Here is a 51926-nt window from a genome sequence, read left to right as displayed (position 1 = left end):
AGCCGGAGTGTTCTCAGCTGAGAACTTTTCGATTCACCGGCACCAGTTCTCAGCTGAGAACTGGCCTGTGTCGGAGCAAGGCCCGGCGATAAATGGGGCCGTCGTGGATCAGAGAATCAAGCGAGCTGCCCGTCCAAACGATCTTTCCGCCTCGTTGTAGTAGCTCGCCGCTTGTTGGACCGATCGGTGCTGTGACTGCTGCATCGCCTCAGGCAGGGCCACGCCTTGACGCGCTGCCTCGGTCAGATACCCGGACCTCAGCCCATGCGCCGAAAACTCCCGCGGCTCCAGGCCCGCCATGGCGCAGCGCCGCTTGACGATCAGGTTGATCGACTGCGGCGTGAGCGCCCGTTCCTCCAACGCCTCCCAGCGATCGATCGCGCGGAAGACCGGTCCCTTGGAGATGTCGGCCCGCTCAAGCCATTCGCGCAGCGCCTCGACCGGCGGACCGACCAGGAGCACCCTCCCCGCCTCGTCCGCGACGCCGGTTTTAGTCCGGCCGAGCTGGATGGCCACGCACGGCAAAGTCGGCGATCGCGGGTCCTTGGGATCGAGCGGCACGGCGGCCTCGTCGCTGATCTGCTCGACCCGGAGCCTTGCCACCTCGCTCCGGCGTCGGCCGCCGGAGGCAAAAGCCATGAGCAGGATTGCGAGATCGCGGGTGTCCACGATCCGGTCGGAGCGACAGGTCGCGAGCAGCCGGTCGAGCACGTCGCGGGTGACAGCGCGTTTACTCTTGCGCTGCCGCGGCCGGACGCTGGCTCGGACCGCGAGCCTTAGCGCCGCGCGAAGACTGGGCGCGTGGAACGGGCCCTCCTGCCCTTTCCAGCGGTGCAGCGTGCCCCAATTTGCCAGCCGGCGTTTGACGGTCGATGGCGCGTGCGGCCCGATGGTGCGGAGAAGCAAGGCGTCCTGCAGCTCGGTCGCGACCGCGGTCGGCATGCCGTGGTGCGGATCGGTTTCGCGTTTGGCCGGGTCCCAAAGATGATGCGCCACGTATTTCAGCACCAGGCTTTCCGGCGCCGGCCATGGCAACGGCGACCCTGTCGCCGTCCTCGCCCAACCCTCAAGATAGGCCAGATCGGAGGCGAGCGCTCGGAGGGTGTTCTCGCCCACGCCCTCGCGCGCGAGATGCTTCAGTGTCTCGACGTCGTCGTCAGTGAGCAGTTCGGCGAGCTGATCGCGCCGCTCCATGGGCAGGATCGCGGAGAGCGCGTCGAGCTGCAGCGCCCGCCGGGTTTCCGGATCGGAGACCAGCACGCGGGAGGTGATGTCGTCCATCGGCGGCGCTCCGTCAGAAGCCGTAGCTTCGATCGGCCCAGCGCAGCAACACGCGGGCGTCCGGGTCAGGAAGGCGGACGCGCTGTGCCTTCAGACCTTCAGCAATCGCGAGCCCAACGTCCGGCTCGACCCAATGGCCATGGGTCATCAGAAAGAACCAGCCGAAGGGCAGGCCGACCTCGCGGTCGACGGACTCGATCCGGTCCATCAGCGCATGCACCGAAGCCTCCGGCGTCATTAGCAGCCGCTCCTTCGGAGGCTTCAGGGGCCGGGGGATAAAGCCGACCTCGCGCTCGCCCTTGTGGGTGTAATCGCGGGCGTCGAGCGCCCAATGCGCGAACACGCGCTGCGGCCTGGCGCTCGATTCCTCCCAGTCTTGAAAGAACCGCGGCTCCCTCGGGACAAATTCAAAATAGTCCGGCACCGCGTCGAGGAACGGCGTCTCGCGCGTTCCGCCCGGCCCGACCTCGCGAATGACGCGACGCTCCAATTCGGGCCGTTTGGCCTCCCGCTTCTCCCGCTCGACGCGGCTACAGCGGTCAAGAAAGCTGCGGACGTGAATCACCGCGCCGCCGGCGCGATCGAGCAGGCGGTAGAGCGGACCGGCGAGACGGTCCGTCTCCGGGAGCGGGTCCTGCCGAGGCCAAGCGGGATCAAGCAGTTCCTCCTTGCCCCACGGTCGGTAGTTCGGATTGACGATCGGGCCGGCGCGCCACTCGATCTCGCGACCAAGCGCAATCTGGATATAGTCGGCCGCGCCGGGCCCTGTTGGCGCGGACACGAAGGCGCTGGTACCGCGCCATTCGGTGATCTGCAGATCGGTCTCTTTCAGGCGGCGCCACACCGCCGCGATGTCGCCGTTGTCTTTCGCGAGCTCGGCCGTCATCCATGGCCGCAATTCGCCGATCCGGGTGCCGTCCGGCCGAAGGACCGACCTTGTGTCGCGCCAGTATTCGTCGTCGACCGGCGCAACGCCGAAGGCGAAGCCCGGAAAGGCGGCGGCCAGCGCCGGGATGAGGTCCGCGTCGGCCGAGGCCGGATCGAGACCAGCCAGGACGGCTTCGAGCGAGGCGACGTCCGGGAAACGGGCAAGGGCAGTCATCCCGAGACTCCTTCATCTGTCCAGGGGTTCAACAGCGGCACGCCCAGCGGAGCAAAATCCTTGGTGTTGCGGGTCGCGAGCATGAGTTCGCGGTCGAGAGCCGTCGCTGCGAAAAACCCGTCCATGACCGAAAGGGCAAAGCCGCTCTGGCGGGCATGTGCCATCAGATCGCCCCAGCGTGCGGCGATCGCCGGGTCGATCGGCAGGATCCGGCCGGCGAAACGCGCCGGCAGATCCTCTGCGAGCCAGGCCGTCAGCGCTTCGCGACGGCGGCCGTCGTCCATCAGGGCGATGCCGCGCCGGAGCTCGGCGATCGATGTCACGCTGATGAAGGCCCGGTCCTCGTCGATCGCATCGAGCCAGGCAAGCACCTTCGGATCTGGCGCCGGCCGGCGAACCTCGGAGAGCACGTTGGTGTCGAGCAGGACATTCATAGATCAAGGTCGCGCGGCTGATCGCGAACCCGATCGAGATCGAGATCGGCGTCCCGCAGGGGCGAGGCCATCAGGAATTCGGCCAGGGTCCCCTTGCGGACGGTCTTGCGCGCCCATTCCTCGGCCGAGACGATGACGACGCTCGGCTTGCCGTGGCGGGTGATGATCTGCGGATCAGTCTGGGCGCGCTCAATCACTTCGGAGAGGCGCGCTTTAGCGCCGGCAACCGTCCAATGATCCGATTCGTGGGCGTGGGTTTTGCGGGAGGCTGTCACGATCCACTCCTGTGACCATAATGACCATTGTGACTATATATAGATCCACTGCAACCTTCAACAGAGCACGCGCGGAGAGAGCTTCTTTTTGCTATGATCGGGCTGGACCAAAGGACCGCGCCATGGGCAGTCACGAGACGCAGAATCAAACGCAGGCGGCGGCCGACCAAGTGAGGACGGCCGAGCAGCGCGAAGCGGCCGGGCGCGATCGTCGGGCCGTTCGGACCATCGATCTGACCGACGAGGAGATCGCCGCAATCGAGGCCAGCGAGATGACGCCCGGCTTCGAGCACCTCCATGCCGAGCTTGAGCCAGAGGCGACCACTCTGGTCGAGGAGGGCGCTCGCATCGCGCGAGAACTCGGCCAGCGCGGCGACCCAACCAAGGGGCAGCCAGCCGACAAGGCCTTTCGCAACAGCCTCTACGACGACAATTGAGCTTGGCCGGCACGGATATCGTGCCGAGCCACGACGTCTAAGCCGCGAGGCCAAGGCGTCCGGAGGAGGGGAGGGGGCTGGCAGCGGCGGCGTCCTCTCATCGATCGGAGGCCCGGCGCGCATTATTTTCCGGGCTGAGGACGGTCAGAATCGCCGATTTTCGATTCCGTGCTCAACACTATCGATAAGAGGTAGTTATCGATACTCAGAAGGGCGTGCTAGAAGGCATCTCTATGACGGAAGCGACGGCCATGATAGCTTCCGTTACATCGATTCTCGTTAAGGTTATCAAAACCTTGCATTCTGGCTATCAGACCCCCGATCCGCTACCTTGGCCGTCGATTGCCGGACCGCTCGCGGCCGCCGAGGATTCGGTCGCGCGGCTCGACGAGCGACTTGCAAAAAGTCCGATCCGCGACGGTTGGGCCGCGCGGACCCACTTCACCGATGCCTGCGCCAGTCTGTGGCTCGAAGGCGAACTCGTCCACCTCGACGACCTCGTTCTCCACGACGCCGGCATGGACATCCGCACGCCGACCCACGAGCTGACCCGCGCCCACACCGTGCTCCGTGCGCGCCGCCGCATCGCTGAGGCGAAAGCCGACTGGGCCTTGTCGGCGGCGGGGCTCGCTGGCCTGCGGGGGAGGGGAGAGCGCAGCCGGGAAGATGGGGCGCGCGACCGGGATGAGGACGAGGATGAGGCGCGCGGTCCGGAGGACGAAGACGGCGACGCTGATACAGGCGAGGCGTTTCGCGTGGCCCCAACCGACGACCGGCTGGCCGACGTCTTCGCGGCCGTAGACGCCGCGATCGCCCAGGCCGATCGCACGCTGGCGGGCGAAAACAATGGTCGGCGCCAGCCGCGGCCCGAGCGGGACCCGCTGGTCTACGACCTCGACTGGGACGAGGACGAACGTCTCGACTCGTGGCGTACGGTCGTCGACCAAACACGCAACCTGCCGCCGACGCTGGCGTCGGCAATCGCGGCAGACGCCTGGGCCGCGATCGAGCCGCTGCAGCATACACCCTGGCTCGGACGCCTGCTCGGCGCCAGCCTGCTACGGGAACGCGGCAAGGCGCGGATGCACCTGCCGTGCCTGAACGAGGGCCTTAAGGCGATCCCGCGCGAGCGACGGCGGCCGGCCGACAGGGCAGGGCGTCTCGCAGTCCAGCTCGAGGCGATCGCCGCTGCGGCCGCGGCCGGGCTGAAGGACCACGACCGCTGGCTGACCGCCCGCACCCTGCTGGCCCGCAAGCTCGACGGCCGCCGCTCCACCTCCCGGTTGCCGGCGCTGCTCGACTACGTGCTGACCCGGCCGATCGTGTCGGCCGGGATGATCGCAGAGGAATTGAAGGTCACGCCACGGGCCGCCCAGGACATGGTCGCGGAGCTCGGCCTGCGCGAGGCAACCGGCAGGGGACGATATCGGGCTTGGGGTGTTCTTTGACCGACGCGCCCAGAACTCGATCTGACAAGGGAAAAGACACGATTCCGCGATACAAAACCCGGTCTAAAAGTTAACGTCGCGTGCGCGGCGCCGCTGATCGCACGGAGAGCCCTGAAGAAGAAGAGTCCATGACCACAGCCCGCCACATCGTAACCCTGCTGAAGAGCCATATCGCCGGCGACGAGGACCGCTTCCTCGCTACGGCAATGCAGCTTGCGGCACACGAGGCCCGGCAAGGTCATGGCAAGCTGGCTCAAGAACTCAAGGAACTCGTCGACGCGGCGAAAACCAAGGAGCCAGCAATCGGACGAGAGGCCCGGCCGGTCCCGCTCGTGCAGCCTAAGGGGGAGCTCGCCAGCCTTCTGAACGCGCGCTACCCGGACCTGCGCCTCGGGGATATGATTCTGCCGGAAACGATCCGTGTACGCTTGGTACGTGTGCTGAAAGAACAACGGCAACAGCAGAACTTGCGCGAACATGGTCTTTATCCGCGGCGCAAGCTGCTGCTTGTCGGCCCGCCCGGCTCGGGCAAGACCATGACTGCGGCCGTGTTAGCAGGTGAGTTGCATCTGCCCTTGTTCACGATCGTGCTTGACGGTCTGATCACGAAATTCATGGGCGAAACCGCCGCCAAGCTGCGGCTGGTGTTCGATGCGATGCAAGCAACGCGGGGCGTCTACTTCTTCGACGAGTTCGACGCGATCGGCGCGCGACGCGGCGAGCGCCAGGACGTCGGCGAGATCCGCCGTGTGTTGAACTCTTTCCTGCAGTTTTTGGAGCAGGACGAAAGCCACGGCTTGATCATCGCTGCGACCAACCATCCCAAGCTGTTGGACAAGGCGCTGTTTCGGCGCTTCGACGACGTCATCGAATACGCGGTGCCAGATGCTGCGTTGGCCGACGCGCTGCTCCGCGCGAGGCTCGATCGTTTCGACACGCGCGGCCTCGCTTGGTCTGAGGCCGCTCAACACGCGGTCGGCCTGTCACAGGCCGAGATCGTGCGCGCTGCCGACGATGCAGCAAAATCCATTCTTCTGCGAAACGGTAAGCGGATCACATCGGAAACGCTGCTCGAAGCGTTAACGGAGCGTCGGCGCGCCTCTTTAACGGAATAGCAGCGCGGACATGGCAGACGATTTTCCGCGCGACCGACCGCACCTCCTTCTGCGCAACAACGGTGTGAGGGAGCCCTACCGGCGGCCGAACCAGGTCATTACTCCACCAGCTCTGCCCGATCGCGAACGCGCTGCCCATGCACAAGCGCTCGCGCAGGCCGTCGGACAGGCTCTCGGTGCGGCTCGCCAACAGATGGCGGGGCGCGACGCGGGCGTGGCCGTCGGAACGCCCGGTTTCTACCTCGAAATCCAGTTGCCCGGTTCGGAGCGCGCGGGCCTCGATCTCCTCGCCGATCGCCGCCAGCACATGGAGGTCGTCGCCGTGCGCGAGCCGGAGCAGCCCGGCGATCCATTGCGTGCATCCGTCTTCGTGCCGGCGCGCGCTGAAAACTTTTACCTGCGCAAGATTGAGGCATATCGCACCACGGACACACAATCGGGCCGCCCTCGGAATGAACCGCTGGTGTCGCGCATCGACACGGTGCGTCTGGCGACGGCCCACTCGCTGTTCACCGACGAAGATCGGCTGTTTCCTATCGATCCCAATGAGCGGGTGTGGTGGGAAGTGTGGCTGCGCGACGGGCGACGGGAAAACTTCGAGCGAGTCGCCCAGGCCCTGAACATCACGTTGCGCCCCCACGCCGTGAGATTTCCCGAGCGGGAGATCCTTCTGGCGTTGTCGGATGCTGCAACCCTCGATCGGCTCGTGGCGCACAGCGACGTCGTTGCCGAACTCCGCCGGGCGAAGGACACCCCGGCCTTCTTCATGGGTCTCGGTGGCGCCGAGCAGAGAGCCTGGAGCGAAGAGTTACTGGCCCGGATCGGGCCACCCGGGCAGGAAAACGTCGCGGTGTGTCTGCTCGACAGCGGGGTGCGCCGCACCCATCCCCTGATCGAACCGCTGCTTGCCGCAGCCGATTGCCATACCATCAATCCCGCGTGGGGCGTCGATGATACACCAGCCTGGCAAGGTCATGGCACACGCATGGCCGGCATCAGCCTCTATGGCGATCTGGTCCCGGTGGCGGGGCCAGCGAACGATCCCGAACTCTACGGTGCGATCACCGGAGAGGCGATCGCACGCGCCGAGGTTCAGGCTCCGCAGCGGCGTCGGGCGATCGCGATGGCGGTCACGAGCGTGAATCCGGCACGCGGGCGGCCATCATCTTGGTCAGCGTCCGTCGACCAGCTGTGCTTCGAGGAAGCAAATCGCCGGCTGATTATCCTGTCGGCCGGCAATATCGCGGACGACCTCACGCCGGAAGATCACCTGACGCGCAACGATCTCGAACCCGTGGACGATCCGGCGCAAGCCTGGAATGCGCTCACAGTCGGCGCCTTCACGGAGAAGGTCGACATCATCGATCCGGACTTTGCTGACTACACGCCGATCGCGCCAGCCGGTGAATTGTCGCCGCGCAGCCGCACCTCAGTGATCTGGGATCGTCAGTGGCCGGTGAAACCTGACGTCGTGTTCGAGGGCGGCAACCTGGCGCATGACGGCACCCTTCCCGGGGAGCAGATCGACGACCTTCAACTGCTAACCACCTATTTTCGTCCGGAGAGCCGCCACTTCACGACGATCGGCGACACCAGCGCTGCGACCGCCTATGCAGCCGGGATGGCGGGCGCAATCCTGGCGGCCCGACCGACTTATTGGCCCGAAACAGTCCGGGCCCTCATCGTGCATTCGGCCGAATGGACACCGGCGATGCGGGCACGGGTTGACGCGTGCCACGGTGCAAAGACGCAAATCCAGTCACTCGTGCGCCGCTACGGATACGGCGTCCCAGATCTCGGGCGCGCATTACTGTCGACTCGCAATGACTTGACGCTCATCGTCCAAGATGAGCTGCAACCGTTTCAGCGTGAAGGGACCGCGGCCGCGAAAACGCGCGACATGAAGCTGCACCGGTTGCCGTGGCCGAAGGATGAGCTCGCGGCTCTTGATGACGCGCAGGTCGAGCTGCGCGTCACGCTTTCGTATTTCATCGAGCCCAATCCCGGCGAACGCGGCTGGACGCGCCGGCATCGCTACGCCTCACACGGCTTGCGTTTTCGGATGAAACTGGCGACCGAAAGCGTGGACGAGTTTCGCGCTCGCATCAACCAGGCCGCTCGTGATGAAGAGGAGGGGGCACCGGGCGGTGGCGGTGAGGACTGGTTGCTCGGCACCTTCCGCGATCGCGGATCTCTGCACGCGGATTTCTGGTCTGGGAGCGCTGCCGATCTCGCCGAGCGCGACGCGGTCGGCGTCTTCCCTGTCGGGGGGTGGTGGAAGGAAAAGCCCTACCTCGAGCGCTTCGACGCGTTGGCGCAATACGCTTTGGTCGTGACCATTCGGGCACCAGGCTCCAACGTCGACATTTTCACGCCGGTTGAAACAACACTCGCCATCCAGACTACGGTTGAGACGTGACATTCGAGGTAGATTACGCGAGCACTGTGCATGTCGAAGGCTAAGGAACGCGCGCTCGTCATCCTGGGGGCTGGCGCATCGATTGAGTACGGCATCCCGGCGACTATCAAATTCACCGACATCATCGAAACGGCGGTGATGTCTGATCCATGGGTGCAGAGTCAACAAGGCGACGTGGCCTACAAAACGATCAAACGCCGGCTGAAGCGTTACCTGTACAATCCGGGGATCGTTCACTTTGAGCAAATCTATCACTGCGCACACGAACTCATTTACCTCCAGCGACCCAATGCAGGCGCAGTCGACGAGTTTCGCCCCATCCTCGTCCCGTTCCTGAAGGACACCTCAAAGACGACCAGCGCGGCGCTGAGGGCTCTGGTCGGAAAACTCACAGAAGTGATTTACGATGAGGTCGCGACACGGAGCGCAGCCCCGCAACGTTCGGTCGATCCATTTGGAGCGTTCTTGACCGGCCTGGAGGCGACGGGCATTCCACGTCTCTACACCACGAACTACGATGATTTTGCCCTGCAGGCGGGGCCGACGCTTTACACAGGCTATGATCGCAAGGGCGCGACGGAGACCGTATTCGACGTCCATGGATTTTGGGACCACTGGTGCGACCCGAGCCTGTTCTTCCTGCACGGCTCGGTGCACATGAGTTATTCACACCGTCCTGCCACTGGACCTTTCGCCGATCTGGTCTGGTTTGATGATCCACTGGAGGCCCGCAAATCAGCGAACTTCACCGGAAGTAGTTTGCGTCGGATGGACGGATCTGAGGTCTTGCGGACACCAATTGTGACCGGCCTCGATAAGTTGTCGCGGCTTCAGCAACGTCCGTTGCCGTATTTCTACGCCGCGCTAACCCGCGATGTCATGGAAGCGGACGTGATCTATGTGGTCGGGGCAGGCCTCGGAGACCTTCACTTAAATACATTGCTCGCGGAGGCTCGGTCGAGGGCGCAGCCCGCACCTTTGCTATTTGTTGATTGGTGGGATGGTGGCTTTGACCCGCATGCCGATCCTGATCGTAAATCGATCGAGATGTTCCATGCCCTTCGTATCCACATCGGCGGCGGCGGGGTGCCGCCACCGACGAAGGTCGGCGACTGGCTCGTCTCATCCGACAAAACGGCCGCGATCTGGGGCGCCGGATTCCATCGCTTTCTTCAAGAGACCTCTCAGCACGATGCGGTTCGTAAAACGCTAAAGCCAAGGGGGCCCTGATGATGTTCCGAAAGGGTGTCGGTCAGCCGTTAAGGCGCCACGGCGAGCAAGACAAGCAAGATTAGGACATTTTGAATCAAGGGAGGCGGTCTTGGCGAAGCGGAGCATCGGGGCGATAGGCCAGAACACGTTCCGCTGCTGGTGTGAGCAGGAGGGCTTTCGCGCGGAGAAATCTCAGGCGGATCGGCTTAGTTGGGATTTTCTTGCTTGAGAGCGAGCCGGCACGCACTCGTGAACGACCTCTCGTAGCCCAGAACGATCTTCCGAAGTGTCTCATACAAGTAAAGCCGACCGAGAAGGCCCCGCAGACCACCACGGATCAAGCTGTCGGCGCCCAAGCACCTCGTAGACGCAGATTTACCGGCAGCCGTCATTACCCTGTTCTTCGCCAAGGTCGGACGGTTGCCCACGTCGGGACCCCCGTAAGTGGGCTTCCACGGAAATCGGCGTTTTCATTTCTTCGCCTTTTGAAGACAAGATGCGAACTCCGGTCCGGTTCGCGAATGCCCATCTCGAGATTGACGGCGTCCGATCTAAATGCTGCCTGCGATGGAGCGCAGCTCCGGATTCGAGTGGGTTGTTCGGCGCCGTCAACGCCGTCATTAATAATCGAGAACCGGAACTCCTACCGCGCGAACGGCGAGGAGAACCGAGCGCATTTGCCTTGCTGTCTCGCCTCGGATGAACACGCCACACTCAAATGACCGTTCGAGCGCCGAACCCATAAAATTGCTCGATCCGACGTAGAATTCCGAATCATCAATCAGCACGACTTTCGCGTGGAACGTCTCACGACCGGACGGCAGCGATGAAGGCAACGCATATTCGATCACTGATACATTCAAGCGCCGGAAATCGGCAGCGCGTGGTTTGAACGCGTCCCCACATTGCGATTCTGCCAAGGGCCTTGAAATCAGCACGCGGCGCACCCCGGGCCGGCAAAGCGAGAATAGCTCCAGCAACAGGGCCACTCCTTGAGGGTCCAAAAACGGGGAGAGGATAACTAACTCCTGCCTGGCACCGCGCGCCAAGTTGAAAAACGCATCGGTCGTCTGGAAGACAATCGGCGGGAGCGCTTGCGCGTCATCGATGGCCCGGCGAAGCGCACTCTTCAAGCCGGGCTCCGTGAGCACCAACCGGACCTCGTCCCGGTCTTTATGGACCCGAAGGTAGGCGGCCACGCCTTGGAGGTGCTCGGCCAATGCAACAAGCTCAGAAGGCTCTGAGTGCAGCCGGGTGGCAAAGCTCGACCGTGTGGCAAGGCCATTCTCGATCAGCGCACGACGAACGATGGCAACGTGCTCAGCAGAAACGCCTCCCAACCGAGCTGCTAGATCACGATCCGAGCGGCCGATCGCATCCGTACTGTCGGCTAAATGTGCGATGATCCGCGCGGCCTGTGTGGCGAGCGGATAAAGCTCGCCGATCAGCGCATCGAAACGACGATCATTGAGCAGCTCTGGCATTTTCAAGCGCGAGTTGGAGGTATCCTTTAATGCGTTCCTCTCCGACGATGAAATCGGGTCGGCCTCGACCAATAAGGGTTGAGCGGCTGAGATATTTATTGGCCGTCAAGCAGATTACTTCCGGAATCATAATGCAGTCTGGACAGGCCCCGCCCTTTGTCATGCACAGATTGCCGAGGTTGCAGCCCAGTGATGTCGGAAAGTTGCGGAGATAGGAAAGAAACGCCTCGTGGTGGTTGCGCCACAACGCGGAGAGATCGCCAAGATCGAGCGTCATCCCGTTGCGATAGACGACAAATCCAAGATCTGTTGGAAATAGATATTCACCGATCGAACCCAAATCGAGACCCGAAAACTGCTGTATCCCCTGCATGATGTAATGCGAGTAAGAATGCAGCAACGCATAAGTCATTTTATAGATTGTCGGGTTTGACTTGCGATCATGCTCTTCGAGATAGCCTGACATGATTTCTGCTGAACTCAGCAAAGCCGCCGCGAAATTGTTGGGGTAATCACTCAGCAAACTTGCATCGGCGCATCCCAATTCCGGCTGCATCAGCCACGCCCGCACAAGATTCTCGTCAAGTTGGAAATAGAACGCTTCGTTCGATTGCTCGAGCACATAGACCGGATGGCGCGACTCTTGCGCGGTCTGCACTTTTGGGAAGAGATTCAAACGGACCGGCATCATGCGACCGTGCTTGAGTATTTTTGGCGTGTTTCCCACGCGTGAGTATCCATAGCTGAACTTGCACAGATCGAACTTGCTGATCAGACCCGCGCGCCGGACTCCCAGAAAGCGCATGGCCTCTTCCGCGTTCTGAACCATCGTTGCGCGTTGCGGCGAGTTCGGCGGCACAAGCCACTCGTCTGGATTGGAGAAGTCGACATAGCTGGCCCTGCCACCGACGATTTCTCCGCGAAGCTTCGTCTTCGTCAGCGCCGAATGTTCGACCAGAAGCCGGAACGGATCGTACTTTCCCGTCCACTCGTGCCGCTGTTGAAGCTTCATCGTTATAGCAAGCGGTAACGCGGCGTTGCGCTGGAGCCATCCAGCTTGCTGCCAGTTGGCAAGCCGCTCGGTTCTCATCTTCATCATGAAGTCCGCCACCACCTGGTTATTGTTGTCGGTGGCCAGCTTCAAGCCTTGCAGGAGTTCGTCGAACTCCTTGGCTTCTGCTTTACGCTCTTTCGCCAACAGCTGCGCCGCCACCTCGGCGTCGTCCAGCGCCGGTCCCTCCAGTCCGACAAGCCTTTCAATCACACCCGCGAGCAGTCGCGCCTGACCCGGCTCCAGCGCTTCGATCCCTGACCCTTCGGGAAACGTGATAAACGTATCGGATTTTACAAAATAAGCCGAAGACGCAGCGTAATTGATCTTCTCCATGGACGCTTCGCCGACGATATTTCCGCCGGGCCCGATCGACGATGCGATCCGTCCAAGCGTCTCGTCGCACTTCTCAACCCATGGATCGGGATTTTTTGTCCCGCAGTTCGCGCAAGAGAAGGACCAATTCGAAAGCGCCACCTGATCCTTGTTGAGGACGAACTGACGGCTTCCGCATTTGCCACAAACCGCAAATCGCTTGATCGGGCGACGGGTCGCCTGATCGTAGACTGTCATGTTGGGACTTGCCGGCTTCCACGAGCCGGACCAGTGAGCGAAGATGACGTCGAGCTGACCCCACGAGCAGTTCGACGGATCGTTAGGACGCTTCGGATGCGGGCATTCCTCGCTCAGTTCCGAGAGGCGCTGTCCCATCTGCTTTGGATTTGCCGTCGCCTCGATCAAACCGCACTCGCTGCATATGAGCGTTGTCGGGCGCGGGAGGTAACCCATCCGGTCGGGCTTCAAATAGACGAACGCCGTCGGCCTAAAGCTGTATTGCGTGCGTGACGTATCCAAAAGCGAAACGTCCACGCAAAATTCCGGTAACGGCGCCGGAACATTGGCCTCGCTTTGCCGACAGGCCATCGCCTTATCAAACCAGGCACGCGCAACCTCGTCGATGCGCATTTCGATTTGAACTTTTGTCGTTTGTTCTGGACGCGCAGGCGTCGCATTCGGAGACGGCATGGCCTGACAAGCGCCCGCAGCCCCCTCAAACGTAAAATGCTGCCCTGGCGCGTAACTCATGGCGATCTGCGCCTGCGATCGGCTCATGGACGGGCCCTTCGCATCCGCTTCGCGGGCCGTATCGGCGGGTGGTCTAGCCATAAGTCCTCATTCCCCCGTCTCCCCGGCCGTCCAGCTGTTGTTGCCTCGCATCAGGGCCGACATGACGCGCCCAAGATCGCTTCTGCGGATGCTGTCTGAGCCGGTCCCGAAGCCTCCCTCGATCGATCCTGCTTCGTTGACATCGCGCAGGCTCGTCATCGGCCGGTTGAGAGGCGCTCCCGGCTGCTTAAAGAAGCTGTCGAGATTCTCCGTTCTCCAATTGGACTGCTCCATCGCCGTCGTCGCGTCATGAAAGAGCTGATTGATGCGCTGCCGATAGAAGTCCTTGTTAAGCGGCGAAGTGCCGTGCTCTAGACCGATACCATCCACAACAAACTTACAGAGCTCATCAAGGAGGTTGATGTGGTCGGTTCGTGATCGCTCGCCAATCTCGCCGACGTTATCGGGCTCGGCCAGCGCCGCCTTGTCCGTGTTCGTCCGGGCGCGGCTCATATCGCGGATATAATCAACGCCGCAAATCTTCAATTGCAGGAACGACGCAAGCGTTCGGGTGATCGCGTTCTCCGCCCAACGCTCCACGGGCGCCGCATCAATCATTCGCTCCAGGAAACGATGGAAGATGTCGTGAATTTCAACAATGTACCGGTCACGGCGTTGCTGCGGGGTCGGAATCAGAATGCTCGTGCCAACATGCGTTCGCCCCACCCGCGATGAGGCCTGGATATATTCGGCGATGTCGGACGGCTGGCCGGCAAAGAACATCATATTGAACTCATCGACGTCGACGCCATGAGAGATTGCCGATGTTGCGATCACGCCGCGAAGCGAATGCTTGAGAACCTCAGGCTTGAACGGCGATCCCACCTTCGGTTTCTGGCCGGCCTCCGCAACAATGGCATTTATCAACCCGGCATCGATAGCGCCGGTGATCAAAGCAGTGCGGACCCCTGGAATGTCGTCAATTCCCGCAAGCTTATGATCACGGCGGATGACGTCCTGGAGCGCCGCTTTCACATTGTCGCCGCCCTTTTTGTTCGTCACATAAAGAAGCGCGATGCGATCAAGGTCGACTGCGTAAGCGATTTCCGAATGGCCCACGGTACGGTCGAGCAGCGCGGCACGGTGGCCGTCCCTAAAGATATCGGATGGCAAAGCCGCAGCGAGCGCTTCACGCACGTTCCAGCGTGCGGCATCATCTCCCTCAAGCAGCGCTTTGAGCACTTGCGTAATCGTAAGATGGAAGGCCGATAGGATCGCCACGGTAGCCGCGGTGTGCGTGCGCCCATTGGTCATAAGCGACACATACCGGCGGCGCGTTGGCGTTCGATGCTCCGCATTATCACTGGCATCCCGCGCCGCGTCGCCGCTGCTCGGTTCGCGTAGCCGCGCGTAGAAACTCTCGTACAAGTCTGGCCCGGGTTGAGGGAACAGAACGACCTGCCGCTGATAGATTTGATCAATCTGACGCGCAGGGTCCGAAACCGTGGCCGAGGCAGCCACAATTCTTGGCGGGCGCGCAACGCCATTTTCTTTAACGACTTGATCTGCCAGCAACGGCGAAAGCGTTCTCAGCGCATGAAGAAAGGTCGTCTCGAACAATCCCGAGAACGTACCAAGAGATTCATCCAACAAGTGGGCTTCGTCTTGGATTTCCAAGACCGGATACGGATCGAAGAAGAGCTTTTTGCCATCGGCATAAAATGGAAACACGCCCTGGCAACCGGACGCATCAGGCCCGCGCTGAAATTGATCGCGTTGCCACGGCGAGACGAGCCGTCCGGAGTCACGATGCTGCCACGCCGCAAAGCCGAACATGCCCAGCACGCGGATGAGCGTCCTCGCGCTCTGGCCTATCAATGCCAGCTTATCGACCGTGCCTAACAGGACGGCAGGCGCATAAGCGTAGATGTCGGAATCCATAATGTGAATTGAAAGCGGATGAGGCGCGTCGATCGCGCTGTGCCGCCGGTTCCAAGCGCATTCCCGGTTGAAGCAGCAGTGCGCAAGACGTTCTTCCGGCGGCGGCCCTTCGCGGAAACGTCGCAGGCCGATCGTCGATGTCTTCTTACCGTCCGCGCCTGTCAGTGCGCCCGAACAATAGGGGCAGCTCGACAAGCGCACCCATTTCTTCAGGTAGATGCTGTAGTCACCGCGCCGACGCGATACTTCGTCCCAGTCGTTCTTGGCTAGTGTCGGGATTTCTGAAAAGCCACGGACGCTTCTGTTATTCGGCGTATTTCCGCCACCCACCCAAAATCCGATATCGAAGTCTGCGCCCTTCAGGTCCAAGCCCTCACGTTGCCACGCCCACCTCACTTTGTGAGCGGCGGCCAATACCTGCGAAAGACGTTGCGCTTGCTGGCTGGTTAAGAGGCGCAAGGGATAACGAACAAGCGCCGTCACGCCATGGTGCTTTCCACGAAGCCGATCAAAGGCCAGGCAAAACACGAGCAGGCCAAAGAAGCTTTCCGATTTTCCGCCGCCCGTCGAGAAGTAGAGGAGCGACGCCTCCCGATCGTCCTTGGCTGAGATCGCTGCGCTGTCCTTCCAGCATTCGATCCGTGAAACGATCGCTGGAATTTGCGATAGAATGAAGGCGATTTGAAACAAGCGCCACCCTTCAACGCTTGCGTTCTTTTCCTTCCAGAACTGGCCGAACGCCTGGTTCATGAATCGCCATGCGGTCAAGGGGATGACCTCGGGATCGGTTGGGGCTTTCCCGGCCGTCTGCGCCGCGAACGCTTTCTCAAGTATGGCGACACCGCGCGCGATGGCATCGCGCTCTCCCGACCAACCGCGTAGATCGATTGATTCAAACTGCGCCTTTTCACGCGCGTAATCCGCAGCGTCGACGAGAGGATCGAGCGATCGTCCATACGGCTTCGACGCCTCTACATCCGCCAGCCAGTCGTCGAACGCGCCGAGCAAGCCCTTCACCACATCGAGCCCGCCATCATTCGAACCTAGCGCGTCAAAGTTCGGTGGCGTTGGCAGATCGAATTGTCGGATGAGCGGCTGGAAGTAAACCGGCAATGAGGTTGTTTCGAGAACCGTCGGGTCGGTGAGCCCGCGCCGTCTCACGCCGCAATTAATCCCGAGAGCGTCGTGCGCGAGATAGCGATTGTATCGATACGACGGCGCGATGCGGTCAAGCCGGATGGGCCGGTGAACTCCGGCATCAAATGCGACCGACATCTCGACCTGATAAAGTGTGGAATCGGTCTCCCGCGCCAAAGCCAGCTTCGCGTCCAGAAGATCGGATTCATTCGCAAGAATAATCCGGACAGTACGTTCGTCCGGACGAAGCGGGTCTTCCAGATTTTCGTATTCCAGAACGGGAATGATCGTGGGCCGCGCCAAACGTCGGTTCGTTCGGAGCGCCGCGAGCGTTAGATCCCACGCGACCACGTCTGCCGGCGATATGGTTCGCGACTGCGTGCCGCGTCCACCCGGAAAGCCCCACGGCATTCCGCCGATCTCTGGATCCGCGTCTTGTTGCCAGGCGTCAATCACGGCCTCGACACGCCGCAACATCTCCGCGTTAAAATCCGCCAAATCGCGATCAATCTCGGCGGCGCTGCGTGAAAGCTCGATTCGAAACGCCCCGAGATCGACGGGCACGCGAAGCCATTTTTGCGGAATTTGTTCGCGCTCAATGAGGGCGTCGGGCGGCGAGTTCGCATCGCCGGGGGCTACGGCAAATTCGAACGCCTTCAACGTGTCTCCGTCTCCAGCCGCCGCCGTTTGAACCGTCTGGTCGTCCGCATCAAGGGCGGTATCCGACAAACCGTCCACAGGCTGCTCGCCCGCATCGGTCGCTGCGCTCGCTTCTTCTTCGACAGCTGGATCGTCGGCATTTGGCTCTTCGTCACCTTCGGCAAGGATCGAGACAAGCACGTCTTGCCGCGCAGGCGATTGCAGGATTGCGCCCGTGATCCCCAGTTCCAAAAGCGCGCTCGCTTCGGCTTCCTCGGTCACCCGGTTTTTAATGTCGAGCCACTTGGGGCTCTTTCGACCGTCCTCACCTAGAATCGCGCGGTTTTCGTCTTCGGCTCTTTTCAGCGCTTCCCGCCGATGGCGGAGGATGACCGACCGCGCGTTCTTGGAAAGCCTAAACACAACCTTCGCGGCCGATAGGTCTGCCGCGGAAGGCAGCATGCGAAGATAGATGCAGGCCTTCAGGCCGACCGTGATCGTCGCATGCGTCCGATCAGCAATTTGGAAGGTGAGGCCTGTAGTCCCCACGTGAACTGGCGACGTGACGTCGTCTTTCTCGGCATAGGTTACGGCGACCGACGACGGTTGTCGTCGGGGAAGAAGATGTTGGGTGTGAATTACCCGCGACGGCTTTTCCCGGTAAATGACGCGCCCGGTCGGCCCGGCGCCCCTGAGACGATCGTAGGTTTGATGCAGGATCGCGGAGGCCACGGCCTCCTTCGTCGTGTGGCTTACGTCATTGCCATTTGGAAAGCGGAGATCGGTCATTGCGCCGCCACCTGAAAGGGCTGTTCATTCCCATTCGCCACCGGGGCCTTCTCAAGGTGCATCTCAAGCACCGGGAAAACGCTCTCCATCGCGGCGCGCCGGACATCCTGTAACTTGGAAAACGATGACAGCGGCCCTTGGATGACGCTGTCGGCATCCAGCAGAAGCCGATCGAACAAGCCGCGGCTTGCATGACCGTCGCGACGAAGGTCCGTCCGCACAATCCGGACGGCATCGGTCAACGGACGCGCCAATACGCCAGCGCCCATCAGACTCAAGAACGCCTCGATGTGAAGGGGATTGATAGCCGCGTGCGGCGTGTCAACCTCCGACCGCTCCGCTGCCCGCAGCCAGTATTCCACGGCTGGTTTGCTGATCGACGGGAGACCAGGGTTCTGCTCAAAGAGCATGTCACGGACCCGAGCTGTTAGGCCTTTGGCTCCAAATTGAGCAGTCAGCGACTCAATACCTTTTTTCACCGTGGCCTTGTATTGGTCGACCAGAGCCTGTTCGAGGGTGCGGCCTTTATCGTCCTTTTCTCGCAACGCGGCTTCCAACTCCTCGCGTATCGCATAGGGCATGACGAAGACTGCATCGCCGATATCTAGCGCGCGGGCCTCCTTCGGCGCCAATTGATGCGAGGCAGGATCAAGCACGTAAAATTGCGAACCGGGGCCAGCCGCAATCTTCCCATAGCCGTCCAACACCAAATAGCCCTGCCCGACGAATGGTAGCGCGACCCGCGAGCGATCCGAGTCCAGACCATAAGCGACCGACAAACCACCGTATTCTTTGGCGACCCACGGCAAAGCCGCCCGAAGCAAGGCGGCTCTGCCCGCGTAAGCCGCGTATTCATCGGCAACCGCTGCATCGAGAACGCGGCTCAACGTCAAGGCATCGTGCCCTGCAACGACGAGCCTGAACTGCGCCGGACAGAATGCGTCGCCGATAAAGCTTCGCGCCCCCATATCCGTTGAGGCTGCCCAGATCACAACGGTCGGCTTTTTTCGCTCCAACTCGGCGGGATAATGATGAGGCGTCGTCATCCGAAGTTCCGGAACGCCAGCCTTGAACGAGCCGGGCATCGTCAGAAAATCCAAGAGCCGGTCGTTCGCTTGCTGCGCGTCTTCCGGATGGCGCAAGACAACCACAACATTGTTATCCGGATCGATCTCCGTCAACACGCGCTTCAAATATCGCATCAATGGGGTTTCGGCACGCAAGGCCTCAGCCAAGCCCAAGCCCTCAGCCAGATCCGACTGGATCGAATCTCGCCACGCACCCGCGTGACCGTCGGCAATCCCAACCATCGCCTTGTTGTAATGCGGCTCGAACGAATGCCGCTCACGCTTCACGCGATGGTAGACATCGTGAACATCGGTGTAGGGCGACAGGATTGCGTCCGCTCCGGACGCCGTCAGCGCCATGCCCTTTAACGCAACCGCGCCTTGCTCGAGGACCGAAGCAAGAGGGTTTCCCTCGTCCAGCTGTTTTGCATGATGCCAAAGTCGCGTGGCGACAACGCACTCTCGCGAACCGATCGTCTCAACGATGGGCTGTCTGGCGCTATCGCGGACACCCGGCGCTTCGAAGCCGCGACCACGCGTCGCCCAAACGAGGCGGTGGGCTTCCGATTTTGATCCGAGAACACCAGCACCACGGTAGGTCCGTAACGACCGCCGGATAAACGAATACCTCAAGGGACAATCGGCCAAGATCAGCACCCGTTTTGGCGGCTGCCGCAACGTTTCCGACAATTCGGAGACGAGCATCCTTATCAGGGCGCTGGCGTCGCGTCCGCGAAGGGCGTGTTTCGTCATATCGATGACGGCGAGGTCAAGCGATCCCGGCAATGAGCGCAGCGCCCGTTTTCGATCGGCATCGGGAAAATGAGACGGCAGCAAAAATGCGAAACCCGGACTACGGGCGGCAGAGCCCAAGAGGTTGAGGTGCGAGCGAACGGAGTCGAGCCGCCCGGCAGGGTACAGACGCTTGAATCCTTTCAGCGTCTTTTCATCGAAGTCCCGCCAGTAAGTGCCATCATTGAGCGCGACGGTGTGCGGCACAATCGAAACGAGCGGGACGGACTCGATCTTAGTCTGTCGGTCCCCCAGAAACATGTAAAACAGCGCATCGGAACTGATCGCTCCCGATACCCGTTCGCCGACCACACCGCTCCGAAAGAGCCCCCGTTCATGAAGCTTGGCCGTCCGTGCGCCAATGTCAGCCACGGCTTGCATGGCCGGGCGCCCCATATTCAGAAACAGGGTCCGGATAGGCTTTTCAACTCGCCCCCGGCTTACTTCACGCAGCATCCAGGGAAGAATCGCGCGCGGGGGAATATGCGGCCAAAACAAAGCCGCATGAACAACGTCTTCACTTGCAAGCACATCGTCGATGAGATCGACGAAGTGGGTGAGGTCTTCGTTTGGCTCGACGGTCGCCACGGTGAGGTCGCGACCTTTCGAAGAGGCGTGCTCAAGCACCGGCGCAGTTGCGCCTTTCTGCTCGATGGCAGCCGTCTGGTCCGGCGCTTCGCTTGTCGGCCGCGTCCGAAGTTTCTCGACCAGCAACTTCGTTCGTTCGCGTTTGGATGCCGCAGCCTCTGCTAACCGTTCAGACCAAGAAAGCTGGGCCATCCGACGCTCCTACTGTCTCGGCCGTTTGGAACAGAAGGCGTCCCAATCGCGGGCTACGTGGTTTTCCAGCAAGCTCGCGTCGCATTCATACAATTCGGCGACCAAGTTCAGGACGGCGCGACCGTCTTTCGCCTTTCGTGCATCTTTGAACTTCACCCGCCAGCCTGGCGACAAATCCGCCCACCGCGGCATATGAACAGCCGCGATCTGGTATTTCTGGAACCGATGAAATCCCGCCTTTGACCCTGCGGATAAGCTCGCCACGAAAAGACCGAGGACACCCGCCGATAGAAAGGTCAAAAGATCAGCGAGGGGCCAATGGTCGCTCTTGATTTGATAGACCCCGCTGCCAGCGCAGTAGCCGTGAAGGTCGATTCCGATTACCGGCGCGGCCGACACATCGACAATGAGTAATTTTGGCGAGGCGTGCCAATCGGGATGAAGACTATCGATCGTGCGCCACCAGACTTTTGATTGGCTCGCTTTCGCCCGCGATTGGAGAGCCTTCTTATTCTTCCGTAGATAGGCGGCCATCCGTGGAAATTTCGAGAGTGCCGCGACCTTTCCATTTTTATCGAATACATTGACGATGTGCGTGCCGGTCCAGCGCACTTCACCATCGTGGATCGAGCTCGCATTAACGAATGGTAACAGCCTAGAGCGCTCGATCGCGAAGTCTTTTGCTTCTCCCAAGAATACATCATTACATCCGGTAGCAGAGCCAACGCGAATGGTGCAGCCGACGTCTTCTAGTTTTGGGAAGCGCTGGCGAGCCGCATTGACCGCATTTTCAGCAGCGGAGTTGCGTGTAAGAAGAAGAGGTGAAGCGGAAGGCAAAAAAGTTCTGACTATCTCGTCACCCGAAATTTCGATGTTATCGACTCCTTTGACGGACGAGATCTTTGTGGGGCCCGAGATGTCTCTCTGGAACACGAAGAAATGCGGATAAGCGTCGGCCGAGGTCTCAAAGCTGTCGACATCGCTGAAGTCGATGATACTCTTTAACTGTCCCCGCGACGTAAAAGTCTCCCGAATGGCGTTGCCGTAGACGTTTCGCGTCCAGGTCCCAGGGCACAAAAAGGCGAGTTGACCATGGGACTCCAGTAGGCCGAGCGCATGCTCGATAAAGGCGACGTAGAGGTCGGCTCGCTGTTTGAAAGACTTAAATCGCGCTTTGTAAACGTCGCGTAGCCGGGCTGGGATGGCATCCCAGCGAATGTAAGGTGGATTGGAGACAATGTGCGTGAAGCGCTTACTCGGGCGCGTCTCAAGAAAGTCTTCGTGCTTGATCCACGACTGCGCGATGTCTTTTGCTTTAGCCCGCGATATCCCAAGGTCCTCGAGCTTACCAATGCATTTGGCGCGAAGACTCGCTGCGACCTCAGGATCAACTTCGTATGCGCGGATCACAGGCCCGAGGGTATCGATTTTCTTCCCTTGCGCGTGACACGCATCAACCAAACGGGGCAGTAACGGCAGAAAAAACGCGCCTTGGCCGGCAGCCGGCTCAAGCAATCTCATGGTGAGGATGTTTTCAGGAAAAGCTACGTAGCGGAGACATAGCTCCGCCACTGAGGCACGCGTAAAGAACTGGCACAAATCAGCTTGCCAAGGCCTTCCGGCCTCCAGCTGAGCATTAATCTTCCCCTCCATCCACGCGCCCCCCTCAGCCGTCCTGCCGAAGCGGCCTGGCTAGTGCTTGCCGAATTTCTCTCGCTTCCACGTGCTTCGCTGGCCAGGACGACGGCAGTGGCAATTCCAAAGTCCATCCTCGGCAAGGACGCCCCCGAATGCCCCAGTGACAAGGCGTTGGCATTGACTTTACAATGCAAATGCATTACATGCAACACTCTACGATGCGAGGAGCCGGCAATGGCGAAGGCAGCTGAAATCCTCGAGATCCCCGCAACCATCACGGATCGCGGACAGACTACAGTGCCAGCGGCCATCCGCAAGATGCTCGCCCTGGGAAAGCGCGACCAGGTCGTGTTTCGGGGGCTGGCAGACGGCACTGTCATGATCTCGAAAAAAGAAACGCGCGCGCCGGAGGGCGATCCCGTGATCGGCAAGTTCCTCGACTTTCTGGCCCGGGACATGACGAATGAGCCGGGAAGAATTCGGCCAGTGCCGAAGTCGCTGGTCGCGCGCGGCAAGGGCCTGGTCAAGGGCATCAGGGTCGACCTCGGCGCGGCCCTCCCGGACGACGATGCGTGAGCGACGACCCTTTCGAGCTCAGCGGTTGGACAATTTATGCCCATCCGGTGTTTCTCGACCAACTCGAGGCTTTGATCGCGGCGGTCGAAAAGGCGCGCAAGAAAGATTCGCAGGGATACAGGAAAAAGCGCACCGCAAAACTCCTGGCGGCTGTCTTGAAAGTGGCGTTCGACGACATCCCTAGTGACCCGACGCGCGACTCATATCGGCAGGGCGACACGCTCGGTGACGAGTACACACACTGGTTCGGCGCGAAGTTCCTGCAGCAGTTCAGGCTGTTCTTCCGGTATCAGCAATCGGCAGGCCCCAAGATAATTGTCCTCGCCTGGGTGAACGACGACTCGACATTGCGCGTCTACGAGAGCGCGAACGACGCTTACGCTGTCTTCAGGAATATGCTCGACCGCGGAAACCCGCCGGACGCTTGGAACGACCTAGTAGCTGCGGCCTCAAGCGGCGAATCCGAGCGGCGCCTGTCGCGGTCGACGCGCGGAAGTTGATCCAGGCGGGTCGTTTGGCCGCAACCGCCTGCCGCAACGAGAGACATAACCGACCAGGAAGGGTTTGTGGGATGCTTACCATCCAGCTTTCGGCTACACCGAAAGGCAACGGCTACCAGGCGACCGTGACATTTCCGGACGGCGTGTCGATGAGCTCCGACGAGACCTATTCCACTGTCGGCGAGGCGCTTGCCGCCGCGGCTATGAAGTTGCTCGACATGCCTGACCGCCTTGCCAGGTTGGATCGGGCGGCCGAGTGATCGGGCTGGCTCGCGAGGTTGACGAGCGTCGCCGCGGCGCGCGTGAAGACCTGCGCATCAGCGCCCCTCGTTCCGCTCGCGCTCGAAGGCCCCGCCGGTTGGCGGGGCCTTCGTTGCAGCTTGTCAGTCGCGGTTCGATCGCGACCAGATGAGCGAGAAGCCTTCCTCGCCTTCGACCTCGACCAGCGTCGCGTAGATCGGTGCCGGAAAGCTCGGGTCGTCCAACTTGACCGAGTGGTACTCGCGGCCCGTATCCTGGGACTTCTTCTTCCACATGGCGCCGAACTCGATGTTCGCGCCTGCGAAGATGCGGTAGTCCGGAGCCTTCTCCGAGGAGCGCTCGGCCGGAACGATCTTGGTCTTGACGGTGCCAAGAGCGAGGGTCTTGACGCTTCCGACGAAGCCGTTTCCGCTAGCGGTGAAGTTGCCGATGGTAGCCATGTTCGTGTCCTCTTTCGTTCCTCGGGACGCGACCATCGCGACCTCGATGGCTGTCGTCAGCCGGAGGCGATCGGACCGGTCACCCGAAGGGCCGCAACGCAGTGGAGGACGGCCAGGGCGCGGCTTTCTTGTCTCGCGAGGAATGGACGCGCAGCGACCAGGGGAAGAAAGCCGAGGACGGCCGTTGCGGTCTTGAGATCGAGACGGAGCGTAGCGAACGACGGCCTTCGGATAGACACGCCAAATCGAGGACGCAGTGGACGCGTCAGACCGAACGACGAGGAGACGCAGCGCCAATCGGCACGGCACGCCGCACGGCGGCGTTGCAGGCACAGGGCCCAAAAAGACTCGCCCACATCGTCCAAGACTTGCCCGGCCGCTGAGCGTCTCAGGGCAAACCGGACACGCCATCGTCGACGCACACCGCTCGGCTGCCGAAGGATGACTGGTCAACCCAGAAAGCGGGCCGCGAACCCGGACAACCAACGACCTGCGCCCGCCCGTCCCGCGGCGCGGCGGATGAACGAGGGGAGGGAGTTCTCGCCTTCGGTCGCAGGAACGCGTGACGAAGCACACGACGAAGGCCCCGCGCAGCGCGCGGGGCCTTCGCATTCCGGGAAAGATTAGCGATTCAGGCAAACGTCGGTCGCGCGGAGGTGGCGCGAGTCACGCCGCCTTGTCGACCTCGGCCGCCGTCGGCTGAAGGCCGTGCAAGTACGTGACAGCGCGTTGCGCGTGCGCCGCGGCGGAGAAGATGAAACGCCTGTCGTTGGACAGCACCTCCAGCCACGACGCGAGGTAGCTCGCGTGGTCCGCGCGCGGCTCGAGCTCGGGCACAATCCCGAGGTCGGCGCTGAGAAAGCACGCGCCGAGTTCGGCGACCAGCTCCTCGCGCGCGCGCTCGCTGCGGTCCTTGGCGTAGCGGCTGAGATCGCGGTTGACGCGGTGCGCCGGTGCCGTCCAGTGCACGCACTCGTGCGCCAGCGTCGCGGTGTAGCTCTCGGCGTCGCGGAAACTCTCGAACGGCGGCATTTGGATGAGGTCGAGCGATGGTGCGTAATACGCCTTGTCGCCGCCATGCCGGATCGTCGCGCCGGTGTTGGCGAAGAACGCGTCGGCGTGCGCGAGGCGTCGTTCGGTTGGGGCGCTTGGAGCGATCGATATGTAGTAGGGGTCGGGCAGGCCGTCGATCTGGTCAACGCAGAACACGGTGTAGGCACGCAGGAACGGAACCGTCCGCTCGACATCGTCGCCCTTGTCATCCGTCTCCGTCTTGATGATCTTGTTGGCGTAGACCACCATCGTCCCGGTCTCGCCTTTGCGGATGTGGCCGCCGAGTTCGAGCGATTGCTTGAACGTCATCCATGTCGACGACGCGAATCCGCGCGACACAGCTTCCGACCAGAGCAGCAGGACGTTGATGCCTTGGTAGGGCATCCCGTTATATCGCAGAGGTCGCGTAATGCGCCCGGCAGCATTGGCCGCATTCCACGGCCTGACCCACGGCCGCACGCCGCGCTCCAGGTCGGCGACGATGCGATCAGTGATGCGCGCGTAGACATCGGCGCGCGGTTTTTCTTCTCTCCTGCTCATTTCCATAACCTCCATCTCGGAGGCCGCGCCTTTTGCGGCCCCTCACGGCGTCCGGAGAGGCGGTATCTCGCGCTCGCGCACCCGCTCGGGCCGCAGCGAAGCGGAGGACGGCGTAGCCGTTGCGCGTGCGTCGTATCCGCCGCATGGACCACGAACCGAGAGGGGCCCGCTGGCGCGGCGCGACGCTCTTTGCGTTGATTTTGCCGTCAACACGCTAAAGGGCCGGTCGCGCGACCGGCCCACAGGGACAGCATGTGTAAGGCGAGGCCGAAGCCCCGCCTCGCGGCTTATTCGAAAGCCGCCATCTGGACCGCGGCGGCCTTTTTCGACACCGTTTCGCCGGCATGTTCGACTGGCCGTTCGAAGGGCTTCCAGGCCTCGCCGATGACCTGCTCGTAAGCAGCGACAGCACCCTCGGCCGCCATGCGCAATGCGTGCGCCTGAAGACCCATGTCAGCCGCGAACTCCCGCTTGCGCTGTGCCTGGCTGTCAAAGCCCACGGGGCCGTCGAGATCCTCGTCGCGGACGTCGTTAGCGAGCTTGGCAGTGACTTCACGTGCCTCGGTCACGGCCCTCGAATAGAATTGGCCGGCGCCATGGGCTGAGCCGACATATGCGCCGACGATGCGCTGCAGGTGGATCTGCATGGCGCGCTCGCTAAGTCCGTCCTTGAGCGCGTCGGCCGTCTCGACGACGAGCCGCTCGTGCAGTTCGCGGATGCCGTCACCGTCGAGGATCGCAAGACCGAAGCTCTCGGAGATGCGCAACGTCTGCGCGGAGTCGGGACAGGCGAGGCGAACCATTTCGAGCGTCGTGCCACGGCGGAGCGGAATGACCCGAGCGGCAGCGCGAGGGGAGCGGGTGGATTTGGTCATGATGAGATCCTTTCTCGGTTTCACCTTGGGAGACGATCGGCCTCTGGCCGTTGCTCCCTCGGGTGCGGTCGACCAGAACCGGCCCCAGCGGACCGCATCAGGGGGCGGCGGTTGCCAGGACGAGCATGGGAGGGTTGCGGGCGAGCGGGCCTTTAGGCCTGCGAAGGACGCATCCTTCCTATCGCGAGGCGGTGACCGCCGATCGCTTCGCGACTTGCCCTTGAAGCGGTTCGCGGACGGTTCAGACCGCAGCACAAACCGAGGGAGTGACGGATAGGGGACAGTCCATTGCGGAAACCGTGGACGATCACATCAAATCCGCCAACCACACCACGTCGGGGCCCGGCGTCTGCTTCCCGTCGCCTGCGCTCAGACAGGCCCTTCGTCGCTCATGGCCCCGCAGAAGAACCGTCGTTGAGCGTCTGAAATTCGGCCATCGCCCGTTCCTGCCGATCGAGCTTGCACAAGAGGGCGTCGATCTCACCGCATCGCGCAAGGGTGAGTTCCGCGACATGCTGCTGAAACAGCCGCTCATCCGCGTTCGTCCAACGCGACGCGCTACGGCCGAACTGCCTGCGTTTGGCATGATCAGTGACCGTCAGCCGTGCGGCGCGCGCCGCAATTTGACGCTCGATGACGCCGAGATGGCGCTGCGTCTGGGCTTGCGCCGCTTGCATGCGTGTGAGCATACGCCGATCCCAGGATTGAATCATCGCACCGTCCCGAAAGGCCATGACGGAAAGGGGGAATCGTCCGGCGCGTAGTCGTCCGGGAGAGGCACCGCTGTAATGGAAGAGGCGATGTCGTCACCGGCAATCGCCCAATCGACAAGTGCGGAATCGGCGCCGGCGTTCTTGCGCATGTCAGGCGTGAGGATGCCTTCGAGCGCGTCCGCGATGGCGCTCTCAGGATTATGGTGTGCGTGCACCATGAGATTCACGACGACGAGATAGGCTTTCATGTCTTGACCTCCTTTCTGTCGGCCTGCGGGGGATAAGAGTTCGGCGCGTGGATTGAGAGGCGCACGGCGCGTCTCCAGGCGCCGGAGCCGGCGAAGTGTCGTCTCAGCCGCGGATGCCAGACGACGACGAACGGCATTTCGCCGTCCTCGTCAGTGGCGGTTTGCCAACCGAACGCTTTTGCAATGAGACGCCATGGCATGGCTCACCTCCATCCGATGAAGTCGGAGGGACCGCCGTAGACCTGGTGTCGCGCCTCGTCGATGACGAAGCCGAAGCGGCCGACGTCGTATTCGTCGACGGGGACAAGGAAGCGGCGCTCCTCGGTGCCCGGCCCGCGCTTGCCGCCAGGTGTGGCGACGGTCTCCACGAAGCCGCCTACGTGCTTGGAGGTGATCGCCGACACGACGATCCAGTCCTGCGCGTGCGCCTTCACGAAGGCGCGGCGGTCTTTCTCATGGGACTCGCCCGGTTGCAGGATCGTGCCGAAGATCGTCTCCCATGCGTCCGGCCAGCTGTCCTTGATGGTTCGCTCGGCGCACCGCCGCTCGAAGGAGGTGAAGAGTTGCGGAAAGGTGATCGCAACGATCGCCCATGCGGCGTCCTCTTCGTACCAACCGCCCTTCACGCGCAGCATGGGGTGGACCTTGCGGTTCCGCTCGGCGGAAAGCTTGAAACCACCATGCCCGGCAGTGGAGTGCGCCGTGACGCCTTCGGCGTAGACCGTCGCACCCTGTGAGGCACCCCAAGGCGTGTGAGCACGCGAGTATTGCTCGACGCGACCGAGCATCTTGCGTTCACGCTGGTGCTCGGCATTTTCAAGGACACGAGTACGGAATGCCACCTCGTCGGCGAGCTCACCGGAATGACCGTAGAAATCCTCACGCCGCGATTCCGTCAACGGCCGGCCGATGCGCCAGGCAGTCGCGAGATAATGCCGGCCGTCACGCGCCGGCAACATGGCAAAGGCGGTATCGGCGACACGCGCGACGACAAGACCGTCGCCGCTGCGGCCGAATTCAGTTTTCGGGAACGGGTCAGCCTGCGCGGCCGAGCTTTCAGTGGGGAAGGGGGCGGTCATGCTGCCCTTCCTTCGACGGCATCCGCGCCGACCTCATCCGCCGTAACTTCTTCCAGCACCGCGTGGGGATAACCGTGGCGTGTCAGCCACTCTTTGGCGTCGGATTCGTTTGCGCCGAGATAAACGAGTTCTGCGTCGTCGCCGGCGCGATCGAACACGCGGACCCAACCGATGGCCGGACGTTCGACGATTGTGAACTGAAGCTTCGAGTCCAACGAGAAGGTCCGGTGAACGCGAATGGCGATGACGCCGCCGGCGCCGTAGTCGGCTTCGTGCAGGGTGAAACAGGCCGACAGGGCGACACGCCCGACGCTGCGACCAGCCTGCTTGCGAATGAGGCGGCCTCGGCTGTTGTTGGTCTGCCACGCGGCGAGCTTTTTCCTGAAGCGCGCCGGTGGCTGCGGCGTTCCGTCGGACCAGGCGACGATCGAGCCTACGGGGGCGTTGTCGATGATGGTGTGCGCGGACATGGAGTTCTCCTTTTGTGTGCGTGCATGGAAACGAAACCGCCGCCGGTCATCCCGGCGGCGGCAAACGGTTCGGAAGGTGGCGCGTGTCGTTACTCGGCTGCTTCCCTGAACGCCTCGGCCTCTTCGTCAGAGAGATCATCGCTGTTGGCGGCGATATCCTCTTCAGCCTCGTCGTCCGCCGATGTCGCGCCTGACGACAACCATTCGGAAAGCTTTGAGGCATCAGGCGCGAAGAGCGCGGAAGGATGAACGAAGTGTCCCTCCTTGAAGTGCTCTACGAGCGCGGCACGCGTGTCCTTCACCCGCTGGCGCGGTAGCACCGACGTGTCCTTGCAGGATGTTTCGAGGGCAGGACGTGACAGGCAGGAGAGGAAGTCTTCCGTGCCCATGTTCGGCAGGAAGGTATCCGCGCCGATCGTCTCGCCGGCGACACGCGCGACGATGCCGCTGTTGGTGGCGTTTTCCCGGCACGAGAAGACGTCGACCAGCATGGTGCGCGCCGCGACACGCAGCGTGTCCATGTCGAAGGCCAGCTTACCGTCTGCGTCGAAAAGCGACACCGCGTTCTTCGCCAGTCGGCTATGGCCGTAGTAAACACCCCCGCCGCCCGTCGTCACCGAGACGTTCTGACCTGCGAAGGCCAGGATCAAGAGCGCCATCAGCATGTCGTCCTCGATCGGTGCGCGGCCAAGCGCCTCGCGCAGCGCATCAGTGCGATAATCGCCGATCATCTCGACGCCCTTGCGCGTGACGTTGGGACGCGACTTCGAAACGACACCGATGTCGTCGGCGCCGGTATCCGAAGCCGCCGCGCCTTTTCCCTTCTGCTTCTTTGCCCCCGGCATGCGGTAGTGAACGGTCTGCACGCGGCCGTCACGATCGAGATACATCGCCGTACAGTCGGACTTCGCGGGTTTGCCGTAGACACGCTCTGCCTTCGGCGGCAGCTTCACCTCCCCATAGTTGGTCACCTCGGCGATGACGCCCTTTTTCGGCAGATTTGCCGTCATCCACTCCTGCTGCGCGCCGAGGAATGCCTCGACATCGTTGGTGTAGCGACTGTCCTCGTCGGCAGGAGCGAACAGGTCCTCAACCCACTGGATGCCATAAGCCTGAGCGAGATCGTCGCCGAAACTGGCGTGGCGCGCATACATCCGCGTCTTCTGCAATCCCTGCGCCACGCTCCACCACGAAACCTGCGGATCACCTTTCGACGGCTTGTGCTTCTTCCAGACCTCCTTTTGCTCGTCGTGTGAAGCCGCCGCGATCGTGCGCAGCTGGCGCTCGTCGGGCATGTCGCCCTTCGCCATATGGTCGAGCATCGCCGGCAGGACGTTCGCGAGAAGACGGAGTTTCTTGATCTGGCGCACCGGAAGCGCGAGCGCGACGCCGATCGCTTCTTCGGTCCAGCCGAGCGCGACGAGGCGCTCGATCGCACGCCATTGGTCGACCGGATTCAGCGCCTCGCGTGCGATGTTCTCGATCATGGAGCGCATGGCACCATTATCGTTCGCCGCCTCGTCTACGAGCACGTCGATCTCGTCCAGGCCGGCGGCGATGGCCTGCTTCACCCGGCGATGGCCTGCATTGATGACGTAGCCGTTGCCGCCACCGGATTCCGGCGTAATCACCGGCGGCTGTACGATACCAACGGCCTTGATCGTGGCGAGCAGCAGCGCATCGGCCTGCGGCGTGGATTTCGTCTGGCGAGTGCGGTCGGGATTTTCCTTCAGCGCCCGCGGATCGACCTTGAGAAGTTGCATGGGATTGCTCCTGGTTGGGTTGTGGACCGGCACTGCCGGCCCTTTCTCGTCTTCTTCCCGAAGACATCCCCCAGCCCGCGGAGCGGACGGGCCGGTGCAACTGCGGCCAAGCATCCCTGCCCGGCAGGACCAGCAGGGCCAAGCCCTGCGCAGGACGACGGGCCGGGATCGCGCAGGCGGCGGTTGAGCCCTCGCGTCAGCGGTCCGCCCGCTCTGCGAGCGGACCTTTTCATTTCTCATTCCTCCCTCTTTGGTTCAGGCAGCCACAGCCATCTCGCTTGCGCCTTCGCTCTCCTCCGACAAAGCCTTCTCCACCGCGGCGAGTTGGCGGTGCTTTTCGGCAAGCTCCCCAGCAAAGCCGAAGTCACCGCCGCCGCGCGACTCGTAGGACGCAAGCCGTCGGCGAGCGTCGGCCAGACGCTGGCGGTAGCGTTCGCGCTCGCCCTCGAAATCGTCCACCGCGTGTTCAAGACGGGCAACGGCTCCGAGCGGAGTCACCGTCACGGGCAACTCGATTTCGTATTCGGCGCCGGTTCGCAGCAGCATCGTAGTGTAGCGATAGCCGTCGCGGCCGATCCGCTCGCCGCTGTATTCGACGTCGAAGCCGCCGATCGATGCGATGACAGCCTCACCCTCCTGCTGCAGCTGCACGAGCGTCAGGATCTCCTTCAGCAACGCTCGGCCAGCGAGTTTGCGCTCGGCGAACAATTCGCCAGCGACTGTCATGGAGAAGGCATCGCCCGCCGTCGGTGTGCGCCGCTCGATATCTTGTCCGATCTCACCGATGCGCCGGATTGAGAGCTCAATGTCGCGCTCGGCGTCGCGCATCTGACGTCGCACGGCGTGCTGATCGTCGATATGGGCGGCCCGCAGCCGTTCTAGCCGCGCGATATCGGCCTCGAGTCCGGCCTTCTGCATGAGGCGTGGATCGCCTGACGCTATAGCCTTGGCCATGCCGAACTGATTGGCCTGGGTCTCGCCCATATCCTCGAGCCTTCGGATCGAGGTATCGCCGGAAAGTGCTGCGGCGATGAAGCGTGCCTTGCGCTCGTTGTTCTGCCACATCTGCGCATCGAGACTGCCTTCGGTCGCGTAGGCGAAGATGTCGACCTCGTCATGCTGATTCCCCTGCCGCACGATGCGGCCCTCGCGTTGTTCGATCTGCGAGGGCAGCCACGGAACGTCGAGATGGTGCAGCGCCTTAAGGCGCAACTGCGCGTTCACGCCGGTGCCCATCGTCTCGGACGAGCCGATCAGGAAACGAACCTTGCCGGCACGGACGTCGCCAAACAGGCGCTGCTTGGCCTCGGATTTCTTGAATTCCTGCATAAAGGCGATCTCGGACGCAGGCACGCCCATGCGGATGAGTTCGTCACGAACCCAGCGATAGGCGGAGAAGCCGCGGCTCCTTTCGACGCTAATCGTGCCGAGATCGGAAAAAATCATTTGCGCGGCGCCGGGCAAGTCGAACAGCTTCCCGTCCGCACGCGTGTATCCGTTCTCGGCCGTCTCCTTCCAGATACGGAAAGCGTTGCTGACAAGCATGTTCAGCTTATTGGCGGCTTCGTTGTCGTTATCCGGATCGACCAGACGCAGATCGATCGCGGCGTGCCTGCCATCGGTGATGACGGAGAGCAGGATGTCGTCGCCGGGCTCCGGCGCGCGGTCGCGCTCCTCGATCGCCTTGATGCGCTCGCCAAGCAGGGTCTGATAACGCTTGAAGGCATCCGACGGCTTCGCGGTGAGGATCTGGCGCTTGCCGGTCGAGATCGCGGGCACCTTGACGTATCGGCGCAAATCTTCCGGCATCACCACGTCGGCGAAGGAACGGAACATGGCGATCAGCTCCGGCACGTTGACGAAGGTGGCGAAGCGCGTCACCGGCTTGTATTTGCCGGACGGTTGAAGCTCGAGCTCGGTCGTGACATCGCCGAAGGTCGAAGCCCATGCGTCGAACTCGTGCAGACCACGTTCGAACAACGCAGGGTAACCCAGATAGCGCTGTACCGAGAACATTTCGCCCAGCGTATTGGTGATCGGCGTGCCGGAGGCGAGGACGAGCGCGCGACCGGGGTTCTTCGTCTCGACGAAGCGCGACTTGACGAACAAATCCCAGGCACGCTGCGAACCGTTCGGATCGACGCCCTTCAAGGTCGACATGTTGGTCGCGAAGGAGAGCTTCCGAAATTCCTGTGCCTCATCGACGATGATCTGGTCGATCCCGATCTCCGAGATCGTGAGGAGATCGTCCTTGCGGGTCGCGAGCGATTCCAGCCGCTCCTTCAAACCCTCCTTCAGCCGTTCGAGCCGCTTGCGCGACACGCGATCATCGCTCTCGACCTTGGTCAGCAGCGTCTCATAAAGCTCCAGCTCGTCCTGGATCATCTGCTGCTCGAAGGCCGAGGGCACCGCGATGAAGCGGAAGGCGGAATGCGTGATGATGATCGCGTCCCATGTCGCTGTCGCCGCGCGTGACAAGAAGCGATGCCGCTTGTCCTTCGAAAAGTTGGTCTCGTCGGCGACCAGGATGCGCGCGTTCGGATAGAGAGCGAGGAACTCTCGGGCCGCCTGCGCCAGGCAATGCCCCGGAACGACGAGCATCGCCTTGGTGATCAGGCCAAGCCGTCGCTGCTCCATGACAGCGGCCGCCATCGTCATGGTCTTGCCGGCGCCGACGGCGTGGGCGAGATAGGTCGACCCGGCCGAGACGATGCGCCAGATACCGCGCTTCTGGTGCCCGTAGAGAACAAAGGCGCCAGAGGCGCCGGGAAGCTTCAGATGGGAGCCGTCGAATGCTCGTGGCGCGATGTTGTTGAAGCGGTCATTATAGACACGGGCCAGTCGATCCGTGCGGTCGGGATCGGACCAGATCCAGTGCTGGAAGGCATCCTTGATCTTCTGGAGCTTCGTCTTCGCGGCCTCGGTGTCGACGACGTTGAGCACGCGCCGCTCGCTGTCGCCGTCCTTGACGGTGTCGAAGATCTGCGGCACGCGACTGTTCAGCGCGTCGGCGAGGAGCTCACCCGCATGCCGGCGGTCTGTGCCCCACTCCGACGTGCCTGCTGCGGTCCACCCAAGCTGCCGCGCCTCGACGGTCCACGACGCCAATTCCGGCATGTGGTGGATCCTGATCTCGGCATCCATCGTCTCTTTGACGAAGGCGACAACGTCGAAGGCCGGTATCCATGGCGCACCTAGACGCGCGGTGATATCCGACGGCTTGAGGTCGGCGGGCTGCACGACGACGAGCGCGTTGACATTGCGTTCGTAGTCCGGCTCAAGCGCCGCGGCGGCTTCAGCAGTCTTCAGCTTTTCGCGCACACGGCCGGACAAATAGGAGTCGGCCATCTGCCACGATCCGTCCGCCGGGTCGCGGTAGATAGCGCTGCCAAGTTCGGCGATCACGACATCAGGGTCGCGATGCAAAAGTTCGGCGATGTGATCGATGTCGACGTAACCACGCTCGTTGAGCACGACGGCCAGCGCATCGGCCGCACTGTTGATCACCGGGACCGCCGGCGGCGCGATCACCCGCTCGGTGAAAAGCGGTCCGGGCTTCGCGGTGTTCGTCTCCAGGTCGTAGTCCTCGATCGAGGCGACGAGCCAGCAGTCGGGGTCGTCGAGGAAAGGTTGGATGTTCGGCCGGCGGTGCGTCTCACGCACTTCGCCCGTCTCTTCCTCCTCGGTCATGGAGACGGTCGTGAAGTTGATCGGGCCGAAGTCTCGGACGAAGTTCGACCATGCGATACGCAACCGAACTTGCGCGTCCTTCCACGGCTGGTCGAGCTCCTGGCCTTTGAGCACCTCGCGGACGGCGTCGCGTATCGGGATCAGCTTGCGGATAATCCGCACGTGTTTCTCCGGGATGCCGTCGGCGCTGCGCCCCTTTCGCGCCGTCACCGGAACGGGTTCGCCGTCGAGGACCTGCATCAGGCCGTGCGCCTTGTCGAAGAAGTAGCTGCCCTCGCGCACATGCCGATCCTGAGGCAGGTCGACATCGGCCTCGTTGACGTCATCATCGGGATTGATGTCGATCACCTCGGGCTCGCCGTCGTAGACCGCTTCCGGAAGGAGACCGATCCTGGCGGCGAGCGTCGTTTCGAGTTCCTCGCCGTCACGCGGAGTGCATGTGTAGGTCTCGCCGAACGGTCCCGATGCGAGCGTGTGCGTACCGAGCACGAAGTCAGGGTGGCGCACGAGCCATCGGTTGATGCGGATCGCGCCCTCGTCCTGCGTCGCAGGCCGCACCTCGTCGAGATCGAGCCACGACAGATCGCCTTCCGGATCGCCGATCTTGCGCTTGCGGAAGAACAGGAGGTCGACAACGACATCGGTGCCGGCGACGGCGCGGAAGCTGCCCTCGGGCAGGCGGATCGCGGCGATCAGGTCGGCCGTCTTCGCGATGTGCTCGCGCGCCGCCGCATCCGCCTTGTCCATCGTGCCGTGAGAGGTGACGAAGGTGGCGAGCGCGCCGGGCTTCAAGAGGTCGATCGCCCGCGCGATGAAGTAGTCGTGCAGCCGCAGGCCCATCGACCGATAGGCGCGATCTGACCGCACCGTTCGATCGGAGAAAGGCGGATTGCCGATCGCGAGATCGAAGCTCCTCGGCAACTCCGCGCGCGCAAAATCCCCGGTGATGATCCGCGCACGCGGCTGCAAGAGGCGTGCGATGCGCGCCGTCGCCGGATCGAGCTCGACGCCGGTGACGTAGGAGACCTCGCGAAACTCCTCGGGCATGAGCGCCGGAAACAGCCCGGTGCCGATACCAGGCTCGAGAACGCGGCCACCACGCCAACCGAGGCGCCGAAGCGCCGCCCAGATCGACCGCACGATGAACTCAGGCGTGAAGTGCGCATATTGGGTGCAGCGCACCAGTGAGGCGTGGTCAAGCTCGCCGACCGCATCCTGCAGGTCCTCGCCGATCGCTTCCCAGCCTTGGCGGAATTCTGCCTCGCCGGGGCGGCGGAAGACGAAGTTGGCGAGTTCGGAAGCGCCGAAACCGAGAAATCGGATCAGCCGTTCCTGCTCCTCGATCGTGGCAGGCCGCTCCTCGGCCTGGATAGTTGCCGCAAGGCGGATTGCGGTGATGTTGTCGCGTGCACGCTCCTTCCAGCTCTTCGCCAGCGCACGATCGCCGAAGAGATGGAAGTTCGTTCCTCGCTCTTGGTGAGCAGTTGATCCGGACCGCGCCACCGCCGCGACCGCAGGCGCGAGGGCAGGTGACGACGGATCTGGATTATCGTCATCGTCTTGCTCGGCGTTAATACCGCCGGCAAATGCGGTGACGCCGAATCCGAGGCCGGACGAGAGCGCCGTGTTGCCGAAGAGGTCGAGGGTGAAGGGATCGTCTTGCGCCATGGAAGTTCTCCTTGTGGTGAGGGCGCGCGTCATCCTTCCGCCGATTGGGGCGGCGGCGTTGATGATCACGGTGATGTGGCTTGAAGGGGCGCTTAGCGCGCGATGAGCGAAAGCGAGACTTCGGCTTCGCTCAGCTGCACGCGCAGATGGGTGAACCGGAAGTCACGATTGATGAGAGGAAGAATCTGCTCAGCATCAAGGAACTCGATGCCGTCATCACCGCCGAAATGGCGGCGCTTGTAGTCAAACCAGTCCGGGTTACCGACCGGATGACATTCCTCGGAATAGACGACAAGCGGGCGATCGCCTTGAGCGAGCTTACCGTTCGCCATGATGTAGACACCGCTGTCGCCGACCAGCCAGAGGCCTGGTTTCTCACCTTCGCCGGGCTTGAGGCCGTAATAGGGATTGCGGAAGCCGCCATTGGCGGCGGCATCGGATTGACCGCGCTCGATCACCGTGCGGACGGCCGGGATGGGGAACGTGAACATCGTCACCTCCCTTACGCAGCGATCGCATCGGGCAGATAGCGCAGATGCACGGGCAGCTTCGCCAAGATCTCCGCATCGGTGAGCTGGTCGAGCAGCTTTAGCACGGTTCCCCTTTGGCCGCCGTAGAACAGCACCGTGCGCTTGCCCCACAGATGCTTGGAGCAGCGCTCGCCGGCGTAACCGCGATAGTCGTCGTGCGTGCTCGACCAGATGTGCTCGAGCCGCTCTTCACGCGTCATCGCTTTCACGGGCCGTGATTCCCGCTCGACGATCGCCGTGCGCATGCGCTCTGAAGAGGAGCGATCCGACAGGTCGCAATAGGCGTGGAAGAAACGCAGATTGTTGTCGATCGTCAGCGCGAACAAGACGCTGGTGATGCTGCCGGTGAGGTATTCGCGCATCGCGAATGCATCGCCACGCATCCAGAGCGGCGGCAGGATCTCGAACATGTAGTCGTGCTCGGGCTGACCGACCTCGAACCACTCCCCGCGATAGAGATGTGCGTCGTCTGGTGAAGGCTCCGGGCGCTGTGCGTGCCGATCGAACATCCGAAACATTTGCCGGCGGTCAGCGATACCTTGAAACACCTTGCGGACGGATAAGAGGGTCATGAGCGGGCTCCTTTCAGCCTCGTCGGGCCGGAGCGCGGTTGACCCCTTCGGCTCACCATCCTCTTCAGCCCTTCTGACCCCTCCTTCGCGGCCGCCTCTCCGGCCCGGCGGGTCAAGGGCCGCGCAGCGGGCGAAGCCTCCCTTGACGCGACGGCCGGGCATGCGGCAGCAGGTTCAGCTCCTTTCTTATTTTCCTCCTTCCACATCCGTCCTATCCGCGACGTGTGTGTCCGCCTCACGAGCCACAGGTTGGCGGATCGATGAGCGTGGCGCCGTCGCAACCGAGCAGGATGTCAGCGATTTCCCGTCGGCGCTCCTTGGTCAGACGCGGGCTGCCAGCAACAGAGACGTCCGGCGCCGTCATCCCGCTTTGGCCAACGGCTCGCTTTCGATGCGCGCGAGGAGCGTCTTCAAGTCCTCGTTCCAGTCGCCGGCACGCGGTCGCGAGCGCGCGTACCCGGCACCTGTCTCCTCCGCGATCGCGCGAATGCGGTCAGCGTAGACGTCGCCCTGTCGGTTATTATCGGTCGCGGCGACAAGACGGGTTCCCCGCCGCGCCGCGAGCTGTCGGAGAGCCTTCTCGCTTGCGGGCGACCAGCCACCACCGGTGCTGACGTAGAGCGTGTCCGGGCGCAGCACCTGGATTGCCGCGAGACTCATGGCGTCGATTGCCGCCTCGGTGACGCAGATCCGCGGCGCCGCCGATGGACCAAACTGGAGAAGCTCCTTTGCGCCGCCGGTGGCAAAGCCGCGCCATTGCCGGCCACGCTCCTCCCAACCAAGAAGGGCGCCGTCGCCATTGCGGTGTGCCGCCCACATGCTGCCGTGCGGTCCCTCGCGCAACAGATCCTGCTGGACCGCCGCGGTCAGGATCGGTTCGGGGATTCCGCGCTCCTCCGTCAGGTAACGCCATGTCGCCGAACCGGGTCGAGGCCTGGCGCGACGCCCCCAACGGTCGGCGACGGAATGGACCGGCGCTGGCCGGCTCGGCCGCTCCCACGCGGGCGCTGCGGGAACGAAACCCACGAGCGCGGCAACGCGGGCGGACGCTTCGGGGAAGCCATGAGCACCCAGATGCTCGGCGAGATCGAACACGTCGCCTTTCGCCGTGGACAACGGATCGAACCAGCCGCGACCGTCGTGGATCACGATCACGATCTTCGCATCGCGGCGGTACTTCACCGCGCGTCGGGTGCTCTCCTTCACGTCGACTTTCCAGCCGTCGACTTCCAGCAGGGCGGCGCAGCCGACCCTGTCTCTCAATTCCTCGATTTCACTTTTCTCCATGCTCTTCACCACGCGGGCATCCCGCCCGGTCCTTTCTTCGGTTGGTTCCCATCGCCACACCGCGACGGGACGCCACCCGCCTGCCGCGAAGCGTGCCGGATGCAAGGGCGCGCTGGCAAGTCATTGCGATGATTTCGCTTCGGCCGCGGCGCAGCTTCCCTTGCATCGGGCGCAGCGCCAGCGGCACCGGTCGCCCGGCTCAATGAGCCGGGGACCACGGGTCATACTCGTGCACGATGGTGTCTTCGTCGCCGTCGTATTCGCTGGAGACCATCACGCCGAACGCATCATCGACCTGAAACAGCACCACCGGCACCATCAGCGTGCGAGCGAGATTGAAGGCGTTCTCCTGGGCGAGATTGAGATTCTGCGACATGGTGAGGCTCCCGTCTTTGGGCGGGGACCATCCCCGCTCGACAGGCGCCGACGTGTCCGGGCACGGCCGCGGTCACCTCGCAGGCGAAGCCGGAGAGGTCGCACGCTTGCGTAGCGAACCCCTCGCGGGTTGATCGTGGAAGGCCGTGGCCGGACCAAGGAAAGCCCATTTGAGAGCGGGGTTGGTCCTTTCCCGGAAGCAAGGGCTGCCGAACTGCACATCACTCGTCCGCAGGTCCACGCCCCCCTGATCGGCATGCTTCCGGTCGTCCCGATTGTCGCGAGTCGGCGAAAGCAGCCCGATGATGCGTCCGAGGTCCGGGAGCTCTAAATGAATATTGCAAACCCGCTCTGTGGCAGCACTTTCGCACTTGCGCCGCGCGAGTTTATTCCAGATGCGGTTTTCTGTTTTGCGATTTGTCCGCTTGGTTGGTGGCCGCACCTGTTACCCAGCATTGCCAATCGGATCGCAAACAATTGCATGCCTCTAGCGTCAGGGATGGCAGCCCGCAATGGGAGAAGACCCGCTTGCGGGGCTTCAGCGCAGCCGCCAGCCCGGGCCTCTCATGGGCGACGCCCGTCAAAAGTTCGGTTTAGAGGTGTCCGTCCCGCGCAACACGGAGCAAACGGGCGAACCTGAACGACTGGAACGATTAGGATCGGTGCGCTATGAAGGCTCCGGGGCAGTACGCGCTGCCCTGGGGCGTCGAAACCCCTACGAGCGGTTAGGTGCCGGCCGTTACGGCACCGACTCCTTGACCTTATGGTCGGGGAGCCTGTGGCGTATGCAACAGGTTCTCCGAACTAAAGGCCACAGGGCCGTCTCGTACGGTTTCGAACTCCCCGATCACCAAGAGTCAGAGAGGGATTGTTTGCGGGGGCGTACCGCAGACACAAGCCCCTTCGGGAGAGTTTCGTGCCGAACGTTACAGAGGCACAAGAGGGGTCGCTGGAGGCTCGGACCATCGCCGCGCACCGCGCCTATCTCGACGCTCTCGTTGCATGGGAATTGGCGGTTCACCAAGCCGCGTGTCCGATCTGTCGCCCTGAGCAGATGTCCGAGGATGAGCATAGCCGCTGTTGCGACACGGCCGAGGCAGAGAAGGAACGCTGCCGCATCGCCTTCCGCGACTTGTGCCAGGAGCTTGGCTTTGTACCGACTGGCCATGGCATCAAGCTGCCGCCTGAAAGTCGCTTACGCTGTGCTGGCTGGAGGGCAAATTGACGCCAAAAGCAGCATCTGATCCGACGGGCGGGGCTGGCCACCTCCCTGACGAACTTGACGAACCTGACGACGATGACCATATTGGTGGGCGGAGGTGGTTCATGCCTGTCACCCACAAGAAAAGCCGCAGTCCCCGTAAAGCGTCGGCACGTAGCGGCACATTGACTGTCGGCTTTACGACGTCGCTTGTCTCGAATGTCGGAAAAGCGTTCGTCAGCCGCAAGGCAAAGCACGGGCTGCTGTCTGGTTTTGCCAGCGCTTTGAAACGCGCAGAGCAAACCGGGAAATCCGTGCGGATGACTGTGCTGGTTGACCCCTCGGCCGGTGTCCCGCGAATCGACGTCGAAGAGATTGCGGCTCATAAGGAGGACGCCCTCGACACGGCCTTGGCGGCCGCCCGTCAGCGTGGCTCCGCACGGGTCGCTGAAATCCTGAATGGTACCGACATGCTGTCCGCCGATGCATTTGCCGATGAAATTGGGGCGACCCGCGAAACGGTACACAAAAAGCGGCGGCGCCACGAGGTGCTGGGTCTCGAAGGTCCCAAACGCGGCGTGCGTTTTCCAAAATGGCAAGTCAGCGAATCGGGCGGCCTGATCCCGAGCTTGCCGCAGCTCTTTGAAGCCTTGGGGGATCGCCCTTGGACGATCTACCGTTTTTTGCTCGAAGAGCATGGCGAGCTTGATGGTCGCACCGGCCTCGAGGCGCTCCGGGCCGGCCGCATCGCGGACGTGATGGCGACTGCGGAGACCATCGGCAGCGGCGGCTTCTCCTGACGTCGTCGCCGCCAACACCGTTGCCACCGGCTGGATTTGCATCACGTGCGCTGGCGCTTGTCGACGTCGCACGTGGCGCGACGTGGCGACGGCTTTATCAGAGCCGTTTCCCGAATCCACTTGGCTATGGCCTCAGCGCCAGCCGGTTCAGCGACCCTAAGACGACGTTGGTTCCTCCCGAGCGTTTCGGCGTCATTTACTTCGGCAGCAGCATCAAGGTCTGTTTCGTCGAAGCGATCCTACGTGATCGCGGCGTCGCCCGTACCCACACCTTCCCGGTCGAATGGGCGGAGCTGGAGGCGTGGAGCTGCGCCGAGGTCCGGGTCGAGTCCGGATTACGGGTGGTCGATCTCCGCGGCGATGGTCTCGTTCGGATGGGAATTCCGACCGACGTCGCTCGCGCAAGCGCGCATGATCTTGCCCGCATCTGGTCGCGGGCCCTTTGGGCGCACGACACAAAACCCGATGGGCTCATGTATGATTCACGGCTCAACGGCGAAACGAACGTCGTCGTCTTCGACAGGGCTTTGCCGAAGCTTGTGACGGTCGCGACGCCTCGCCTGGTCGATTGCCGCGGCGACCTTGCAACCATCCTCACCGATTTGGATCTGGCCATCGTGTGAACTGCGATAAGACTCTGTGACTTACCCGACTTGAGACCGCGCAGCGTAATCAGAAGGGTTCTAAGGTTGTGCAACCGGAGGGCGCACCGTCGCGCAATGGTGCTTTGTGACCATACCGCTCCGATTCGGCTCATGACCAACTCGGCTTGTCCCACAAGCCGAGGAGTTTTCAATGCTCATGGTCATTCCTGGCTCGGACATCAGTCGGCATGCCACCCTGATGGATCGAGTCTTCCGCTTCCGTCATTCGGTCTTTGTCGATGAGAAGGGCTGGATGGAACTGCGCCAGCCGGACGGCCTGGAGCGCGACCGCTTCGACGATGTTCATGCGATCCACCAGGTCTGCCTTCGTGGCGACGACATTGTCGGGTATCAGCGTCTTCTGCCGACAACGAGGCCGCATCTTCTCAGCGACGTCCTGACCGATCTGTGTCATCGGCGTCCGCCGCGCGGTCCGCGGGTCTTCGAGTGGACGCGCTTTTGTGTCGCCCCTGGCAGCCGCGAGATGCGGCCGCGTGCGGACGGACCCTTTCTCGAGCTCGCGCAGGGTGTCGTCGAATGGGGGATGGCACACCGGGTCGATACAGTCACGGTCGCGATCGATTGGCGTCTCATGGTGATCGCCATGCAGCTGCGGTTTTTCGTACGACCTCTGGGCTTTCCCAAGCGCATCGGCCGCGATGAGGTGGTCGCGCTACGAATGTCCTTCAATCGCGAAACGCTCGCCACGATCCGCCAGGCGCGTGGGTGCGATGATCCGGTGCTTCCACACCTACCACTGCCGACGGCAGCTTAGCTGCGCGCGCGTGAAGACAGAATAGGAGAACGCCAAGTGATTCGGACCGCCGATACAAAAATCGTCGCTCAAGAACTGCTCACACGATACGACCATGCCCGTGCTGTGACGCTTATCGGACGAACGCTGCAGAAGGCCTTGTTCGCAGGCCGCTCCGATGAGGTCGTGTTCTGGGCGCTTGTCCATGCACATTATCGCGGCGGCGATCTTTGCAATGCGACGGAAGAGCAACTGCGCGATTTCGCGGATTTCATCATCCGCGATTCATCCGAGATGAATTAGCTGGGCACCGAAGCCGGCATCTTTCAACGCTGTGGAATGATGAGACCACGTCCTCCTGATGCACTGTTGCGTCGTAACCCTCCTCCTTGTCTGGTGCGTGGTGCTGAGACATTACAGGTCAGACATCGGTTGGCGATACGATGATCGACGCGCTGCTGGCTGCCGGCGGGTTGGCGGCGATGCTGGTCGAGGTGGGGAAGTCGCCAGGCCCGGAGGGGCCGCAGACGGCTTGGCCGTCTTGGCACTTTGGATCTGCCATCGCGCGCGCGTTGTTTGCCATCTTGCAAATGGTCGTGCCGTTGATGTCGGCGAAGCCGGAGCAACTGCCGGAGTTCAGCATCTTCTGGCAATTGCCGGTGCCGAGCTGAATGCAGGCGGCAATAAAGCTGGCATCGACCTTCTGGCCGTCGAAGGTTGACATTGAGGCCAGTTGTCTCACGGCGGGCGAATTATAGCCGTCATTCGTCAGCTTGGCCCAGGCGTCGACTTGGTTCTGCAGCGACATACAGCCGTAACCCGCCCGATCGGTCCCGGCATATTTTTGAACGTTGGCGTTGTTGAGCTGGAAGATGCCGGTGCAGCAACTGCCATTGTAGTTGCCTTTGTTGCCACCCGACTCGAAGCGTCCCAATCCGCCAAGCGAGCAGGATGTCCCTTTGAGATCATCCCGCAACGGAGAGTTCTTCACGGCATCGGTTATATCCTGAGCAGAGTAATTGGTCCGTTCGCAATACTGTGCCGCGACTGCCTGCCCCTTGCTGAGCCACAAAATGCTCACGCAAAGAACAACGAAGACCAGTAGTCCGCTAAGGCGCGTGCACATGGAGTCCCTCCCCATCCCAAAACGTCATTTGAGCGAATAGACACGTGCGCAGCCCGGCACGTCATGGCCACCGATCGTGCTGCGAAAGCTGATTGTGCCGGCGGCCGGATCGTAGCGCGTGTAGGAGCTATCATTGCGGTTCTTCGCTGGTAGATCTGGATCCACGTGATCCGTGTAGCAGCCGGTATCCGACTTGATAGACATCACCTTGCCGTTCTCGATCGTGACGATGCGCAAAGGGCAGGTCGACGGCTCGATCTCGGCCCCTTTGTCGTTCGCTCCGCTATCGCAAGCACGCGACAGCGCCGTGCTGACGATGATGGTGCGGCTGCCGTCGCGATAGGTTGAGGCGAGTGCGGTCACCAGCGCGTTTTTGCCGCCGAGCGGCCGCTTGAGCTCGGTGGTCACGTAGGCGTTGGCCTCGCGGATGACGTCGGGCCACACCAACGTCTGTAGCGGGTCGGTCGCCGACGGGATCTGGAAATTGTGGTAGCTCATCGCCTGCCAGCCACCGGCTGCTTGATTCTGCGCGGCTGCAACGCCTGGAATGGCGAGCAGCGCGACGATCGGAAGGGTCAACTTGAATCGCATCGAAGCCTCCTGATACCGAAATTGCCGACCAGCATGACACGGCCGCGAGCGCGGTCCAGGCCGCGCGCCAGCGCGCCCCGCAAGGGGTTGCCTTGACGGCGCCGTTGGCGGGCGTGGCACCATGATGGACGGACGGGCAACGTTTCATGGCGGATAAAGCGCGATGTTTTGTGAGCAGCCGTCGACGGCCTGATGATCGATGATGAGACCGGTTTTCACGGTCTTGGTGACGACATCGTAGGACGCGTAGGAAGCAGCCTGCGGGGTGACGCCGGCGCCGGCGACCAGCGGAGCGAGTTCGAGAAAGCACGCGCGACCGCCGTTGAGGACGCGGACTTGAAGTCCTTCGTAGACGGCGATGCGCAGCGGGCAGAGTTTTACGGTCGCGCCGGCGGCCGCGCGCAGTTCCTTGAGCGTGCAGCCGGTGACCGTGTTCAAAATCGAGAGCACGACGGATTTCGTGGCGCTCCAGATCACGAAATGCGCTTCCGTGGCGGGCGCGTTACCATCGGAGAATCTCTGGTCGCCACGCGCCATGTAGGCGCGATTGTTGGCGTCGATGGCGTCTTTCCAGATGTCGCTATAGGTCGCGCTCTGCGGTGACGGTTTCTGGAGGTTCGTATACGACATCGGCCGCCAAGTTCCCGGGTTCGGTGTGAGCGATTGAGCGCGAGCGCCTGTAGAAAGACCGGCCATCATCAGCCCCGCGATCAGGACGCTCGCGCAGCACCATCCAACCTGCCAGCGTCGCGCGTGCGCATTATAACATCTAATATATTGTCTCTGTCCAGTCGACGTCGACTTTCCACGCATCTCCCGCCTCCTACTCATAGCGGGACCGGCCTGGAACCCACCACCAGAAGTCCTTGGGCGACCGTTCGCGATTGCGCCACGGAACGGCGGTGCGAGGCGGGTAAATCGGCTGCATGTTCCACACCGCGCCGTAATAGTAGAAGTTCGCCGTTTCGAGCCGCGATCGCCGTCCCGCGCTATCAAGGAAGTCCGTCGCACAATGGACGACGGGACCGCGGTATCGCGTCACCCGCGCGGTTTGCTCATCGAGCGCGCCCGGTTTGCAGCCGAACAGCCAAATCGAGGCGGGGTAGCTGCCATTCGCCGGCGCTGTTGCGAGCAGGCGGCGATAAGCTGCGTTTGCCTCGGGTTGAGTCGGATAGGGAAATCGCTCGGTCAGAACCGGCGCGAAGGTTGAACGGTCGGGGGCATATTCCAGGCGGCCTGGCTTGACCTGCTCGGGGCTGTAAAGCGGGTCCGGTATCGGCGGACCATCGTCGACGACAGGCGCAGCCGGGGCGGCGCAACCCGCCAACGCGAGGAGCAATGGCAACTGCAGAAATGGATGTCGCCGGATCATGGTGCTGCCTCGCCTCGCGCCACAGGGTGCCGTTTGACGTCACGGCCGGCGCGCCAGTCCCACGGCATCTGGAAGGTGCTCGACCACAAGCCGCGGTACGCTTTGCGGGCGTCCTGCTCGACCAGCGCATAGCTGCGAATCCCAGGGTCCTCCTGCGTAGCCGGGATCGCGACCGCCACTCCCTCACGGACCATATCGGCGGCGATATCGGTATGCCCGGCAGAGGCGCAGCGAACCAGATGTTCGTGGGCCTCATCGCGCAGCGTGGTGCATGCGAGCCACGTGTTGAGTGTCGCGGTCACAAGCCACGCTGTTGCCATCGTGCCGCATGGCCAGGACTGTCGGCCGAGCTGAGCGGACTGATCGGGCGCGCAGGTGTCGATGCCGTAGAGTCGGTAGGCTTCGTGCGTTTCAATATCGCGAAAGCGCGTACCGTCGATCACCTCGACACGCAATGGCGGCGACTGGACCGCGGCCTTGGGAGAATAAACGCCAGGTGCGGCGGCGGGCGTTTGCGCCGTCCCCGGATGGCTGCTAAAGACCGCAACGCCCGAAACCATCGCAAGAACGAGCTTACGCGGCAGCATCGTCGCGCGATCCGAGATCGAGCTTGTGGAAGACGTTGGCGATGATGTCGGTCGTGTAGACGGTTTCGCCATCCTTCTTATAGGAACCGTCCGCAATCCGGCATTCGGCGTAGACGGCGTCGCCCTTGGCGATGTTCGCGATCGCCCATTCGGCCGCCTTTTCATTGAGGATCGTGACCGTCACCCAGTCCGTCTCCTCGCGGCGCTCGCCTTTGCCGTCGGTCCAGGAACGATCGGTCGCGACATTGATCTTGACCGCCTTGTTGAAGGCCTTCGGCGCCTGGCCGACCCGGCCGCGCAAGATGAACAGGTTTGTTGTTCTCAAGGTTTGTCTCCTTCATTGCTGGTTGGATTCTGCGGGAGTTGGCGATTCCGGTGGCGTAGGCGGGCGCGCCTGTGCGTGAAGCGCGCGCAGGATGATCGCGTTCGGCTCGGGCAGGTCAGGAAACGCCCACAAGCCTGCCTTGGCGCGCTGCGCTACAAGCTGCGCGACGAAATACGGGGCGTGGACAGGCTGACCATCCGGCTTCAAGGCGGCGAAGGCGAATCCGGTCGCGATCAACGCCGTGCCGAGATCGATCCGCGACCCCGCGCCCGCGCCGGTCACGCGCGTCGCAACGCAGAAAACGAAAACGGTCCTGCTCTCCTGCCGCTCGGCGGCGTCATAGCATTGCGGCCGCAGATCCCGGGTGAGCGCCACCAGCATTGCAAGCGAGGCCTCGCCACAATCGCGTTCGAGTCCATGGGCGTTGGTGAAGCTCGTGCCGCGAAGGCAGGACTGCACGCCATAAAGGCGATAGATGATGCCGGCATCAGACCAACTGTCGCCGGTGAGATAGAGCGCGCTCGCCGGCACCGGAAACCAGCGGGAGACCGGCGCCTCCGCGAATGCCGCGCTGAGCGTGAACAATGGTGCGACGATTCCGGCAAGGAGGTGGGCGCGCCTCATCTCAATAGCCCTGCAAGGAGAAGTAGAAGCGTTGCGTACCGTTGGCCGTACTGATGTCGACGTAATAGGGATCGCCGCGCGGATCTCGTGCCGTCGTTGGATAGGTGGTGGTACAGCCGCCATCGCCGCCGGAACAAACCTGTTGCGGCTTCGAGAGATCGGCGCAGAGATTGCCATTCGCCGCTGCCGACATGCCGACCCCGCTCTCGGACCCTGATTGCACGGGGGTCAATCCGACTGGACAAGCTTGGTATGGCTCATAGCCCAGACCACTGGCATTGCCTTCGGGACAGGAGGGCCAACCGCCGCCCTTCGCCAATTGGCGGAACAGGGTCTGCATAACGGGCACGCAATAGGGGATCCCGGACCAGCCCGGCGCTGAAGCGGCCGCGCACAGCAATACCTTGCACCCAAACGACGCATCTTGTGCGCGCGCGCGCCCGGCGCCAGCACACACCAGACCGACGGCCACCAACAAGGCTGCACCGCGCTTCATTCCATCCTCCGGGAGTGAGGCCAGGGGACACAAGGCTTATTCTGTTGCCAATGTATCAACATCTAATATATTGTCTATTGGAAAATGGAGGCGGGGGTGGCATGTCGATTCGCATTTCGGCGATCGGGTTCAGCGTCATGGCGGCTCTCGGCGGCGCGTATGCGCAGGATGCCGCCCAGCCAGCCCGCCTCGCCGCCGTCGATGCCTTGGGCAGGGTGCTTCCCGTTGAACAGCCCCCGGCTTCGTTCGAACGCATCGACAGTACCTTTGCCGCCGTCGCTCCCTGCGCGGGCGTCAAGGCGATAGCGGCGGACGAGGCGCGCGCTCTCGTCGTGCGCATCGCCACGGAGGAGAATTTTTATCCCGACTTCGTCCAGGCGGTCGCCAAGAACGAAAGTCGCTTCAATTCGATCGCTCTTTCAGACAAGGGTGCATTCGGACTGATGCAGTTGAAGCCGGAGACGGCGCAACGCTTTAAGGTCGACCTGTGCAACCCAGCCGACAACGTCCGTGGCGGCGTTCGCTTTCTTCGCGCCCTGCACGAAAAATATCGGAATCCGTTCTTCATCCTCGCTGCCTACAACGCCGGCGAGGGCGCGGTGGAAGAGAACCGCGGCGTCCCCCCATTCCCCGAAACGGTGCGCTTTGTGGCGCAGGTCATCAACGACTTCTACGTCTGGCCAGCGCCGGGCAACGCGAGCCGTCCCGGTCGGCGGACTGCTGTCGGGCAGCCGGATCTGATTGAGCCGGACACGCCAAGCGCCGCTGCGGCTTCGCCGACCAAGGCGGCGCCGGAGGCGCACTGGAGCGATGGATTTGTCATGCATGTCGACTGAAACGGAGGATCGGATGAGGAGATCGTTGTCGCGCTGGCGCCTTGCCGGAGCGCTGTTGGTGATGAGCATCACTGAGGCGGCGGCGCAAAGCGGCGGCACGCTGCAGCCGGTGCAGTCGACGTTAACCCAACTCGTGCAGGCACTGACGGGGCCGATCGCCACGGCGCTGGCGACGCTTGCCGTCATCGCCTGCGGCTTCTTCGCCTGGTCCGGCCGGCTGACCTGGGGCATCGCCGGCAGCGTCATTTTCGGGATCGTGCTGGTGTTCGGCTCCGCGCAGATCGTCCAGTTCTTCCAGTCGGCGGTCGGGCAATGACGGAGAACGAGCTCGAGGATCCGCTGATCACACCCCTCGTCAAGGCGCTGACCCGCGCCCCGACGCTGATGGGCGTGCCGTACATGTACTTCATGTTCAATGGCGTGGTTTCGAGCGTGTGCTTTTTGATCTCGCACAATCTCTTCATGCTGTTGGTGGCGATCCCGTTGCACCTGTTCGGCTTCGTCATGACGCTGCGCGACGACCGCATCTTCGAAATCCTGTTCGTCAAATCCACCAAATGTCCGCCCCGCTCGCGCGCCTTCTGGGCCGCGGACAGCTACTCCGCGTGAGGTGACGGCATGGTCGCGCGTGCTCTGCTCGATGAACTGACCTTCGGCGCCGTCTCGCGGCGCGAGCGTCCCGTCGCATCGCACCTGCCCTATACGCGGCATGTCGATGACCACATCATCAAGACCCGCGACGGACTGGTTCTCACGGTGCTCAAGCTCGATGGCTATTCGTTCGAGACCTCCGACATGAGCGAGGTCAATGCGCGCTTGCTGGGCCGCAACGACGTGGTCCGCACGCTCGCCAATTCGCGGTTCGCGCTTGCGGCCCATATCATCCGGCGGGAGGTGCAGCCGCGCATCGAATCGACCTTCGACAATCTGCTGTGCCGTGAACTCGACGAGCGCTACGACGCGGCGCTGTCGCAGCGCCGCATGTTCGTCAACGACATCTATTTGACGCTCATACGGCGCCCGCTACAGGGGCAGGCTGGCACCTTCGACGTCATGCTGACCAAGCTGCTCGGCCGCAAGGACGAGGCCGGGGGATCCGTCGCCGCGCAAACGGCCCTGACCGAGCTTCGCGACGCCGCGACGGCGGTCCGCGAGAACCTTGCCGGATACGGCGCCCGCCAGCTGGGCGTGGTGCGCCGGGAGGGCTTGTGGTTTTCCGAGCCGCTGGAGTTCCTGGTGCAACTCATCAATGGCGGCATCCCTCGCCCTATGCACCTGCCGCGCATGAACGTCGCGGACGCACTGTCGATGAAGCGGATCTTCTTCGGCCGCAACACCATCGAAATCCGCGGCGCGGGACCCGAGGATACGCGCTTCGGCGCCATGGTGTCGATCCGAGAATACCCAGCGCAGACCGGGCCGGGCTCGTTCGACAATCTCTTGCGTGTGCCGCACGAGTTCATCGCGACGCAGACCTTTGCCATCGTTGATCGGCCGGAGGCGGCCAAGCAGATCGACCGGGTGTCGCGCCAGGTCGACATGTCGGACGAGGCCGGCTCCATCGTCGCGGAACATCTCGACGACGCACGTGATGAATTACTCGCCTCCGAGGCGATCTATGGCGAGCACCACATGACCGTGATGTGCCTTGGTCGCGACCTGCCGGAAGTGGGGGCGGCTGTCACAGCGGTCGGCGCGGCGCTGACCGATCGTTCGGTGATCTGGACCCGCGAGGATCTCAATTGCGAGCCGGCGTTTTGGGCGCAGTTTCCGGGCAATTTCCAATATATCGCTCGCAAGGCCGTGATCTCGTCGAAGAATTTCGCGGGCTTCACCTCGCTGCACAACTATCCGAGCGGTCGGCCGGACGGCAACCATTGGGGGCCGGCGATCTCGGTCTTTGAGACGACCTCGCAGACGGCTTACTATTACAACCATCACGTCCGCGATATCGGCAACTTCACCGTCGTCGGACCGACCGGATCGGGAAAAACCGTCTTTCTGTCCTTCATCGCAGCGCAAACGCAGCGTGTTCAGCCTCGACCGAAATTGCTGTTCGTCGACAAGGATCGCGGCGCCGAGATTTTCATCCGGGCGCTTGGCGGCCAGTATGAGACCTTGGTGCCGGGCGAACCGACCGGATTCAACCCGCTGTCCTTGCCGGATAGCGCGCCCAACCGCGAATTCCTCTACCAGCTGTTCGCCTTCATGTTGCGGCCTGTGAACGGCGCGGACCTGACCGCGTCCGAGGAGCAGGTGATCCGGAACGCGATTGCCGCGGCGCTCGCCGGCGGTCCAGCGGGTCGCACGCTGAAAGCCTTCTCGACCCTGTTGCGCGGCCGCATCAGGGCAGGGGAGGGCGACCTGCTGGCGCGCCTCGAGAGCTGGATGCGCCCCGACCAACGCGGCTGGCTGTTCAACAACGAGGAGGATCAGTTCTCGTTGTCGAGTGTGTTCGGATTCGACATGACACGGGTGCTCGACGATCCGGCGATCCGCACCGCGGCGCTAATGTATATTTTCCATAGGACAGAGGAGTTGCTCACCGGCGATCCGGTGATGATCTTCCTCGATGAAGGCTGGCGGCTGCTCGATGACGACGTGTTCGCTTTCTTCATTCGCGACAAGCTTAAGACCATCCGCAAACAAAACGGCATCGTCGGTTTCGGCACGCAGTCTGCCGCTGACATTGTGCGATCGAAGGCGTCGAACACGCTGATCGAACAGACCAGCACCAACATCTTCTTTCCCAATCCAAAAGCCGACGACGAAAGCTACCAGAAGGCTTTTCGCCTCTCCGGACGCGAGGTCGCCTGGATCCGCGGCACGGTCCCGGAAAGTCGTTCGTTTCTGATCAAGCATGGCCGCGACAGCGTCGTGGCCCGGCTCAACCTCGCCAGCATGCCCGACATGATCAAGGTGCTGTCAGGGCGCACCGAGACGGTCGCCGAGCTCGACGCGTTGCGCGCGCGCGTCGGTTATGACCCGGCGGTATGGCTGCCAATCTTCATGGGGAGAAGCCAGGGATGAAGCTCCAGATCGCGATCGCCGCGGCCGCACTGTTGTCCGGCGTTGCGGCCGTGCTCGCGGATATTCCGGTCAACGACGCGGCGCAATTGACGCAGCGCTCGCAGACGGCCAGCACGACGGTGAAGCTCGTGCCGGCGACGACGCAACGGCAGAACGCCAATAGCGGCGTCAAATGCGCGGTCACCACCGGCAAGAAAGCGACCATCACCAACCCCACCGTGCAGCCGCGAAGCGGCGCTGGCAGCCAGACGATCCAATCCTACGGCCCCGATCTGCCAGCGACGCCAGATCCAACCGCCCAGGGCGCGGCACTTAACAGCCAGACCTTGTTCAAGTCGAGTGGGGACGTGGTAGCCGGGTTAGAGGCCAGCGGCTCGACAATGACGGCGGCTCAATCGGCGTTCAAGGCCGCCGGTCAGCAGGTCGGAACCGCGCCGACAGTGATGGCCGCGATCGACATGAACAGCGCGGCGCGGCTGCAAAACAACCTCGCCTGGAACAACGCGACCGGCTCGGCCAATCTCTGGGTGACGGCGCTCAATGCCTTGAATCTGGCGATGACGAGCGACATGAGCCGGTCGGCGCTCGGCATGCGCGCAACGACCAGTGCGGCGCAAGCGACATCAAGCCAGGCGTGTCCCATCGGCATGATTGGATCCGGGACGGCGGCCGATCCCTGTCGAGCGCCATCGGCGTGCTCGACAACGCCCCCCGGCTCGTCGCCCGACCCATCCTGCGTGAGCGCGCGCTAC

At 62.5% G+C, this 51926-nt stretch carries 48 protein-coding genes (1 of these 48 only partly in view); 17 read left to right on the top strand and 31 right to left on the bottom strand.

Going from position 1 to position 51926, the window contains the following annotated elements; genetic code table 11:
- Window positions 1-108: 108 nt before the first annotated feature.
- Genes OCA5_RS18530 through OCA5_RS18515 form a run of 4 tightly spaced genes read right to left on the bottom strand, consistent with a single transcriptional unit; the run spans window position 109 to window position 3092 of the window.
- Window positions 109-1281: a site-specific integrase gene (locus OCA5_RS18530; RefSeq protein ID WP_012564771.1), complete on the bottom strand. Its 1173-nt coding sequence runs from the start codon at window positions 1279-1281 to the stop codon at window positions 109-111.
- A gap of 13 nt (window positions 1282-1294) precedes the next feature.
- Window positions 1295-2383, bottom strand: coding sequence for a hypothetical protein (locus tag OCA5_RS18525; RefSeq protein WP_012564772.1), 1089 nt, complete (start codon window positions 2381-2383; stop codon window positions 1295-1297).
- Window positions 2380-2817 carry a type II toxin-antitoxin system VapC family toxin gene (locus OCA5_RS18520; RefSeq protein ID WP_012564773.1) on the bottom strand — a complete coding sequence of 146 codons (438 nt, stop codon included), beginning with the start codon at window positions 2815-2817 and terminating at the stop codon, window positions 2380-2382. The genes OCA5_RS18525 and OCA5_RS18520 overlap by 4 nt, the downstream gene beginning before the upstream one ends.
- Entirely contained in the window at window positions 2814-3092 is a 279-nt protein-coding gene (locus OCA5_RS18515) for a type II toxin-antitoxin system Phd/YefM family antitoxin (RefSeq protein WP_012564774.1), read from the bottom strand. The genes OCA5_RS18520 and OCA5_RS18515 overlap by 4 nt, the downstream gene beginning before the upstream one ends.
- 122 nt (window positions 3093-3214) lie before the next feature.
- Between OCA5_RS18515 and OCA5_RS18510 the strand changes: the two genes are divergently transcribed.
- From OCA5_RS18510 to OCA5_RS18490, 5 genes are all read left to right on the top strand, one after another.
- Complete coding sequence (locus tag OCA5_RS18510) at window positions 3215-3529, top strand: hypothetical protein (RefSeq protein ID WP_013913495.1); 315 nt, start codon at window positions 3215-3217, stop codon at window positions 3527-3529.
- Window positions 3530-3780: 251 nt separating this feature from the next.
- A complete protein-coding gene (locus OCA5_RS18505) occupies window positions 3781-4977 on the top strand; it encodes an RHE_PE00001 family protein (RefSeq protein WP_012564775.1) in 1197 nt (398 codons plus the stop codon).
- Between the two features lie 128 nt (window positions 4978-5105).
- Window positions 5106-6092: an AAA family ATPase gene (locus OCA5_RS18500; RefSeq protein ID WP_012564776.1), complete on the top strand. Its 987-nt coding sequence runs from the start codon at window positions 5106-5108 to the stop codon at window positions 6090-6092.
- A 10-nt stretch (window positions 6093-6102) separates the two neighbouring features.
- Complete coding sequence (locus OCA5_RS18495) at window positions 6103-8511, top strand: S8 family peptidase (RefSeq protein WP_012564777.1); 2409 nt, start codon at window positions 6103-6105, stop codon at window positions 8509-8511.
- Between the two features lie 30 nt (window positions 8512-8541).
- A complete protein-coding gene (locus tag OCA5_RS18490) occupies window positions 8542-9741 on the top strand; it encodes a hypothetical protein (RefSeq protein ID WP_012564778.1) in 1200 nt (399 codons plus the stop codon).
- A gap of 602 nt (window positions 9742-10343) precedes the next feature.
- On the opposite strand, the gene OCA5_RS18480 is transcribed toward OCA5_RS18490, so the two are convergent.
- The 5 genes from OCA5_RS18480 to OCA5_RS18460 are packed head-to-tail and all read right to left on the bottom strand — an operon-like array spanning window position 10344 to window position 22163.
- Window positions 10344-11207, bottom strand: a complete 864-nt coding sequence (locus OCA5_RS18480; RefSeq protein ID WP_244396101.1) for a phospholipase D-like domain-containing protein — start codon at window positions 11205-11207, stop codon at window positions 10344-10346.
- Entirely contained in the window at window positions 11188-13371 is a 2184-nt protein-coding gene (locus OCA5_RS18475; protein ID WP_012564780.1) for a hypothetical protein, read from the bottom strand. The genes OCA5_RS18480 and OCA5_RS18475 overlap by 20 nt, the downstream gene beginning before the upstream one ends.
- Before the next feature lie 60 nt (window positions 13372-13431).
- Entirely contained in the window at window positions 13432-17871 is a 4440-nt protein-coding gene (locus OCA5_RS18470; RefSeq protein WP_012564781.1) for a DEAD/DEAH box helicase family protein, read from the bottom strand.
- A complete protein-coding gene (locus tag OCA5_RS18465) occupies window positions 17868-20510 on the bottom strand; it encodes a hypothetical protein (RefSeq protein ID WP_013913493.1) in 2643 nt (880 codons plus the stop codon). Before OCA5_RS18465 ends, OCA5_RS18470 begins: the two co-directional genes overlap by 4 nt.
- 9 nt (window positions 20511-20519) lie before the next feature.
- On the bottom strand, window positions 20520-22163 hold the full coding sequence (locus OCA5_RS18460; RefSeq protein WP_012564784.1) for an Eco57I restriction-modification methylase domain-containing protein: 1644 nt from the start codon (window positions 22161-22163) through the stop codon (window positions 20520-20522).
- A 219-nt stretch (window positions 22164-22382) separates the two neighbouring features.
- On the opposite strand from OCA5_RS18460, the gene OCA5_RS18455 reads away from it, so the two are divergent.
- From OCA5_RS18455 to OCA5_RS18445, 3 genes are all read left to right on the top strand, one after another.
- On the top strand, window positions 22383-22724 hold the full coding sequence (locus OCA5_RS18455; protein WP_012564785.1) for a type II toxin-antitoxin system PrlF family antitoxin: 342 nt from the start codon (window positions 22383-22385) through the stop codon (window positions 22722-22724).
- Window positions 22721-23224: a type II toxin-antitoxin system YhaV family toxin gene (locus OCA5_RS18450; RefSeq protein WP_012564786.1), complete on the top strand. Its 504-nt coding sequence runs from the start codon at window positions 22721-22723 to the stop codon at window positions 23222-23224. Before OCA5_RS18455 ends, OCA5_RS18450 begins: the two co-directional genes overlap by 4 nt.
- A gap of 71 nt (window positions 23225-23295) precedes the next feature.
- Entirely contained in the window at window positions 23296-23484 is a 189-nt protein-coding gene (locus tag OCA5_RS18445; protein ID WP_012564787.1) for a hypothetical protein, read from the top strand.
- 123 nt (window positions 23485-23607) lie between these two features.
- Here OCA5_RS18445 and OCA5_RS18440 read toward each other — a convergent pair whose 3' ends face one another.
- The 14 genes from OCA5_RS18440 to OCA5_RS19340 all read right to left on the bottom strand — a co-directional run bounded on the left by OCA5_RS18440 (window position 23608) and on the right by OCA5_RS19340 (window position 38789).
- Window positions 23608-23961 carry a DUF736 domain-containing protein gene (locus OCA5_RS18440; RefSeq protein ID WP_013913492.1) on the bottom strand — a complete coding sequence of 118 codons (354 nt, stop codon included), beginning with the start codon at window positions 23959-23961 and terminating at the stop codon, window positions 23608-23610.
- A gap of 630 nt (window positions 23962-24591) precedes the next feature.
- On the bottom strand, window positions 24592-25518 hold the full coding sequence (locus OCA5_RS18430; RefSeq protein ID WP_013913491.1) for an ArdC family protein: 927 nt from the start codon (window positions 25516-25518) through the stop codon (window positions 24592-24594).
- A gap of 287 nt (window positions 25519-25805) precedes the next feature.
- A complete protein-coding gene (locus OCA5_RS18425) occupies window positions 25806-26393 on the bottom strand; it encodes a hypothetical protein (protein WP_012564790.1) in 588 nt (195 codons plus the stop codon).
- A gap of 389 nt (window positions 26394-26782) precedes the next feature.
- Window positions 26783-27082, bottom strand: a complete 300-nt coding sequence (locus OCA5_RS18415) for a hypothetical protein (RefSeq protein WP_422836374.1) — start codon at window positions 27080-27082, stop codon at window positions 26783-26785.
- A 20-nt stretch (window positions 27083-27102) separates the two neighbouring features.
- On the bottom strand, window positions 27103-27354 hold the full coding sequence (locus tag OCA5_RS18410) for a hypothetical protein (RefSeq protein WP_012564791.1): 252 nt from the start codon (window positions 27352-27354) through the stop codon (window positions 27103-27105).
- Window positions 27351-27554: a hypothetical protein gene (locus OCA5_RS18405; RefSeq protein ID WP_012564792.1), complete on the bottom strand. Its 204-nt coding sequence runs from the start codon at window positions 27552-27554 to the stop codon at window positions 27351-27353. The genes OCA5_RS18410 and OCA5_RS18405 overlap by 4 nt, the downstream gene beginning before the upstream one ends.
- 3 nt (window positions 27555-27557) lie before the next feature.
- The gene (locus tag OCA5_RS18400; RefSeq protein WP_012564793.1) at window positions 27558-28433 is read right to left on the bottom strand and encodes a DUF7007 domain-containing protein; all 876 of its coding nucleotides are present in this window, start codon (window positions 28431-28433) and stop codon (window positions 27558-27560) included.
- Window positions 28430-28903 carry a hypothetical protein gene (locus tag OCA5_RS18395; protein ID WP_012564794.1) on the bottom strand — a complete coding sequence of 158 codons (474 nt, stop codon included), beginning with the start codon at window positions 28901-28903 and terminating at the stop codon, window positions 28430-28432. Before OCA5_RS18395 ends, OCA5_RS18400 begins: the two co-directional genes overlap by 4 nt.
- Before the next feature lie 89 nt (window positions 28904-28992).
- On the bottom strand, window positions 28993-30666 hold the full coding sequence (locus tag OCA5_RS18390) for a ParB/RepB/Spo0J family partition protein (protein WP_012564795.1): 1674 nt from the start codon (window positions 30664-30666) through the stop codon (window positions 28993-28995).
- Between the two features lie 255 nt (window positions 30667-30921).
- Complete coding sequence (locus OCA5_RS18385) at window positions 30922-36024, bottom strand: DEAD/DEAH box helicase family protein (RefSeq protein ID WP_012564796.1); 5103 nt, start codon at window positions 36022-36024, stop codon at window positions 30922-30924.
- Between the two features lie 92 nt (window positions 36025-36116).
- A complete protein-coding gene (locus OCA5_RS18380) occupies window positions 36117-36515 on the bottom strand; it encodes a DUF3085 domain-containing protein (protein ID WP_012564797.1) in 399 nt (132 codons plus the stop codon).
- A gap of 11 nt (window positions 36516-36526) precedes the next feature.
- Complete coding sequence (locus OCA5_RS18375) at window positions 36527-37126, bottom strand: DUF1419 domain-containing protein (RefSeq protein WP_012564798.1); 600 nt, start codon at window positions 37124-37126, stop codon at window positions 36527-36529.
- 360 nt (window positions 37127-37486) lie between these two features.
- Entirely contained in the window at window positions 37487-38413 is a 927-nt protein-coding gene (locus tag OCA5_RS18370) for a DUF3991 and toprim domain-containing protein (protein WP_013913489.1), read from the bottom strand.
- A gap of 199 nt (window positions 38414-38612) precedes the next feature.
- Window positions 38613-38789, bottom strand: coding sequence for a hypothetical protein (locus OCA5_RS19340; protein ID WP_012564801.1), 177 nt, complete (start codon window positions 38787-38789; stop codon window positions 38613-38615).
- Window positions 38790-40114: 1325 nt separating this feature from the next.
- On the opposite strand from OCA5_RS19340, the gene OCA5_RS18350 reads away from it, so the two are divergent.
- The 4 genes from OCA5_RS18350 (at window position 40115) to OCA5_RS18335 (ending at window position 42490) form a co-directional block, all read left to right on the top strand.
- Window positions 40115-40789, top strand: coding sequence for a hypothetical protein (locus OCA5_RS18350; protein ID WP_012564802.1), 675 nt, complete (start codon window positions 40115-40117; stop codon window positions 40787-40789).
- A 20-nt stretch (window positions 40790-40809) separates the two neighbouring features.
- A complete protein-coding gene (locus tag OCA5_RS18345) occupies window positions 40810-41412 on the top strand; it encodes an RES family NAD+ phosphorylase (protein ID WP_012564803.1) in 603 nt (200 codons plus the stop codon).
- A gap of 172 nt (window positions 41413-41584) precedes the next feature.
- Window positions 41585-42208, top strand: a complete 624-nt coding sequence (locus OCA5_RS18340; RefSeq protein ID WP_012564804.1) for an acyl-homoserine-lactone synthase — start codon at window positions 41585-41587, stop codon at window positions 42206-42208.
- Window positions 42209-42244: 36 nt separating this feature from the next.
- Window positions 42245-42490 carry a hypothetical protein gene (locus OCA5_RS18335; RefSeq protein WP_012564805.1) on the top strand — a complete coding sequence of 82 codons (246 nt, stop codon included), beginning with the start codon at window positions 42245-42247 and terminating at the stop codon, window positions 42488-42490.
- Between the two features lie 118 nt (window positions 42491-42608).
- On the opposite strand, the gene OCA5_RS18330 is transcribed toward OCA5_RS18335, so the two are convergent.
- From OCA5_RS18330 to OCA5_RS18295, 8 genes are all read right to left on the bottom strand, one after another.
- Complete coding sequence (locus OCA5_RS18330; protein ID WP_012564806.1) at window positions 42609-43313, bottom strand: hypothetical protein; 705 nt, start codon at window positions 43311-43313, stop codon at window positions 42609-42611.
- Window positions 43314-43337: 24 nt separating this feature from the next.
- Window positions 43338-43904, bottom strand: coding sequence for a hypothetical protein (locus OCA5_RS18325; protein ID WP_012564807.1), 567 nt, complete (start codon window positions 43902-43904; stop codon window positions 43338-43340).
- Window positions 43905-44048: 144 nt separating this feature from the next.
- Window positions 44049-44534, bottom strand: a complete 486-nt coding sequence (locus OCA5_RS18320; protein ID WP_012564808.1) for a hypothetical protein — start codon at window positions 44532-44534, stop codon at window positions 44049-44051.
- Between the two features lie 193 nt (window positions 44535-44727).
- A complete protein-coding gene (locus tag OCA5_RS18315; RefSeq protein ID WP_012564809.1) occupies window positions 44728-45276 on the bottom strand; it encodes a hypothetical protein in 549 nt (182 codons plus the stop codon).
- The gene (locus tag OCA5_RS18310; RefSeq protein ID WP_012564810.1) at window positions 45273-45863 is read right to left on the bottom strand and encodes a thermonuclease family protein; all 591 of its coding nucleotides are present in this window, start codon (window positions 45861-45863) and stop codon (window positions 45273-45275) included. The genes OCA5_RS18315 and OCA5_RS18310 overlap by 4 nt, the downstream gene beginning before the upstream one ends.
- Window positions 45850-46188 (bottom strand): single-stranded DNA-binding protein, encoded by a 339-nt coding sequence (locus tag OCA5_RS18305; RefSeq protein ID WP_012564811.1) that lies wholly within the window; start codon window positions 46186-46188, stop codon window positions 45850-45852. The genes OCA5_RS18310 and OCA5_RS18305 overlap by 14 nt, the downstream gene beginning before the upstream one ends.
- A gap of 12 nt (window positions 46189-46200) precedes the next feature.
- A complete protein-coding gene (locus OCA5_RS18300) occupies window positions 46201-46812 on the bottom strand; it encodes a thermonuclease family protein (protein ID WP_013913485.1) in 612 nt (203 codons plus the stop codon).
- 1 nt (window position 46813) lies between these two features.
- A complete protein-coding gene (locus OCA5_RS18295) occupies window positions 46814-47308 on the bottom strand; it encodes a hypothetical protein (RefSeq protein WP_013913484.1) in 495 nt (164 codons plus the stop codon).
- A gap of 101 nt (window positions 47309-47409) precedes the next feature.
- On the opposite strand from OCA5_RS18295, the gene OCA5_RS18290 reads away from it, so the two are divergent.
- The 5 genes in view from OCA5_RS18290 to OCA5_RS18270 are tightly spaced (at most 13 nt apart) and all read left to right on the top strand, a layout consistent with a single transcriptional unit that may run on beyond the window.
- Window positions 47410-48144, top strand: a complete 735-nt coding sequence (locus OCA5_RS18290; RefSeq protein WP_012564814.1) for a lytic transglycosylase domain-containing protein — start codon at window positions 47410-47412, stop codon at window positions 48142-48144.
- A gap of 13 nt (window positions 48145-48157) precedes the next feature.
- A complete protein-coding gene (locus tag OCA5_RS18285) occupies window positions 48158-48460 on the top strand; it encodes a TrbC/VirB2 family type IV secretion system protein (protein ID WP_012564815.1) in 303 nt (100 codons plus the stop codon).
- Window positions 48457-48753: a VirB3 family type IV secretion system protein gene (locus OCA5_RS18280; protein WP_012564816.1), complete on the top strand. Its 297-nt coding sequence runs from the start codon at window positions 48457-48459 to the stop codon at window positions 48751-48753. The genes OCA5_RS18285 and OCA5_RS18280 overlap by 4 nt, the downstream gene beginning before the upstream one ends.
- 9 nt (window positions 48754-48762) lie before the next feature.
- The gene (locus OCA5_RS18275) at window positions 48763-51174 is read left to right on the top strand and encodes a VirB4 family type IV secretion/conjugal transfer ATPase (RefSeq protein WP_012564817.1); all 2412 of its coding nucleotides are present in this window, start codon (window positions 48763-48765) and stop codon (window positions 51172-51174) included.
- A protein-coding gene (locus tag OCA5_RS18270; RefSeq protein ID WP_012564818.1) for a hypothetical protein crosses the window boundary here: on the top strand, window positions 51171-51926 show its 5' portion. 141 nt of this gene lie beyond the right edge of the window; the window shows 756 of its 897 coding nt (coding positions 1-756); its start codon is at window positions 51171-51173; its stop codon lies off the right edge, out of view. Before OCA5_RS18275 ends, OCA5_RS18270 begins: the two co-directional genes overlap by 4 nt.

It is taken from the genome of Afipia carboxidovorans OM5 (assembly GCF_000218565.1).
GTDB classification, from domain to species: domain Bacteria; phylum Pseudomonadota; class Alphaproteobacteria; order Rhizobiales; family Xanthobacteraceae; genus Afipia; species Afipia carboxidovorans.
This window is presented reverse-complemented; position numbering and strand designations above follow the sequence as displayed.

What these genes read in the sequence shown, in the direction of transcription:
- OCA5_RS18530 (WP_012564771.1), bottom strand. Translation starts at nt 1,281, where the DNA reads ATGGACGACATCACCTCCCGCGTGCTGGTCTCCGATCCGGAAACCCGG.
- OCA5_RS18525 (WP_012564772.1), bottom strand. Translation starts at nt 2,383, where the DNA reads ATGACTGCCCTTGCCCGTTTCCCGGACGTCGCCTCGCTCGAAGCCGTC.
- OCA5_RS18520 (WP_012564773.1), bottom strand. Translation starts at nt 2,817, where the DNA reads ATGAATGTCCTGCTCGACACCAACGTGCTCTCCGAGGTTCGCCGGCCG.
- OCA5_RS18510 (WP_013913495.1), top strand. Translation starts at nt 3,215, where the DNA reads ATGGGCAGTCACGAGACGCAGAATCAAACGCAGGCGGCGGCCGACCAA.
- OCA5_RS18505 (WP_012564775.1), top strand. Translation starts at nt 3,781, where the DNA reads ATGATAGCTTCCGTTACATCGATTCTCGTTAAGGTTATCAAAACCTTG.
- OCA5_RS18500 (WP_012564776.1), top strand. Translation starts at nt 5,106, where the DNA reads ATGACCACAGCCCGCCACATCGTAACCCTGCTGAAGAGCCATATCGCC.
- OCA5_RS18495 (WP_012564777.1), top strand. Translation starts at nt 6,103, where the DNA reads ATGGCAGACGATTTTCCGCGCGACCGACCGCACCTCCTTCTGCGCAAC.
- OCA5_RS18490 (WP_012564778.1), top strand. Translation starts at nt 8,542, where the DNA reads ATGTCGAAGGCTAAGGAACGCGCGCTCGTCATCCTGGGGGCTGGCGCA.
- OCA5_RS18480 (WP_244396101.1), bottom strand. Translation starts at nt 11,207, where the DNA reads ATGCCAGAGCTGCTCAATGATCGTCGTTTCGATGCGCTGATCGGCGAG.
- OCA5_RS18475 (WP_012564780.1), bottom strand. Translation starts at nt 13,371, where the DNA reads ATGAGCCGATCGCAGGCGCAGATCGCCATGAGTTACGCGCCAGGGCAG.
- OCA5_RS18470 (WP_012564781.1), bottom strand. Translation starts at nt 17,871, where the DNA reads ATGACCGATCTCCGCTTTCCAAATGGCAATGACGTAAGCCACACGACG.
- OCA5_RS18465 (WP_013913493.1), bottom strand. Translation starts at nt 20,510, where the DNA reads ATGGCCCAGCTTTCTTGGTCTGAACGGTTAGCAGAGGCTGCGGCATCC.
- OCA5_RS18460 (WP_012564784.1), bottom strand. Translation starts at nt 22,163, where the DNA reads ATGGAGGGGAAGATTAATGCTCAGCTGGAGGCCGGAAGGCCTTGGCAA.
- OCA5_RS18455 (WP_012564785.1), top strand. Translation starts at nt 22,383, where the DNA reads ATGGCGAAGGCAGCTGAAATCCTCGAGATCCCCGCAACCATCACGGAT.
- OCA5_RS18445 (WP_012564787.1), top strand. Translation starts at nt 23,296, where the DNA reads ATGCTTACCATCCAGCTTTCGGCTACACCGAAAGGCAACGGCTACCAG.
- OCA5_RS18440 (WP_013913492.1), bottom strand. Translation starts at nt 23,961, where the DNA reads ATGGTCGCGTCCCGAGGAACGAAAGAGGACACGAACATGGCTACCATC.
- OCA5_RS18430 (WP_013913491.1), bottom strand. Translation starts at nt 25,518, where the DNA reads ATGAGCAGGAGAGAAGAAAAACCGCGCGCCGATGTCTACGCGCGCATC.
- OCA5_RS18425 (WP_012564790.1), bottom strand. Translation starts at nt 26,393, where the DNA reads ATGACCAAATCCACCCGCTCCCCTCGCGCTGCCGCTCGGGTCATTCCG.
- OCA5_RS18415 (WP_422836374.1), bottom strand. Translation starts at nt 27,082, where the DNA reads ATGCTCACACGCATGCAAGCGGCGCAAGCCCAGACGCAGCGCCATCTC.
- OCA5_RS18410 (WP_012564791.1), bottom strand. Translation starts at nt 27,354, where the DNA reads ATGAAAGCCTATCTCGTCGTCGTGAATCTCATGGTGCACGCACACCAT.
- OCA5_RS18405 (WP_012564792.1), bottom strand. Translation starts at nt 27,554, where the DNA reads ATGCCATGGCGTCTCATTGCAAAAGCGTTCGGTTGGCAAACCGCCACT.
- OCA5_RS18400 (WP_012564793.1), bottom strand. Translation starts at nt 28,433, where the DNA reads ATGACCGCCCCCTTCCCCACTGAAAGCTCGGCCGCGCAGGCTGACCCG.
- OCA5_RS18395 (WP_012564794.1), bottom strand. Translation starts at nt 28,903, where the DNA reads ATGTCCGCGCACACCATCATCGACAACGCCCCCGTAGGCTCGATCGTC.
- OCA5_RS18390 (WP_012564795.1), bottom strand. Translation starts at nt 30,666, where the DNA reads ATGCAACTTCTCAAGGTCGATCCGCGGGCGCTGAAGGAAAATCCCGAC.
- OCA5_RS18385 (WP_012564796.1), bottom strand. Translation starts at nt 36,024, where the DNA reads ATGGCGCAAGACGATCCCTTCACCCTCGACCTCTTCGGCAACACGGCG.
- OCA5_RS18380 (WP_012564797.1), bottom strand. Translation starts at nt 36,515, where the DNA reads ATGTTCACGTTCCCCATCCCGGCCGTCCGCACGGTGATCGAGCGCGGT.
- OCA5_RS18375 (WP_012564798.1), bottom strand. Translation starts at nt 37,126, where the DNA reads ATGACCCTCTTATCCGTCCGCAAGGTGTTTCAAGGTATCGCTGACCGC.
- OCA5_RS18370 (WP_013913489.1), bottom strand. Translation starts at nt 38,413, where the DNA reads ATGGAGAAAAGTGAAATCGAGGAATTGAGAGACAGGGTCGGCTGCGCC.
- OCA5_RS19340 (WP_012564801.1), bottom strand. Translation starts at nt 38,789, where the DNA reads ATGTCGCAGAATCTCAATCTCGCCCAGGAGAACGCCTTCAATCTCGCT.
- OCA5_RS18350 (WP_012564802.1), top strand. Translation starts at nt 40,115, where the DNA reads ATGCCTGTCACCCACAAGAAAAGCCGCAGTCCCCGTAAAGCGTCGGCA.
- OCA5_RS18340 (WP_012564804.1), top strand. Translation starts at nt 41,585, where the DNA reads ATGCTCATGGTCATTCCTGGCTCGGACATCAGTCGGCATGCCACCCTG.
- OCA5_RS18330 (WP_012564806.1), bottom strand. Translation starts at nt 43,313, where the DNA reads ATGTGCACGCGCCTTAGCGGACTACTGGTCTTCGTTGTTCTTTGCGTG.
- OCA5_RS18325 (WP_012564807.1), bottom strand. Translation starts at nt 43,904, where the DNA reads ATGCGATTCAAGTTGACCCTTCCGATCGTCGCGCTGCTCGCCATTCCA.
- OCA5_RS18320 (WP_012564808.1), bottom strand. Translation starts at nt 44,534, where the DNA reads ATGTCGTATACGAACCTCCAGAAACCGTCACCGCAGAGCGCGACCTAT.
- OCA5_RS18315 (WP_012564809.1), bottom strand. Translation starts at nt 45,276, where the DNA reads ATGATCCGGCGACATCCATTTCTGCAGTTGCCATTGCTCCTCGCGTTG.
- OCA5_RS18310 (WP_012564810.1), bottom strand. Translation starts at nt 45,863, where the DNA reads ATGCTGCCGCGTAAGCTCGTTCTTGCGATGGTTTCGGGCGTTGCGGTC.
- OCA5_RS18300 (WP_013913485.1), bottom strand. Translation starts at nt 46,812, where the DNA reads ATGAGGCGCGCCCACCTCCTTGCCGGAATCGTCGCACCATTGTTCACG.
- OCA5_RS18295 (WP_013913484.1), bottom strand. Translation starts at nt 47,308, where the DNA reads ATGAAGCGCGGTGCAGCCTTGTTGGTGGCCGTCGGTCTGGTGTGTGCT.
- OCA5_RS18290 (WP_012564814.1), top strand. Translation starts at nt 47,410, where the DNA reads ATGTCGATTCGCATTTCGGCGATCGGGTTCAGCGTCATGGCGGCTCTC.
- OCA5_RS18285 (WP_012564815.1), top strand. Translation starts at nt 48,158, where the DNA reads ATGAGGAGATCGTTGTCGCGCTGGCGCCTTGCCGGAGCGCTGTTGGTG.
- OCA5_RS18280 (WP_012564816.1), top strand. Translation starts at nt 48,457, where the DNA reads ATGACGGAGAACGAGCTCGAGGATCCGCTGATCACACCCCTCGTCAAG.
- OCA5_RS18275 (WP_012564817.1), top strand. Translation starts at nt 48,763, where the DNA reads ATGGTCGCGCGTGCTCTGCTCGATGAACTGACCTTCGGCGCCGTCTCG.